This window comes from Vibrio mimicus CAIM 602, assembly GCF_000338875.1.
GTDB classification, from domain to species: domain Bacteria; phylum Pseudomonadota; class Gammaproteobacteria; order Enterobacterales; family Vibrionaceae; genus Vibrio; species Vibrio mimicus.
Window position 1 is genome coordinate 57,672 of sequence record NZ_AOMO01000021.1, and the last position, 57,671, is coordinate 115,342.

Here is a 57,671-nt window from a genome sequence, read left to right on the forward strand (position 1 = left end):
CGATGCCTAATAATTGTGATCCATCGGCTCGTTTTTGTTGAGCAAGGGCCAAGTTGCCTTGCGCTTCGGCGAGATCAAAATACGCAGTAAGGAGTTGATGAGCTAATTGGTTATAAGTTTGATTGCGTTCGAGTTGAGCCAAAACCCAATCGGCATCGGCTCTGTCTAGCGCACTCCATTTTCGGCTATCCCACAGAGTTTGTTCTAACGAGGCTCCATAACTGTTCGAGCTGTTTTGGCTCTCAGACCAACTCACACCAGCACTACCAGATAACGAGGGGAGAAGTTCACTTTTGGCCAAACGCTGATCCTGCACACTCATTTGCACTGAAAGTTCGGCGATCTGTGCATCTGGCGATTGCTGCTTAGCTTGTTGCCAAGCTTGTTCAATCGTCATACCGAAAACAGTGTTAGGCAAGCAAATCGCGTTGAGTACCCAAACAGAAAGCCAGCGTTTATTCATTGTGACCTCCGAGCATGCTGTTATCCACCACGCTATCATCGGCACTGACACCATCAAGAATTTCGACTTGAATACCATCGGATAGACCCAGTTTAACCGGGTGAGCGGTATAGCCTTTTTCAGATTGATCCGCAATCAACACCATGGGTGTGTCGCCGTAAAACTGCAAAGCACGTTCAGGAAGGGTGAGCACATCTTCAGCACGCTGCAATGTAATTTGAGCACTGGCAGAAAAACCGGAGCGCAAAGTAATGTTATCTGGGATCTGTAATTGACCGATTTCTACTTCAAAACCGTTATCGAAGCTTTGGCCTTCTTTATTTTCCGGATTGTTTAAACGTTCAGACTGAATTGCCACTTTGGTCAATTGGCCTTCAATAGCTTGTTCTGGGTAGGGCGCAACAGTGATGATTGCTGGCATACCTGAAATGAGTTGTGCTGCATCGTGTTCACTGACACTACCTTTAAACACGATGTTTTTCATATCAGCCAACTGCATCATTTCGGTTGCCACTTGGCTTGATTCGGTCGAGATAATCGGTTCACCCACTTCCACTTTAATATTCAAAATGGTGCCACTGATGGGAGCGTAAAGGGTAGAAGAGAGTTTCGCTTGACCAATGGAGGCTTCACCGCTGCGGATCAATTCCAGATTTTGGCGTTTCTGCTGCACTTCCGCTTTTTTGGCTTTGACCTCTGCTTTAGCACGGACGTAGTCGTCGTAATTTTCTGGGATGATCTTCTGTTTAACTAAATGTTCAAGGTTGGCTAAACGTTGTAAATCAGATTCTAAATTGGCTTCGCTTTGCATTAACTCCGTTGAAGCATCGGTCAATGCTTGTGGAGTCGGGTTAGGGCGCACCTTGATTAAGGGTTGCCCTTGTTCAACCAATTGACCTTCACGCACATAGATTTCGCCGACAATGCCATTGATTTGCGATTTTATTGCAACCGCGTGTGAAGGCATGATTTGTCCCACCGCAACTGCTTGCTTTTCCACCGTACCGCGATTGACCGTGAGAGTGGGTAATGAAGGTGCGGATTCCTGCTGATATGAAAGAGTGTAATAGCCCCCAGCAAGCCCAATTCCGATCAAGGTTGCCAATATTGTCCAACGTTTTGTCATAAAAATACTCATTTACCACATCAATCAATTACAGACTGGGGTGAGACTTGTGATGATAAGGAAAGTTCAAAAAAACAATGTTTTTTAACATGGTTAATCCATTCATGCCATTGATCCTCGTCTATGGAATGCTTTAAACATTGAATGGGATAAAGATGAAGTGGAAGAAAAAGTATTCGGCTCAATACAAAAAGCTCTGCCATTGGATGACAGAGCTTGTTTGGTAAAGGAAATGGCAGACATCAATCCCACAATTTAAGGGGCAAATTAGTGATCAATCATGTCTGCCAGAATCATTGCGGCGTGGGTTTCAACGGCTCCTGATTCAAAACCGTACATGTGGCCATATTTCCCTGTGAGAGCGGACTTCACATTGGCAGTAATTTCATCTTGCCAGCGTTTGAACCAAATAAAGTGGTTACCATCACTCAGCACTGGTGTGTATGGCACAACCTCTAATTGCTTGCCAACTTCCGCTCTTACATCGGCGATGTATTGCAGTAAATCTTTCACGTCCTGCTTTGAGCCGATATTGCCGTGTCCACCATTAATGAAATCCCATTGCCAGCCTAGATGTTTACCGAGCAAGTTTTGTAAATCTTCCTCGTAACCGTGGAAGTGTTCTGCGCCAGCAAAATTGTAAAACGGTAGCTGATCTGGGTTAATCATGTCAGCGAAGTGCAGTACACGATCACTTGGAATCATAATCATGGTGTTATCTGGCGTATGGCCAGAGCCAGAAGGCGCAATCAAATGAACTTTTACTGAGCCAAACTTCACAACTTGCGGTTTTCTTAGATCGTACACTTCATTCGGTGCTGGAACTTTTGTTGTTTTTACGCCGTTTTCATTCACTTCCGCATGCTGAGCGATTTTGTTGGCAACCGCTTGGCTAGCAATGACACGTACGTTATTCACACTCGGATAGTTTTTCTTAATCAACTCGACCAATTGGTTTCCGCCGCCCACGTGATCTAAGTGATAGTGGGAATACAGAATTGTTGTGATCGGCTTATTAGTAATGGATTGAACACCTTTAAATAGGGCATCAATACGGCCATCGCCAAGCGGGTCAATCAGCATCACGGAATCTTCGTTAACAATCACAGTCGCGTTGTAGTAATTCACGCCAACCCAGTAGGTGTTCTTACCTAATTTCTGTACCGTGGCTTTACTGTCGTCGAATTGGCGATCATAAAGGTTATTAATTTTCTGGCCGAGTTTTAGTGATTTAGTGGCTGATGGTTCAACTTCTGTTTGCACCACTTTACTGGAAGTCTCATCCGGAAAATAAATGCTGCGTTTGTGTTCATGTGCGTTGGCATTAAAAGCAAAGAGTGCGGCAGCAATAGGGGCTAGAGCTAGGTTTGGAATTTTCATGTTCTTTCTCCTCAATCAGGTGAGAAGAAAGATAAAGGAGAAACAAACATATCAAAAATGCATGGTTGTTATAGTATGTATATCATTCACGCAAAGAACTATAAGGTGATGAGATGGTCGCTCCCGACATCAACTTGCGCAGTATCGACCTGAATTTATTAACGATTCTAGAAAAGTTATTGATTCATAAACATATAAGCCAAGCCGCACAAGCCCTGAATATGAGTCAGCCTGCCGTCAGTCGAGCCTTAATGCGCCTACGTGAGCAATTTGATGATCCCTTACTGGTTAAAGTGAAGAATGAATACCGCTTAACATCCAAAGGGGAGCGTTTGCGCGGAGAGCTAGAAAGCTCACTGAATACCATTCGCCATATGCTGGTGGAAGAGACGTTCGACCCTTTGCACTATTCTGGTGTGCTTACCATTGGTGCTCTGGATTTTGAGATGATGATGATTGTGCCGAAATTACTGGCACGCTTTCAGCAAAGATCTCCTAATTTGAAGCTGCAAATCGTGGCTTACAACGCTTACATGCCTTTGCATGATTATTTAGAGCAAGTGGCCGATTTACTGCTTTATTCCACCGATGAGTCTCCAACCAATGTGTTTAAGCAGCGGCTGTTTAGTGATAACTATGCCGTGGTGATGTGCCGTCAACACCCATTCGTGAATTCACCCATGACTCTGGAGCGTTATTGCCAAAGTCGGCATGTGATCATTTCCGGTAATGGATTAGGAAAAACCGACATGGATCATGAGTTGAAACGCCTCAATCAAGAGCGAGATGTCGTCGCCTCGCTTCCCCACTTTTCTATGGTGCCAGAGCTATTAATGAACACAGATTTAATTGCCACCTTGCCAAAACGTTTAGTGACCCATTTGGGTGGACGTTATGAGATTGCGGTTGCAGATTTGCCTTTCAGAACCGCGGATTTCCGGGTTGAACAATTCTGGCACTTAATTCACCACCACAGTCCTATTCACCAGTGGGTTAGGCAGGAAATCAAGGCATTGGTGGATGAGGAAATAAGTCGGGGATAAACAGGAGCTCGACGAACAGAAAAAGGCTGCCTATTGGCAGCCTTTGAGTTTTACAACAGTCGTTTTTACAAGACTGTATTAGACGAGATCGAAACGATCGGCGTTCATCACTTTCGTCCATGCGGCAACAAAGTCTTTCACGAATTTTTCTTTGTTGTCGTCCTGTGCGTACACTTCGGCATAAGCACGTAGGATGGAGTTAGAACCAAACACGAGGTCAACACGAGTCGCAGTCCATTTTGCTTTGCCGCTCTTACGCTCAACGATATCGTAAGAGTTGCGACCCGTTGGTTTCCAGGTGTAATTCATGTCGGTCAGATTAACGAAGAAATCGTTCGTCAATGCACCCACGCGGTCAGTAAACACACCGTGTTGGCTGCCACCGTAGTTGGTGCCGAGCACACGCAGTCCACCAATCAATACCGTCATTTCTGGAGCGGTGAGGCGGAGCAATTGCGCTTTGTCGAGCAACATTTCTTCCGGTGTTACCACATAATGTTTTTTCTGCCAGTTACGGAAACCATCTGCAACAGGTTCAAGCACTTCAAATGAATCTACATCCGTTTGTTCCAGTGTTGCATCACCACGTCCCGGTGCGAAAGGTACTGTCACATTCACGCCAGCCGCTTTGGCCGCTTGTTCAATACCAACGTTACCTGCCAGAACAATCGTATCTGCGATGCTGATGCCTGATTCAGCCGCAATTTTCTCCAGCACTGCCAGCACTTTGGCTAGACGAGCTGGCTCGTTACCTTCCCAATCTTTCTGTGGTGCGAGACGAATACGAGCACCGTTTGCGCCACCACGTTTATCAGAACCACGGTAAGTGCGAGCACTATCCCAAGCGGTGCTGACCATTTCGCTGATGCTTAGGCCGCTTGCCGCAATTTTTGCTTTGACCGCATTCACATCATAATCTTTACGACCCGCTGGTACTGGATCTTGCCAAATCAGCTCTTCTGCCGGTACATCTGGGCCAAAGTAGCGCGCTTTGGGTCCCATATCGCGGTGAGTCAGCTTAAACCAAGCACGAGCAAACACTTCTGAGAAGTAAGCTGGGTCTTTGTAGAAGCGCTCTGAAATCTTGCGATATTCAGGATCCATTTTCAGTGCCATATCGGCATCGGTCATGATTGGGTTGTAGCGAATGCTTGGATCTTCCACATCAACAGGTTTGTCTTCCTCTTTGATGTTGATTGGTTCCCATTGCCATGCGCCTGCTGGACTCTTCGCTAATTGCCACTCGTAAGTGAACAGTAGGTAGAAGAAACCGTTATCCCATTTGGTTGGGTGAGTGGTCCAGGCGCCTTCAATACCACTGGTTACGGTATTACGGCCAACGCCACGGCTAGTGTGGTTGTTCCAGCCAAGACCTTGTTCATGCAGATCCGCTGCTTCTGGATCTGGGCCAAGGTTAGAGGCTTTACCATTACCGTGCGCTTTACCGACGGTATGACCACCCGCAGTCAGAGCAACCGTCTCTTCGTCATTCATTGCCATACGAGCGAAGGTTACACGCATGTCTTGCGCGGTTTTGAGTGGATCTGGATTACCATCAACACCTTCTGGGTTAACGTAGATCAAGCCCATCATTACTGCTGCGAGTGGGTTTTCTAAATCACGTTGACCGGAATAACGGCTATTTTCACCACCGGATTTGGCAAGCCACTCTTTTTCAGAACCCCAGTAGATGTCTTTTTCTGGATGCCAGATGTCTTCGCGGCCAAAGGCAAAACCAAAGGTCTTCAGACCCATAGATTCATAAGCCATGTTACCCGCAAGGATCATCAGATCGGCCCAGCTGATTTTGTTGCCATACTTCTGTTTGATTGGCCACAGCAAACGGCGTGCTTTATCCAAGTTTGCGTTATCTGGCCAAGAGTTGAGAGGGGCAAAGCGTTGGTTACCTGTACCGCCGCCGCCGCGACCATCTGCAATACGATAAGTGCCGGCAGAGTGCCATGCCATACGAATCATCAAACCGCCGTAGTGTCCCCAGTCTGCTGGCCACCATTCTTGGCTGTTGGTCATCAATGCTTTGAGATCACGCTTTAGCGCTTCCACATCAAGCTTTTTCAGCTCTTCACGGTAGTTGAAATCAGCACCGAGTGGATTCGTTTTACTATCATGCTGGTGAAGGATGTCTAAGTTGAGGGCTTTAGGCCACCAGTCCATGTTGGACATGCTCGTAGAAGTCAAGCCACCATGCATTACAGGGCATTGACCGCTTGAACCAGCTTTGTTGTGCTCCATCTGTTACTCCTTGCTTCGCGTTACTTAAGTCGAATTCATCATTCGATTTCCAAAACAGCTTGAAATCAAATGACTTGGATATTGTTTTGACGTTTTGAGTCTAGACGCTGTTCTAGCGTAACTCTAATTAGAATTGCCGATACTTGTGATAGGTAATATTAACCATTTTAATAATATGGGATATTTTGTTTGTAACCGGTTTCAGTAACCGGTTACATTGTAAGAAAGCTTAAGTTATAGTGTCGGAAGTTTGAGATTGCTAAGAATGAGTTTTTGAATTTGTGAGGGAGGTCATCAATGACTAAAACGGGTTTTCCTAATGATTTTTTGTGGGGTGGTGCAGTTGCGGCACACCAAGTGGAAGGTGGATGGAATCAAGGTGGCAAAGGCGTCAGTATTGTTGATGTGTTGACTCGAGGTGCACATGAAGTTCCGCGGCGGATCACTGATGGTGTTATTGAGGGAGAGTTTTATCCAAACCATCAAGCCGTCGATTTTTACCACCACTACAAAGAAGATATTGCGCTGTTTGCTGAAATGGGCTTCAAGTGCTTTCGTACCTCGATAGCATGGACACGCATTTTCCCTAATGGTGATGAAACGCAGCCGAATGAAGCAGGTTTGCAGTTTTATGATGATTTGTTTGATGAGCTACTGAAACATAATATCAAACCTGTCATTACGTTGTCACATTTCGAAATGCCACTGCATCTAGTGAAACAGTATGGTAGTTGGATTAACCGCGAATTGATTGAACACTTCATCAAGTTTGCTCAAGTAGTGATGACGCGTTATCAACACAAGGTGAAATACTGGATCACCTTCAACGAAATTAATAACCAACGTAACTGGAAACTGCCGATCTTTGGCTATTGCAACTCCGGGATGCTTTACGCAGAGCAAGAAAACCCCGAACAAGCCATGTACCAAGTGTTGCATCACCAGTTCATTGCGAGTGCGCAAGTGGTGAAGTTAGGTCACGAAATTAACCCCGATTTTAAAATTGGTAGCATGATCCACATGATGCCGCTTTATCCCGCGACGTCACACCCTGAAGATGTGTTGTTAGCACAAGAGCTGATGCGCGAGAAATATCTGTTCAGTGATGTGCAAGTTCGCGGCTATTACCCAAGTTATTTGCGTAAAGAGTGGCAACGCAAAGGCATTGAGATCTCAATGCAAGAAGGTGATGAGCAGATCCTGCGTCAAGGTTGTGCGGATTATTTAGCGATTAGCTACTACATGACCAATATTGTCTCTGCTGCCCCAGAACAAGCAGGAAAAACTACCTCTTTATTTGAAACCAGCCGCTTGAATCCGTTTCTTCCCGCTTCAGATTGGGGATGGCAAATTGACCCGCAAGGCTTGCGCTATGCGCTCTCCGAGCTTTATGAGCGTTACCAAAAGCCGATTTTTGTGGTAGAAAATGGCCTCGGCGCGCTGGATACCGTCGAAGCGGATGGTTCTATCCATGATGATTACCGAATTCGCTACCTTTCCGAGCATATTTCGGCGGTAAAACAGGCGATTACCTATGATGGTGTTGAAGTGATGGGTTACACCCCTTGGGGCTGTATCGATTGTGTCTCTTTCACCACTGGCGAATACAAAAAACGCTACGGTTTCATCTACGTGGATAAACACGATGATGGCAGTGGCAGCATGGCGCGTTCGAAGAAAAAGAGCTTTTACTGGTATCAACAAGTGATTGCCAGTAACGGTGAACAACTCTAAACAGTGTCGGCGGCCTTAGAGTCGCCGTTTATTTTTAAGAATTCGATGTTAAGAATTCCGTTTTAAGGATTGTGATGGCAACCATAAACGATGTGTGCAAATTAGCTGGCGTTTCCAAAGCCACGGTATCTCGAGTGCTGAATGAAACGGGGCAAGTAAAAGCGCAAACGCGTGAAGCCGTGCTTGCTGCCATGCAGCAGTTGGGTTATCAGCCCAACAGTTTGGCACAAGCACTTGCCACCAATACTACAAACTCGATTGGTTTGGTGTTGCCGCATTTTGAGAGCAGCTATTTTGGCACCATCTTGTTTGAAGCGGAGCAAGGCGCGCAGAAGGCAGGAAAAAAGCTTCTGGTCGTGAATAGCAAAAACAGCGAGCAAGGCGAAAAAGAAGCGGTAGCGATGCTCGCCACGCAGCGTTGTGATGCCATCTTGCTTTACAGTCGCCACTTGAGTGAAGCGCAACTGCTTGAGGTACAGCAGCAGTATCAACCTCCTTTAGTGATCCTCAATCGTCGTTTAAGTGATCCGCAATTACACAGCTTTGCTCTCGATCAAACGCAAATTGCTCAATTGGCGATGCAGCATTTATTGAATCTGGGGCATCGACACATCGCCTGCATTACTTCGCCACTGTGTAGCGAAACGGGAAAAATCCGTCATCAGGTGTATCAGCACGCATTAGATGAACAAGGAATTAAGTTGGATCTCTCATGGACTGTGGAGGGGGATAACACGCTGCTCGGTGGTTATCAGGCAATGCAACAACTGCTTAAACGCGGCATCAGCATCACCGCAGTTTTTGCCTGTAACGATGATATGGCACTCGGTGCGATGCGTGCCATGCACGAGCAAGGTATTAGTGTACCCAAACAAATTTCTTTGATGGGCATTGATAATGAACCCGCGGCGGCTTTTGCTATCCCAAGTTTATCCAGCGTGAGTCTGCCTATTGGTGATTTAACTCAGCAGGCAGTCGCTCTCGCGGTTCAGATCGCTAATAAACAGCCGCAAAGTGCACAACATCGGCTTTATCAGGGCGAGTTGATCGTACGCGAATCGACTTTCTCTTTGAGTCTGTAAAGTGCTTTTCGTTAATAAAACCGATCAGTGAGTAAAACTGCGTGTGCAGAGGGCGATTTTGCTTTTCATCTTCGTTATCCTGCACTTCGATATTGATGGGTGAAGAGGCTATTGCTTCTCACCGAATAAAACATAGAAAAAAGAGAATACCATGACGATACATCGTATTAATCCAGGCACTCGTTGGTCTGACATCACCGTTTTTAACGGTATTGCCCATTTTGTTGAAGTGGCAGATAGCGATACTTCGGCAGACATGCAAGGCCAAGTTGAACAGGTTTTAGCGCAAGCTGAGCGCCAATTGGCGAAGATTGGAAGCGATCGTTCGGGCATCTTATCAGTGACGATTTATGTCACCGATTTTGCGGATCTTCCGGTACTTAACCAAGTTTGGGATGCTTGGTTCCCTGAAGGTTGCGCACCAAGCCGTGCTTGCGTGAAAGCAGAACTGGCTGACCCAGATTACCGAGTAGAAATGGCTTTTGTTGCCGCCGCGGGCGAGCAGTACCAATAAGGAACTCCTGATGTTTATTGGCCATATGGCACAGCGCCAGTTTTGCGCTGCGCTGTCACCTAAGTTGCAACAGCTGATTGATGAAGTATTACAGCGTGTAGCGACGCCGCTACCAACGGGTAAGCACGAGTTGCAGGGCGATTCTGCATTTTTCCTCGTGATGGATGATCATACCCAACCGTTAACTCTGCGCCGTAGCGAGTGCCATGCCCGTTATTTGGATGTGCAGATTTTACTGCAAGGGCGTGAGCGTTTTGGTTACAGTCTAGCGCCGTTCAATGGGCTAGATGATGATCAACTCGCAACGCGAGATCTGGCTTTCAGTGAGCAATTAGCGGAAGAACGTTTTGTCGATTTGGCTGCGGGTGAATTCATTGTGTTTTACCCCGGTCAACCTCATCGTCCATTGATAGCGGTAGAAGGTGAGGGAGAGCCTGTACGTAAAGTCGTTATCAAGGTCGATAAAGCGCTATTTGAATAAATATTGTCGCGACAAAAAGGCATCGATAAAAAACGCCCATTTAAAATGGGCGTTTTGCTTTTTTATGACATCACAGCCAGTGACGTGGTCAACATCACTTGATAAAGCGTTCTGGGAAGTCGGAAAAAATCGCATCGACTTTGTCCAGATAACGGAATTTATCCACTTGATTAAGCGTGTAACACCAAATTTGGTAGCCACCATTCTTCAAATCACGGATGTGTTTTTCCGTGATCCAGCGATAGTTGAGGTTGCAGCTAAACGCGTTCACTTCCTTGAGTACTTGGCGATCACGCTGAGTTAAACGCTCACTCAAAATCCCCAGTTTGTAGCCCGGACAGTGTTTGTACAGTTGCAAAATAATGTCGTGGCTAAAGCTCGACAGTAAGATTTTGTCGGCAACCAGTGGGCTTTGGTCAAGTTGTGCTTTCAGGTTCTGAACGACACTCGCCACATCATGCTTATCGACTTTAACTTCGATATTCAGCCCTAAATCGTGCTCTGCCGCGAGTTCCAGCAACTCTTCCAGCGTCATGATCGGCTCGCCCGTAAAACGGGGATCAAACCAAGCACCGAAATCAAACTGTTTTAGCTCGGCGAGTGTGTACTCATCAATGCGACCTTTGCCATTACTGCAACGGTCAATCGTATGGTCGTGGCACACAACCAATACATTGTCTTTGGTCGGTTGTACATCTACTTCAACCCAAGATAGGCCAAGGTTGATGGCAGCTTGCACACTGACACGGGTATTTTCTGGATACGTTCCGGCCACCCCACGGTGACCGACGATGATTGAAGGCATCATGCTTCCTTAGTGAGAATCACACTCAAATCACGATTCAATAAGTTCGACGTGGTGCAAAAGAGACAACTGCTGAAAAGTAGACGTGTGCTGATCGACAAAGAGCCTATGAATTTCAGACAGTTCACCACTGACCACGGGAGCATAACGCTCTAATTTGCTTTTGTCTGCAACTAACCAACACTGTTCGCTATGTTCTATGATGGCGCGGGTTAAATTGGCCTCTTCGGGTGTGAAATCAAGCAATTGACCTCGTGAATTGAGCCCGCCAACGCCGAAGATACCAATCTTGATATTGAAGCCGCGATAGAAGCGGGTCGTCGCTTCACCCACAGTATCTTCATCAGAGTGACGAACCAGCCCACCTGCGAGGTGCAAATTGATGTTCGGGTTGCGGCTTAACGTCAGCGCCGCATTGAGATTGTTCGTCACCACCGTCAAACCGGGATGATCGAGCAGCGCTTGTGCTACCTGCTTTGGCGTCGTGCCGATGCCGAGAAAAATACTGCATCCTTCCGGCAGAGCTTGCGCCACTTTCTGTGCAATGCGCTGCTTCGCAGTAAGGTTGATCAAATCACGGTTACTGAAAGAAAGATTGTCATTCGGGCTAGGGAGTGAAATGCCGCCATGCACGCGGCGCACCATGCCTTTGTCGCTTAGATCGTTCATGTCTTTGCGAATGGTTTGTACCGAGACATCAAAACGCTCAGAAAGCAGGGCGCTTGAAAGCACCCCGTGAGTTTGTTGCAAGTATTCCAAGATCTGTTTTTGGCGAGTAGAGAGTAGGTTCACAAGCATCCTTACTGTTGACGAGTTTTACTGTTACGAGTACCTGCGACTTTGCTGCTCAGTGTGCAAGAGCGTGGTTGATGGATAAGGCGTTTGCCTTGTTGATCAAACAGATGCAGTTGCTCAAGCGCAACCCAAATCGGCAATGTTTGATGGACATCTAGCGGAACTTCCGCGGTAACTGCGATGAAATCCAGCTCGCTTTCTAAACCGATAATTTTGCCATGCACCAGTTGGTTAGGGCCAAGTGGCTCCACGACCTGAATATCTAACTCCAGCTCAATCCCATTCTCTAACGGTTGCAGCGAAGCGTGTTCAGGGCGAATACCTAAAGTGATGGTTTGATTGTCAGTAGGCGAGAACTGCGGTTGAAGGCACTGCTTATCGGCAATGTGTAAGTGCCCTTGCTTGATGGAAGCGGGCAGGAAATTCATTGCAGGGCTTCCGATAAAACTCGCCACAAAGGTACTAGCAGGTTGATGGTAAACTTCGGCTGGCGTACCGACTTGCTCAATTTCGCCTTGTTTGACCACCACAATGCGATCGGCAAGTGTCATCGCTTCCACCTGGTCATGAGTTACATACACGCTCGTCACACCGAGTTCACGCTGCAGTTTTTTGATTTCTAAACGCATGTGCGCGCGCAAAGCTGCATCCAAGTTCGAGAGCGGTTCATCAAACAAAAACAGCTGCGGATCGCGCACAATCGCACGCCCCATCGCCACACGCTGGCGTTGTCCGCCCGAAAGCTTGGCCGGTTTTCGGTCTAAGTACTCTTCAATCTTGAGGGTTTTCGCGACCTTAGCAATTTTCGCCGCGATAGTTTGTTTATCCACACCACGGTTTTTAAGGCCGTAGGCGAGGTTGTCGTACACACTCATGTGCGGGTACAAAGCATAGTTTTGAAACACCATGGCAATGTCACGATTGGCGGGTTTTTCGTTATCGACGCGGCGTCCAGCAAGATGAATTTCGCCCGAAGTAATGCTCTCTAAGCCTGCGATAGAGCGCAAAATGGACGATTTTCCACAACCCGATGGACCAACCAACACGATAAATTCGCCTTGATGAATCGACAGATCCACACCCTTAACCGCTTGATGGCCGTTATCGTAAGTTTTGACCAATTGTTTGATGTCTAACATAACAGGCTCCGCGTGTTTGGCGCTGCGCAGCAGATGAATATTGGAGTTCTGATTATTTTTCACTTTCGACTAATCCTTTCACAAACCAACGTTGGAAAATCACCACCACCAAAACCGGTGGCAGCATGGCGAGGATCACCATGGCAAACGCGTAGTCATAACGCGGTAGGCTGGTTTCATTGATGTTATTGAGAATCTGTTTTATGCCCATCACGATAGTGTTGTACTGCTCATCGGTAGTCATCATGATTGGCCATAGGTACTGGTTCCAACCCACCACAAACATGATGATGAAAATTGCGGCCATCATGGTTTTCGAGAGGGGAAACAAAATATCGATAAAAAAGCGCACTGGTCCTGCGTTATCCAGTTGGGCCGCTTCCAAGAGTTCATCCGGTATGGTTTTGAAAAACTGGCGGAAGAAGAAGGTCGCGGTAGCGGAGGCAATCAGTGGCAGCACTAAGCCGGTGTAGCTGTTGAGCATGCCTAAATTGGACACCACTTCGTAAGAGGGAATGATCCGCACTTCAAGCGGCAGCAACAGAGTGATAAAAATTAGCCAAAACCACGCGCTGGCATAAGGCAAACGGAAATAGACCAAGCCATAGGCCGCCATCATCGAAATCACGATTTTGCCAATCGCAAAACCCAACCCCATGATCATAGAATTCATAATCATGCTTTGTGCAGTGACATTACCCGCAAAGCCAAGGCTTTTATTCCACGCTTCGCTATAAACTGCGCTGAGGTTATCGCCCAAGGTCCATTGCAAACCTTCAGAAACAATATCGTTAGGTTGATGAGTAGAACTGGCGAAAATCAGCCACAACGGCACTAGCATAAACAGCGCGCCAATAATCAGGATTACATGATCCGAGAGCCGATTACTTTTCATCATGACTCCTTAATAATGAACGCGTTTTTCAACAAAACGGAACTGCAACCATGTGAGTGCTAGCACCAACACCAGCAGCACCACCGATTGCGCCGAACTGCCGCCAAGGTCAGCACCGACAAAACCATCGCGATACACTTTGTACACCAGTGAGGTGGTACTGCCACCGGGGCCGCCGTTGGTCATGGTGTCAATCACCCCGAACGTATCGAAAAAGGCATAGGTGAGGTTGATCACCAGCAGGAAAAATCCAGTCGGTGCGAGCAGCGGGAAGGTGATGCTCCAAAAGCGTTTGCTGTCGCTTTGGCAATCGAGCAGCGCCGCTTCGCGAACGGCGTAGGAAATCGACTGCAAACCGGCCAGAAAATAGAGGAAGTTGACCGAAACTTGCTTCCAGACAGAAACCAGAACGAGAGCAATCGAAGCATCGAACGGGTCGGTTTGAAAACTAAACTGCCACCCAATACGCTGAAACAGATCAGTCAGTACACCAATGTGCGGATTAAACAGAAAGCCGCCGATAATGCCCGCCACGGCAGGGGCCACGGCATACACCCACGTCAAAGTAACGCGATACGCACTTTGCCCATGAATGATGTTGTCGGCTTTCACCGCTAAAAGCAGCGCAAGCGCCAGCGAGAGGAAAGAGACGACCACCGAAAACAGTAGGGTAAACCCCAGTGAATTCAGATATTCCGCCGAGCTAAACAGCTCTTGATAGTTTTCAAACCAGACAAACGTGGAGGAAAGCCCCCAAGGATCTTCCAACATAAAAGAGAGATAAATCGCTTGAGCGGCAGGATAAATAAAGAACACCGCGATGATCACTATCTGCGGCGCAAGCAGCAAATAGGGCAGCGGAGTGTGAGCGAAATGTTGTCGACGTTGCACAGATAAACTCAAAATTGACGTAAGAGAAAATAAGCCGCCATCGTTCAGATGGCGGCCATTGAGGCTATTGCACAGTACGTGCGAAGCGATCCAACAGCTTGGCGCTTTCGTTTTCCACTTTGTTCAAGCTGCTCTCTACCGTTGAGCGGCCAGCAAAAATGTTATCGAATTCGCGGTGCATCACTTCACGCACTTGTGGGTAGTAACCGAGGCGATAGCCTTTGGTCCACTCGCCATCCGGCAAGCTGAGCTGTTTTACGCCCACTTCCGCATCGGGGTTTTCTTGATAGTAGCCTGATTGCTTAGTGAGCTCGTATGCCGCATTCGTCACCGGCACGTAACCAGTGGTTTTGTGCCAGTACATTTGCGTTTCAGGCTTGGTCAAATAAGCGAAGAATGCCGCTACACCTTTGTCTTGCGCTTTACTATGGCCTTGCAGAGCAAACAGGGCTGCACCACCAATAAAGGTGTGAGTCGGGTTTTTGGTGACCGATTCCCAATAAGGCAGGTAGGTAGTGCCAAGATTGAATTTCACACGGTTACGCAGACCTCCGAATGAGCCAGAAGAGCCCATCCACATCGCCACTTCACCACGCTCGAATGAGGTTTGGTTGGCATCCCAATCACTGCCGTAATACTTGTAATAACCTTTATCTGACCACTCTTTGAGTTTTTTCACATGCATCAGCATGTCATCAGAGTTAAACATGATTTTGGTGGAGAGCGCTTGATAGCCATTTTGCTTGTCGGAAAGTGGCAGGTTGTGGCGAGATTTGAAGTTTTCAAACATGATCCACGGCGTTAGAGATTGGGCAAATCCCGCTTGGCCTTTTTCAGCTAACTTAGCGGCCACTTGCTCTAGCTGTTCATACGTTTGCGGTGCTTTCGCCTTGACGGAAGCCAGCATATCTTTGTTGTAATACAGCACAGGCGTTGAGCTGTTGAATGGCATGCCCACCATTTTGCCTTTGTTGTCCGCATAAAAGTTACGCACGCCAGCAATGTAATCTTGTGAAGTAAAGGGGTAGCCAGATTCGATCATCAGATCTTGCACCGGTTTCGCCACGCCTTTACCACTCATAATCGTTGCTGCACCCGCATCAAACACTTGTAGAATGTTTGGGGCTTGGCCTGCTCGAAAGGCGGCGATGCCTGCGGTAAGCGTTTCTGTGTACGAACCCTTGTAAACAGGAGTGAGCTTATAATCGCTTTGCGAAGCATTAAACTCATTAGCGAGGTGATTGACGGTTTCGCCCAATTGACCACCCATGGCATGCCACCAAGTGATTTCAGTCGCTGCTAATGTTGAGGCAGAAAAAACGCCAGAAGCGGTTGCGGTCAGCAAACCGGTTAACCATACCTTATTCATTGTTTCATTCCTTGTAAGTTTCGAACGAGACTGTTTGTGTTTCGTTAGAAGGTATAGTGGAGAGATAAAGTTACAGAGCCGTGGCTAATAAATTGCAGAAATATGAAAGATTTATGGAGGGTTAATGACAAAGAAATCATTCAACGTGGCAGTAATAAAGAGGTCATTTCTGCGAATCGCGAATTAAAGTGGCTTGGAAAAGCAAACAATCACTTAACGTGGTTGATAATGAGAGCGTTTCTCAATAGAATCCTAGCCATTCCGAAAAAGGCTAATCACAACTCATGAAAAGATGTCTCTCAATCCTTTGCGCATCGGCATTGTTGCCCGCGCATGCTGCTTCGCTCGATCAAGCGCAAGCAATTAAAAACAGTACCAACCAAGCTTCTGCACAAAGCCAACAGAAAATTGATCGCAGTGCAGAAAAGACTCTGGTATTACGCGCGGAAATTGAGCAACTGAATGAAGAAGTCAAAAACCTTCAGATCTATCGTAATCATTTACAGTCTCTGGTCGCGAACCAAGAGCAAGAGATGACCAGTCTTGAGCAGCAAACGGAAGAAATCAAACGTACTCGTCAAGGTATTGTGCCACTGATGTACGACATGATTGAGGGATTAGAAGAGTGGGTGGCGCAGGATAAGCCGATCCGTCTCACAGCCCGTCAAGAACGCATTGAAAAGCTCAAAGAGCTGATGCCGCGTGCTGATGTCAGTGATGCTGAAAAATATCGCCGTATTCTTGAGGCGTACCAAATCGAACTGGATTACGGTAACAAGCTGGGTACTTACCAAGCGCAAATTGCCTTGTCTTCCGCACAGCAAGTAGAAGCTGAAGTGCTTTATTTAGGTCGTTTAGTGCTGCTGGCTCGTAGCCTTGATGGTGAACAATTCTGGAATTGGGATGCGAAACAGCAGTCATGGCAAGCACTTTCGGATGCTAACAAAAATGATCTCAATGCTGCTTACCAACTGGCACAACAGCAAATTGCGCCGACACTCTTGAACTTGCCTGTTTCGTTGACCGCTGCGGAGGCCAAATAATGAAGTTTAAACACTCCGCCTTGGCGTTGGCATTAACCCTTCCTTTCGCATTCAGTTTCAGCTCTGCTTACGCGGCAGATGGTTTAGTACAAAAAGCAAATCAAGATAAAGCGCAGCAACAGCAGCATAACCAGCAGCGTGAATCCGGTTTTGTGCAAACCGAACAAGAGCTTCAAGCTGCGAAAGCCGCTTTGCTTGCTGAACGCAATCGCCTGCAAAAAGAGGCGGATCAGCTCTCTACTCAGTTCAGTGACAACGAAAATACGCTCGCGCGCCTTGAAGAAACGTTGCGACTGGAAACGGGCAGCTTAGGCGAGATGTTTGGTGTGGTACGCCAAAACGCGAAAGAGCTGCAAAGTGAACTGGATCAATCAGTGACTGGCGTTGAGCCTCGTGCTTATCAAAGCAGCATTGATGAAGTCGTTGCGGCGAAAACCTTGCCTTCGATGACCCAACTGCGTGGCTTGTGGCAAGCCATGAGTGAAGAAATTCAAGCCAGTGCACAAGTTGAGCCGACGGAAATTGCTTGGTTAAACGGGCAGGGCGAAACGCAAACTGAACCTGCATGGCGTTTAGGCTCATTCGGATTGGTCACTGAAAAAGGCTATGTAAAGTGGGATAACCAACGTCAACAAGCAGTGAGTTATCAACAACTGCCGTCAGATTTCCCAACCTTAAGTCGAATTCAATCACTCACCTCAGGTGACGTTGTCACCATGAAAGTGGACCCCTCACGCGGTTTATTGCTAGAACAGCTGGCTTTAACCCCATCACTCAGCCAGCGTCTACAAGCCGGTGGCGTGATTGGTAACGTGATTCTCGTGTTACTGGGTGTGGGGCTGATTATCGCTCTGTACCGTGGTGTAGTATTAGCAACCCTTCGTCAAAAGATTAAGGCACAACTCAAAAATCCTGATCAGCCGGGTAATAACCCACTGGGACGCATTTTGGCGGTTTACAACAAAGAGCAGCAACGCAGTGTGGAAGCACTTGAACTCCGTTTGTTGGAAGCAGTGGTGGATGAGCAAAACCACCTTGAAACGGGTCTATCCATGCTGAAATTGCTGGCCGCGTTAGCACCAATGCTCGGCCTGCTCGGCACAGTGACCGGGATGATTGAAACCTTCCAAGTGATCACTCAGTTTGGTAACGGCGACCCGAAAGTCATGGCGGGCGGTATTTCGATGGCCTTGGTGACAACCGTGGAAGGTTTGATTGCGGCGATTCCGCTCTTACTGGCGCACAATATTCTCAGCGCACAAGCAGAAGCGATTCGCAATATTCTGGAGAAACAAGGGATTGGACTGGTTGCTCAACAAGCAGAGCTTGACTGCTCCGCTCAATCAGTTCAACCACTTGTTAAACAAACCGCGTAAGGGCGAATGATGAATTCAGCATTCTCTTTCCTACTGGAATACTGGCAGCCGCTTGAGCAGTTTATGGCTCAAGGCGGGGCGGTACTTTGGTGGTTAGCGGCTGTCGTATTGCTGTGCTGGTTACTGGTGATTGAGCGCGTATTATTCCTAACGCTGGCGTTTCCAAAGCAACGTCAGCATTGGATTACCTTGTGGTTACAACGTAGCGATCAACAGAGTTGGTTTGCCCGTTCCATTCGCGAGCAATGGCTCGGTGAAGCGCACATTGCATTACATCAGAATCTTAATCTGATTAAGGTTCTGGTGGCCATTTGCCCTATGCTCGGACTACTTGGTACGGTAACAGGGATGATTTCGGTGTTCGATGTAATGGCGACTCAAGGCAGTAGCGATCCAAAATTGATGGCCTCAGGCATTTCACTCGCCACCTTACCCACTATGGCAGGCATGGTGGCCGCATTAGCCGGACTTTTTGTTCACGCACGTTTAAGCAAAACCTGCCGTGGACTTGAAATGAAATTAGAACAAGCGTTAAGGAGCCAATCATGAGGCTAGGGCGCAGACCTTCCAAACAAGATGAAGCGCAGATCGATCTAACGTCGATGCTAGATATCGTCTTTATCATGTTAATTTTCTTTATTGTGACCAGCTCGTTTGTGCGCGAATCGGGTGTCGAAGTCAATCGACCCACCGCAGCGCATGCGGTGAGTCAAAAGCAAGCCGGGATTTTTGTTGCGATTACTGCGGCCAATGACATCTACATTGATAAACGTCAGGTTGATGTGGAACGAGTGCAAGCGACTTTAGAACATCTATTGCTGGATCAGCCTGATGCCTCACTGGTGATTCAAGCCGATGAACATGCGTTTAACGGCACGGTAGTGAAAGTGATGGATGCAGCAAAAGGTGCGGGTGTGAAAAACATTGCGCTTGCGGCGGAGAAACCCTAATGGGTCGCTTGATCTTAGCAAGCCCAATTGCTCTCGCCGTTACGTTGGCACTGTTTAGCCTGATGGCTTGGATGGTGGATAACGGCGGGAAAAGCATTCCCAAGCCCACAAGCACGCTCAGCTTTACCATGGTAATGGCAGAGCAAGAGCAAGATGTGCAGCGTAGGCAGCGGAGCATCCCTGAGCAACCACAAGTTCCGCAGGTGCCAACCCAAGCGCCCGCGAGATCTGAGCAAACCGCAGCGATGGATGTGTCATCACTCAATCCGCTGGTTGATTTAAACCTCAGCACCGCGATTGAAGGCGTGGCAGTGAATGCACCACAATTTGGTGAATTTTCGGTGAATCAGCAAGTGATGCCTTTGCATCGAGTCGAGCCTAACTACCCTGCGAAAGCCTTGCAACGTGGGGTCGAAGGTTACGTGACTTTGCGTTTTAACATTGATGAACTGGGCAAAACTCGCGACATTGAAGTGGTGGATTCGAACCCTAAACGTTATTTTGAACGTGAAGCTATGCTGGCTTTGCGTAATTGGAAATACCAACCGAAAATTGTTGATGGTAAAGCAGTGGTTCAAACCGGGCTGACGGTTCGACTGGAGTTTAAGTTACAAAAATGAAACGACGAATCTTAAGTTATCTTCTTCTGTCCTGTTTATCTGTTGCAAGTCATGCCGCAGAGCTAAGCCCGTTTACGGCCAGTAAAGTCGTCAAGGCGAACCAGTTGGCACAAGAAAACAAGGTGAAAGAGGCGATTCAAGTTCTTAAGCAAACAGAACTTAGCAGAAGTTATGACCGTGCTTACGTTGCCCGTATGCTTGGAGTTTTCTACTGGCAGAATGAGCAAATCCCCGCAGCGATTTCATCACTTAAAGTGGCGGTGGAAAGTAATGAGCTGCAAGATGAACAAGCTTGGTCAACGCGGAAAATGTTGGCTGATCTACTGACTAGCCAACAAGAGTATCGTCCGGCGCTGAAGCATTACTATGTGCTGTCAGAATCTATTCCAGCAAATCAAAAAGGCGATGAGCTTTGGCTGAGAATTTCTCAACTGCATTTTCAGTTGCAAGAGTGGAAATCTGTCCTGAAAGGGATTAAGCAGTACGCACTGTTCCAATCGCAAGATGCAGTATTGCCACTTTCACTACAATTGGGCGCTGAACTTAATTTGGAGCAGTGGAAACCTGCGATCAGCACTTTGAAACGTTTGTTGGTACTGGAGCCGCAAAAGAGTGCTTGGTGGCGTCAACTGGTGAGCCTAGAGCTGCGTGTTGGGTTGAAGAAAGATGCACTCAGCACTTTAGCCCTCGCCAAAATGCAAAAGGTCGAACTCAACCAGCAAGATTTGCGATTGCTGGCTCAGCTCTACGCGCAAAATGGGGTACCAGAGCGTGCAGCTCGAGTGATGGAAACCTTGGAAGAGGCGGAAAGCAATCTACAACTCATTACCGAACGAGCCATTTATTGGCAACGTGCTAAAGAGTGGGATCATGCCATTAAAACCTGGCGTTTAGCTTCCACGAAAGACGCGAAATATCACTGGTATGTGGCGCAACTCTTATTGCAAGAAGGGTACTATGAGCAGGCTTTAGCTGAACTTGATCAAGTCAAAGAGCGGGATAGACAAGCGCAAGTCGCGTTAGCGAAAACCCGAGCGCTCTATAAGCTGAATCAATTAGAGGCTGCCTTAGTACAGGCGAAGAGAGCGGAAAGCATCCAGCTTCTGAAAGTGCCAAGCAATGGATTAAATACCTCTCTCAGCAGCGACAAGCACAGACAACACAAGACTCTTAAGGTTTTTGTCACTGAATAAACTCGCGATGTAACACTTAGTTTTCTCATTAAAGGGATTTAATGAACTGTTTCGCATCGTGAATGATTCCCTCTTTCTCTTATAATCTTTCCTGATGAAAATGTGCTCGCATATTCATCAGGAAAGTGTTTCATGCTGATTCGATTGACCTTAACCGCTGCAGCAATACTTATGTCTTCGCAACAAGCTGTGGCTAATGATGGGCCGTTAGCCTTTATCCCCATTGCCTTTGCGAACGATTACCAACACGGAATTAATATTTACGATTACTGGAAAAGCGAAAAGCTTGATGGTATTCGAGCAATTTGGACTGGCAAGCAGTTAGTCACACGTAATGGTAATCCTATTTCTGCACCAGAGTGGTTTACCAAACCATTACCCCCGTATCCACTTGAAGGTGAACTCTGGGCTGGTCGAGGAAACTTTTCTCTGGTTCAGCAAACGGTACTGGATAGCCAACCAACAGAATCTGCGTGGCGTCAAATCAGCTTTATGTTGTTTGATATGCCAGATGCCGCTGGTGATTACAGTAAACGCTATTACAACATAGTGTATTTGGTCGGACACCTTACTCAGAAGCACATCAAATATGTTGAACACACTCCAATTCAATCCGAGCAGGAACTGCTCTCATATCTCGACAATATTAGTGGGCGCTCAGGCGAAGGAGTGATGCTGCGTAAAATCAATGCTCGATATCAAGCTGGACGGAGCAATGATCTACTCAAGCTCAAGAAACACCAAGATGCAGAAGCAACTGTAATTGGCTATCGTTTAGGTTCAGGCAAATACAAAGGCAAAATGGGATCGATTTTAGTACGCACATCTGACGGAGTAGAGTTTTATATCGGCAGTGGGTTTAGTGATGCAGAACGTGCCGACCCACCAGAAATTGGCAGTTTGATCACCTACCGCTATAACGGACTCACGACAGATGGAAAGCCGAGATTTGCCCGTTTTGTGCGTGTGAGAAAGATCTACTGAGATTGACCCACTGCAATCGCGCAACGCTTGAAGAGCTGTTGCCAATATTGCGCATGGTGCTGAATGGCTTGCCGAAAACGCTGGTGACTTGCCTGAATAGGGAATGGCGTATGCGCATCGTCAAACAAAACAAGGTTGGGCGAAAACTGGTAGTAGGCTTGGTCAAGACTTGATAAATAAGGCTGCACTTTTTCGACATATTGGGTTTGAAAGACGTTGCGCAGATAATTGAGCTTGGTTGGATTGCGATTAGCACCACATACAATCACATCATCATAACGGCTGAGTTGTTCCGAAACTGTTTCAAGCCAAGCTGTTGCTCGATCGAATGAAAATTTTAGATGACCAAGTAAGCGTTGTTTTTCCAATATTTCTTGATGATTAAACAAGGTTGTAGATGGGATTGGTTGCTGTCCTTGTATATGCAAATGGATTTGATTTAGCTGTTCAAAAGCTAAAAGTAACTCAGAGGTACTCCATTGTGTTTCGTACCATTGTGAGCCACTGAGCTGAGTGCGCATTACGTCACTGGTATAGAGAAGATTTTTCCAACGGACGGGCAGTTCCTCCTGTTTAATCTTTTTTATTGTTGCCAGCTGTTCTTTAAGCGCATTACTGAGTTTGGGTTCTTGCAAGCAGCTTTCTAGTCCATTTAACAAGGCAATCTGGAAATCCCACTCACGAAACTCATCTTGCACCTTACCCAAAATCGAATTGCGTTCGGCAATCAGTTCAAACAACCCACATTGGCGTAATTCGTAACTATCCAATAATCCGATCGTCAAAGGTTCGAGAGGAATGGCAAGTTCACGCTTATCAGGTAGGGTTTGTGCAACCAAAGTAGGCGGTGATAGAGCGTCACGCTCCTGAGCATTAGCAATTCGCGTTAAGTAGCTAGCAAAATCTGACTCAATCTCTGCACGCTGCTCACAGCCTGTGAGTGTTGCCAATAACAAGATCAGTAAGCTTCTTGAATGCATTCTTATTCCCTAGTAAAAAGGCCAGCATATGGCTGGCCTTTCTTTTCATCTCCGATTACTTAGCAGCGAGATGCATTTGCGTTTCATGATTCTGTTTTTGTATCCAGAATAAACGCTGACCAAGCATCAAAGCTGCCGCAGATAGACCGATGATAAAGCCAAGCCAGAAGCCTTTAGCACCTAACGGCTGTTCAGTCAGCCAGTTGGTCATACCTAAAATATAACCAGTCGGCAAACCTAACACCCAGTAAGAGATAAAAGTGCGGTGGAAGATTGCTGTCATGTCCTTGTAGCCACGTAATGCGCCTGCCGCGACTACTTGTACTGCATCCATACATTGATAGATCGCCGCCAGTAACAATAATTGCATCGCGAGAGTAACCACAACTTGGTTCTCTGTGTAGAGTAGCGCAATTTGTTCACGAAACAGCACAGTCAGCAAAGCGGTGATACAAGCAGTCGCTAGACCCGTCATCAAGCCAACATTTGCGGCAATGGCTGCGCCTTTAGTGTCTTGCTCACCTAGTTTGTGCCCAACTCGAATAGAGACCGCTGCGCCAATACTCATTGGAAACATAAACACCAACGAGGAAAAGTTAAGCGCCACTTGGTGAGCCGCCACCACGGTTGAACCCAAAGGTGCAACCATCAGTGCTACTACAGCAAAGAGAGTGACTTCAAAGAACAGTGCCGCAGCTACAGGAAAGCCCAAACGGAACAAACGAATCAATTCTTTAGGCTGTGGTTTATGGAAAGTGGCAAACACTTTCACATGCACCAAACGCTTTGAAGTAGTGATGTAGAACAGCAGCAGAAGCAACATGATCCAATATACGATCGCAGTGGCCACACCACAGCCAACACCGCCCAGTTCAGGTGCACCGAATTTGCCGTATACAAAAATCCAGTTCAGTGGAATGTTTAGAAGCAAACCAATAAAGCCAATCACCATGGCAGGCTTAGTCAGTGACATCCCGTCAGTAAAGCTTCGTAACGCTTGGAACAGTAGATAAGCGGGTACTGCAAACATCACCGCGTGCATATAACCTACGGTTTTGGTCGCCATAGCCTGTTCAACATCCATAAATTGAATGATGAATTGAGTTTGAAATAGCACGGCAATAATCGGAATCGAAACCAGTAGTGCGAGAGTCAATCCTTGATGAACTTCAAACGGGATTTTATGTTGACGACCAGCGCCATTGAGCTGCGCCACAACGGGCACGAGAGCCATCAACAGGCCCACGCCAAATAAAATCGAAGGAAGCCAGATACTGGCAGCGATCGATACCGCAGCCATGTCAATTGCGCTGACACCACCGGCCATGATGGTATCGACAAAACCCATGCCAGTTTGAGCAACCGAAGCAATCAGCACCGGCGTCGCAAGTTTAATTAAATTTGATGCTTCTTTTTTGTAACGATGCACAGAGTTCTCCAAAGGGGGAAAGCAAAGAGGTGCCAGCAGAAGTGAGCAAAGGAATACTCAACTCATAGCACTAAGCGGAATCATAATGAAATGTCGCAATAAGCTCCATGAAAAACTGATTCAAATCACAAAATGCCCGGCTTTCATAGATGTTTATAACGGGTGTAAGTGTAGAGCACTATAGAACTGTGAATATGAAAAGAGCGCCCTAGTAGGCGCTCATATGCAATATCAAGGCGATACAAAACAGATCAGAAGATTTGCTCGTCGTCAGCATCGACATACAATTCAACTGTATCGTGCAATTCATCAACGGTCATGTTGAGATGGATAGCGTGACAGCACGCAGGGCAGTCATCATAAAATTCCTGACTTCCATTTGAGGCATCTAGAGTTAAACGGATACTGTGGCCACAGTGTGGGCAGAGGACCGACTTTTCAGTGAAGTTTCTCATATCTCTTTCCTTACATCCTTGGAGATACAGTAATACTAAACAGGTAAGTTTCTTAGGGTGGAAAATTAAGTCTAAAGTTTGAAGACAAACATAAAATTAACAATTAGATTTGACGCTTCATTTTTCAATAAAATCAAAAGGTAATGTGTTTTAAATCAGTAAGACAATATTTTATCAATCAATTTTTGTGCCTCTTCCAAGTAATGACCACCAAATAGATTGTAATGATTAAGTACATGGTAAAGGTTGTAGATGTCTTTACGCTCTTCGTAACCCCAATCGAGTGGCCAGATACTTTCATAACCTTGGAAGAATTCTGGCTGGAACCCACCGAACCATTCAGCAAGTGCGATATCGCATTCACGATCGCCCCAATAACAAGCCGGGTCAAAACACAAAGGACCTGTGACAGAATTCGCCACATTACCAAACCAAAGATCACCATGCAGAAGAGAAGGGCGTGGAGAATGATTGGCTAAGCGCATTTTGATGAGTTCCACAAACTCATCAATATTAATCAGATGAATGCCTTTTTCTTGCAGAAGTTGTAGTTGCCAGCCGATGCGTTGCTCAGCAAAGAAGAGTGCCCATTTTTTATGCCAATGATTGGGTTGAACAGTTGCGCCGATATAATTATCGATATCGAAACCATATTCTTTTTGATCGCCCCAACGGTGCAAAGTGGCAAGTTGAACACCAAATTCAAAACTTTTTTCAGCGTCATCGAGCGGTTTAATAGCGGAATAATTTAAGACAAGATAAGCATGCGTTTTACTTGTGCCGTGCACAATATATTCAGGAACTTGAACAGTGTTGGAATCTCGCAACACTCGTAAATTCTCTACTTCTGCTTCAAATTTACTCAGAAATTCGCGTTGGTTGGTTTTTACAAAATAACGATCTACGCCATCGCTGACCATAAAGCATTCATTAATGTCACCTCCATGCACTTTTTCTTTTTCCACCATGTGAAAATTTTTGCCCATTTCTTCGGACAATTGCTGAATAATTGCTGGCCACATAATTCAAGCTCTCGGTTTTTTTCTTTAGTTAATAGCTAGTGTATGTCAAGCTCGCTGATATGAAAGTTTATGAGTGCACATAAATCTAACTTGATTAAAAATTGCAGAAACAGAAACACCTAAGTGTGATTTAACTCATAAAATCATTAAGTTCACTTTCGTACTATCGTGCGCAATGCGCGTCATGAGATCGCGCAACAAACATTTTTTTGGAGAATGAGATAAAACTCCTCTCAGTCAGTCAGTTTTAGCTCATAATTAAGCAAAGATTTAGCGAATTAATCGGACTCTTGGTGGAAAGTGCAGCAACTAGCACACGCCATCTGTGAAAATAGCTATTCATGTCTTAGTATTAAACAAGATAGAAACCAACTGGCGAACAGCAGCAGTAAAGCGGAGAACGAATGTGGTTGTAGAAACCGATGGATATCTGGCCCTGATCGAACATCTGTCATTCAATATGAATGTTTTCACTCAGGAAGGGGATACGGGAACGGAAAGTGTTGAAGATGTCATCACTGATATGGTGGCAAGCAACATCATGGCTATTTTTGAACAAAACCCTGAGCTTCACTCCAGCGTCCGCTTCCAATTACTCAAAGAAGCTGACTCAGTGGTTGAGGACCTGGGGGAAGTGCTTGCCGGTGTTTGGTATCGCCCTGCGACCAATGAACAGATCGCCTTCTTAGATGAATATATAGCGTTAGTGAAAAATTTGTTCGATTCTGCGGTCGCCAAATACGACTAGCATCACCTGCATTAGTCTTGCATCAAAGGCGGATTATCGATCCGCCTAAAATGCCAAAATTTCGAAGCCCAATAAGGGTTATCAATTCGTGAAATTATCACGCCTTTTGATGTCGATGCGTGCATAAATTGCTTCTCTCCCAAATAAACCCCTACATGAATATTGGTACGTGAAGTTTTGAAAAAGACTAAATCTCCGTACTGAGCTTCTTCATAACTGATCAACTGACCAGTTTGAGCTTGAGATTGCGTAGTGCGTGGTAAATCCAACTGCCAAGCATCGCGATAGGCAATTTGCACGAAGGCCGAACAATCAATCCCTCTCTTTGTACTGCCACCCAAGCGGTACGGTACCCCATGCCATTCTGTGAATACTCCCGAAAAACTGGGCAGAGATGGCTCGATGATGTCCGTTGTTAGTGATGATGAATCAGGTTCAGATGGCGGTGTCGAGCCACATCCCACAAGGGCTAGAAGAAAAAGGAGAGAAAACGTTTGCTTGACCGCCAACATGAGTCACCTTACTGACAAGAAAATGAAATAAAACTGAAACAGCCACTACCTACCATGACGTCGACTCTCAAAATTAAGACGCATCATTATGGCTTTGACAAAAAATCTATCCTTAACCCAAGCACTCGGTGCAGTGTTTCTATGCATAACCATACTGATGATTTGCTTATCTGTCACCAGTTTACGTGGCATACAGAGGGTTGGCGCGCAATTTACCCAGTTGTCTGAACAAGCTTTGCCCTTTGCGCTTAACAATGCAGCGCTAACACAAAACTTCCTCGAACAGGTGAAATTTCTTGGTTACGGCACGCGTAGTCAATCAGAGCAAGAATTAAGTAAGGTGCTGGGTGAGTGGCAAAAGTTAGATGCTCAAGCACGTGATGAAATATTACGCTTGGAGCAGAATGTTCAACAGCTTTCAGGCTCGGCACTGGACGAGCAAACAACGAAATTCCAACAGAATATTCTTCATTTTCAGCAGTTAGCGCAATCAATACTCAAATTACAACAGCTTCAGCTAAGCAAATTGGCACAAATTAATGAGCAAGCTAAACAGTTTCGCTATGGCTTAAGTTCTATTGGCCCGGAAATGGGGCGCATCGCCTCTTTTTTAGCCGTAGATAACCCTGAAGCCATGGATGCAGCGAACCGCTTTACGGCCAGTGCCAGCGCTATGGAAAGTGCATTTTTATTGTTGTTTATCGAAGAGGATTTGTCTGCGGCACAAAAATATCGCCAAGAGCTAAAAAATCGCGTTGCGGGTTTGGAGTTAGCTTTTGATGATTTCAAAGAGTGGTATCCCGAAATCAAAGATTACGCGAGTTTAACTGCACCTTATCAAATGGTGTTGGATGGCTTCCAAGGTCAAGCCATCATCGAGCAGATCATCAATAAACTCGAAGATGTACGGCAGCAAAATACCGATTACGCGGCGGCTGCCATCGTGGCTCAAGATCTTGTTACTCAGCTCAATCAATGGTCCATCTTGGCTCAGCAACAGATCTTGCAAGGCAAGGAAGAAGTCAATGGCACCATTACCGCTGTCAACTTAACTCAAGAAATCAGTGGGGTTATCTTGGTGCTCGCGATCTTAGCTGTGTGGTTCACTCTGCGCCGTTGGATTGGGCGGGCAATCAGCAACATCACACGTCACCTCAATCAATTGACGCAACATAAGCTTAATCACTCCATCGCTTTAGTAGGGCCGCAAGATTTTCAAAATGTCGCTGCCCAGCTAAACCAAGTGATTGCCTCTACCCATGAATCCATTGCTTTGGTCACGCGTAATTGTGAAACCCTCTATCAAACCGCTGAACTCAGTCATGGTTCGGCAGAACAATCGAACAAAAGCCTAGCAGCACAAAATCAAGCCTTACTGAGCATGGCTGCCACGATTAATCAACTAGAGGCTTCGATACGTGAAATTGCGGGTGTGAGCAACGATTCTTTCAATGACTCTGTTGAAGCCGCCGAACACTCAACTCAAGGTGTGAAAGTGATCGGGCAGAATCAACAGCGCTTACAAGCATTGGAAAACACGTTAAGTGTGAATGAAGCGGCAATGTCTGAACTCAATCAGCGCGTCACTAGCATTCGTGAAATGGTTGATATGATCAGCGGCATTGCCGATAGCACGAATTTACTCGCACTCAATGCCGCGATTGAGGCCGCCCGTGCTGGTGAGCAAGGCCGAGGTTTTGCTGTAGTCGCCGATGAAGTACGTAAGCTTGCCAGTGATACCAGTAAACAGACTACCAATATCCGTGACATGATGAATGAGCTGGTTAATGCCGCGACTAAATCGCGCCAAGCAGTGGAGGAATCACGTAAAGAGATGGTGTCAGCTCTGCAATCCAGTGAAGAAGTGAAATCGACGTTCATGCAGATTGAAAGTGCGGTGTCCCACATTCGTACCCGAGTGGCACTGATAACAGATGCGACCGAAGAACAGAAACGCGCGACAGCCGATGTTAGCCAAGCCGTCGCGCAAATTTCTGAACAAGGGCAGGAACTAAGCGACAACTGGACGCAATGTTAGAGAGTGCAGAGCAAGTTGCCAGCATCGCAGGTCATCAACAAACGATGCTCCATAAATACCAGTTGGATTGATTTACTGTTCACGGAACGGCTGAGTCAGCATTTTATCGAGCCACTGTTCTCGTGATTGACGAAACAGTGGCAGACCAATCTTCATCCGTTCATGTCCCATTTCAGGTTGCGCAATATAAGTTCTAAACAGTCGATCCCATATGGAGAGAAAGAAGCCAAAGTTAGAGTGGGTTTCGTGCACTAACACGGAATGATGAACCCGATGCATGTCTGGCGTAACCACCAATAACCGTAACCATTGATCGATTTTGTAGGGCAGCTTGGCGTTACTGTGGTTGAACATTGCACTGGCATTCAAGACCACCTCAAAAACCACGACCGCAATGGGGGAGACACCCAATAGCGTCACCGCACCAATTTTAATCCAAGCCGAAATCAGAATTTCTAACGGGTGAAAACGGCTACCGGTTGTCACATCGATGTCTTGATCCGCGTGATGCATACGATGCAGCCGCCACAGTAAAGGAATGCGATGGAACAATAAGTGTTGCCAATAAATCACGGCATCCAACAGCACGACTGAGATGACTAAAGCCAATATTGACGGGATCTCTAACCAATAGAGCAAACCAAATTGATGAGTTTGAGCCCATTGCGCCGCGCTAAAGGCGAGAAAAGGCATCAGCACAGAAAGCAAAACGCTATTAAAGCTCACTAATCCAAGGTTGTTTAACCATCGAACCAATTTGCTTTGCGAGAGCGTTTTACGCGGGTGATTAGATTCCCATAGAGCACAAATCAGCAATACAGCGAAAAAAATGCCTAATCGAATAAGCTCAATTCGTTCACTCATTCTGCTCTCCTTTGTTTACCTTTTTATATACATAAACTTTGCTGGCACAAACCCTCAGCGGTCAGTACAATCGCTGCCATTTTTTGAGTCAGTAGTTTGCGCCATGAGAATTCACTCTTTTCATCACTTATATCAATATCGCTTAGAACGTTCAACCAAGCCATTTTTGGCGCGTGGTGGAAAGATCAAACGTTGTACATACTGCTTGGTTGAGTTGACGCATTGTTTGTGTGCTCATCAGCCAGATATTGAAAGCCAAGTGGCGGTGCTGTTGATTGTCTCTGAAAACGAAGTCTTCAAACCCAGCAATACTGGGCGCTTAATTGCTGATACGGTGAAAGAGACTTATGTATATCAATGGAGTCGTACCGAGCCAAATCCTGAGATGCTTGCGCTACTCAATAACCCTGCCTATTACCCTGTGCTGATTTTCCCTGCCGAAACGGAAGAAGATAAAACCCGCGTATTAAGCCCGATCCCAACTGAGTTTGCAGGTAAAAAACCGCTGTTGGTGCTGATTGACGGTAGCTGGCGTGAAGCGAAACGCATCTTCCGTAAGTCACCGTATCTTGCGCAATTACCTTTGGTATCGGTTGAGCCTGAGCGCTTGTCTCAATACATCATGCGTAAATCGGAAAACGAACAACATTTGGCAACCGCTGAAGTGGCTTGTTTAGTTCTGGAAATGTTTGGTGAACAACATGCTGCGGATACGTTATCGCTGTGGTTTGAAGCCTTTAAAGAAACTTACCTGATGTGCAAATCGCGCAATAAACCCAACACCGCTAAACCTGCGCTGCATAAATGGATCGCACACCAGCAAAGCGAGAGCTGCCTCTAAACTTGACAGTGATGCTGACCACTTATTGCGCAATTGGTGGCATTCGCGGGATAAATAAGTGGTTTGTCACGGACTGTTGACAGTGCCTTGTGGATAATACGCGTCACTTTTATGTTTTTTATTTTTTCCCCAAGGCTGGGATAGGAAATTGAGGAGAGAAGGCCATGTATTACGGCTTTGATGTTGGCGGAACCAAAATTGAATTTGGTGCGTTCAACGAGCAGTTAGAGCGTGTAGCGACTGAACGTGTACCGACACCGACAGATGATTATGCAAAATTAATCGACACCATCGCTGGGCTGGTACAGAAATACGATGCTCAGTTTGGTGTGGAAGGCACAGTCGGTCTTGGTATTCCGGGAATGGAAGATGCCGACGATGGTTGCGTGTTAACGGTGAACGTACCTGCTGCAAAAGGCAAACCACTGCGTGCCGATCTGGAGGCGAAACTGGGTCGCACTGTAAAAGTAGAAAACGATGCTAACTGTTTTGCACTCTCCGAAGCTTGGGACGATGAGCTAAAAGAGGCCACCTCTGTTATGGGACTAATTTTAGGTACCGGTTTTGGCGGCGGATTAGTCTACGAAGGCAAAGTGTTTTCAGGCCGTAACCACGTTGCTGGTGAAATTGGTCATATGCGCCTACCGATTGATGCCTGGTTCCATCTTGGTGAAAAAGCGCCATTGCTCAGCTGTGGTTGTGGTAACAAAGGTTGTATGGATAACTATCTCTCTGGCCGTGGTTTTGAGCTGTTGTATGAGCACTACTACGGCGAAAAGAAAAAGGCGATTGAGATCATCAACGCACAGAAAGAGGGTGAAGCCAAAGCGGTTGAGCACGTTGAGCGCTTTATGGAGCTGTTGGCGATCTGTTTCGGTAACATCTTTACCGCGAACGATCCGCATGTCGTTGTGTTAGGTGGTGGTTTGTCAAACTACGATCTGATTTATGAAGAGATGCCAAAGCGTGTGCCTAAGCATCTGCTCTCTGTTGCAAAATGCCCGAAAATCGTTAAAGCCAAACATGGTGACTCAGGCGGTGTGCGCGGAGCGGCTTTCCTCAACATTAAATAAGTTGAAGATAAACAGAATAAATTAAGGGCTTGCAGTGCAAGCCCTTTTTACTATTCAAGTCGCAACTATGTTGGTGCTTAACGAGTTGCTTTTGGTTTTTTGCCTACACCAAAATTCTCTTTGGGTTGTAGAGTGATGATACCAAAACCGAGCTTTTTGAAATGGTTATCACGGAAGTTACGTACCGATTTGGTATCTGAAATCGCTTCCAGCTGCATCTCCATCTTCAGAAATTCGGTCAGGTCAATGCCTTCAGCTTCCGCAACCGCTTCATGAATGTTGTGATGCTTTTCGTATGAGAAAGTCAGCGTTTTCTCTTGGTTTTTGTAGGTGTAGATGATGGTACGAGCCATGTTTCTCTCTCAACGCTAAATAAACGGGCTAGATTCTGCCTTGAAGTGGGATGATTGTCACGCTTTCACCGACTTTTACCGTGTCAATCGCCGGAGCAATTTCAATCAAGCAGTTCGCTTCACTCATCGAGCGCAAAATTCCCGAACCTTGTTTTCCGGTGGTACGCACCGTCAGTTGACCTTGCGCATTGAAAGCGTAAACCCCACGACTAAACTCGGTTCTACCTTGGCGAGAACGCAAATCTTCCAACGCAATCGCATTGACTTTCAGTGGTTGCCAACCTTGTTCACCCTGCATTTTACGCAGGGCAGGTTCCACAAAGTTGATGAAAGAAACCATTACCGCGACAGGGTTGCCCGGTAGCCCGAAGAAAGGTTTTCCAGCAATCTGACCAAACGCCAGTGGGCGTCCCGGACGCATATTGATACGCCAAAAATCAATTTGCCCCAGTTTCTCTAGCGCGGATTTGATGAAATCGGCATCGCCCACAGAGACGCCACCGGAGGTGATCACCACATCAGCCTGTTTAGCCGCTTGCTCAAGCACTTGCATCATTTTAGCTTCATCATCTTCGATGATGCCGAGATCGATCACTTGGCAACCGAGCTGTTTGAGTAATCCTGTCAGAGTAAAGCGGTTGGAATCAAAAATAGAGTTTGGCTCAATGTCACCGCCGGGCGCCTGTACTTCATCGCCAGTCGAGAAAATCGCCACCTTGAGAGAGCGAAATACGTCTGTGTGCGCGAAACCCAGTGACGCAAGCATGCCCATTTCTGGAGAAAGCAAACGCTGGCCAGAGTGAAACACCGCTTGGCCTTGTGCCAAATCTTCACCCGCTTGGCGCACGTTTTGTCCTGCTTTGATTTTTGCACCCGCAAAACTCACCACATCGCCGTTTTGCGTAGCTTGCTCACGCATTACCACGGTATCGGCACCTTGTGGCATGGGGGCGCCAGTCATAATCTTCACCGCTTCCCCGAGTTCAACCGTTTTCGGATATTGACTGCCCGCTAACACTTCCGCCACTACACGGTAGCTATCGCGTTCAAGATCATCACTGCGCAGTGCATAACCATCCATCGCTGAGTTGCGATAGGCGGGTACATTGATCGGAGAGTGTACTTCACGCGCCAGTACGCGTTGATAGCACTCTTGAATCGCTCCCGATTCTGTCTCTGCCAAAGGCGAAATGAGCGAAAGGATCTTCTCGCGGCCTTGCTCTACAGAAAGGAAAGCAGGGGATAAGGTGTCGCAGCATGCCGTCGCACTGTTTTTTGAATCTGAAGCTACAGATTGCTGCGTTTTCTGTTCATGCCACTTCTCAACATAATGCAAAACGAAATCAGTGATCGCATCGAGATCATTAATGTGCATTTGCGGCAGAGCCGTTTCTACCGTTTCATCGGCAGCAATCGCAATGATGTTTTCATCGTGAGGGTAAAGCCAAGGCTTACCCACTTCAGCGCGGTGCAGTTCAATTTTTGGAAAAGCGATATTTTTACAGCCTTCAACCAAAATGACATCCAGCTTCTCAGCATCAAATCGAGTCAGCAGATAATCAAACTCCGCTTCGGCATCGGGTGTTTCGGTCATCAGTGCATGACGGTTACGTGAAGCAATCAGCATTTGAGATGCACCTGCTTTACGTAAGCGATAACTGTCTTTGCCCGGCTTATCGACATCAAAATCGTGATGTGCATGTTTCAGTAGGCCAATGCGCAAGCCAGCAGCCGTCAGCTTAGGAAGTAGGGCTTCTAATAACGTCGTTTTTCCGGTTCCAGAATAGGCAGCGAAACCGAGTAATGGCAGGTTAGGGCGTTGAGGATTCTGGTTTGCAGAAGGAATCATGGGTGTAACGCTCCAAATTGCGCCAACTCTTGTGGCGTATTCAAATTAAAAAAACAGCTCGGCGCATCGCTAAAATCGACGTAAGAGGTATGGCATTCATCGTAAAGCAAAATGATTTTGCGATCGCCGCGGGCTAAAAAGGCGCTGAGTTTGGGTAACACGCGTTTATGAAATAGGGTAAACACAGGTTGCTGATGTTCACCATCATGAGCCACTAAAATATCGCTCTCAGGTTTGACTGTCTGACAGAAACGGGCGACTAAATCATCGCAAATTAACGGGCTATCACAAGGTACAAAACCGACCCAATCGGTCGGAGCATGGCTTAAACCTGCATGAATGCCACCTAACGGACCTGGGTAATCGGGAAATTCATCGCTGATCACGGGCGCAAATTGCGCATAAAGATCTTGGTTGCGGTTAGCATTGATGAGCAAAGTAGGAGTTTGCGGTGCCAGTTTATCGATGACATGTTGAATAAGTGGCTGACCATTCAACTGGATCAGCCTTTATCCTGTCCCCCCATGCGGCTGGCTTGCCCGCCAGCGAGAATAACCCAGCTAGTGTCCGAGGTTTGAAGAGTGGGAAGTGTCTGTGTGGTTGTCATTTTTTTCTTTCACAATCTGCAGCAAAGGCGACTCAATCAGTTGACGATCTTTAATCCACCACTGCTTTTTACACAGCGCCGTAAGGGCGTTGGTTTGGTGGCTGGTGATCACAAGACTGGAGCCGCGCTCTAATAAATCTCGCGCCATTATAACCAATCTCTCAATAGATTCTTGATCCAATGACGCACTCGGTTCATCCATCAGCAAAATAGAGGGCTTGAGGATCCACGCTCGCGCCATCGCCACGCGCTGTTTTTCTCCACCAGAGAGCACAGAAATATGCTCATCGGCCAGAGTTTCTAATCCCACCATACGCAGGGCAGTGATCACTTGTGCCCGTTTTTCATGGCCAGATAAACCACTAAAACGGATGCCGTACACTACGTTCTGATACACGGTATCATCAAACAGATAGGGGCTTTGATGAAGATAGACGACTTCCGAGGTCGCGGAAGTCAAAAACAAGCGTTGCCACCAAGGTTTCCGGCCAAGTACTTTGCCATCACTTGGCTGTACTAGGCCTGCGAGAATTTTCAATAAGGTGGTTTTACCCACACCATTGTCGCCTTTGAGGTAAATGGCATCATTGGGGCCAATGGAGATCTCCGGAATATGAAATAACACGCGATCTTTAAAACGCATGGAAAGCTGCTGTGCGGTAAGTTTGATCGTCATTATTTGCCTTATGTTCTCAAATAGCCTTTACCCCGCAGGGAAGAGAGCAGAAAGTTTAGCCCTAATGCCAACGCGAGCAGTACCATGCCAAGCGCGACGCCTTGAGCAAAAGCGCCTTTATTGCTTTCCAATGAAATAGCCGTTGGGATGTTACGGGTTAATCCCATGATATTCCCACCCACCATCATTGAGCAGCCTACTTCCGTCACGATGCGTGAAAAACCCGCGATGGTTGCGGCCATTAAAGGAAAGCGAGCTTCCCAGACTAAGGTTGCAAATAGTCTAGGTACGGAAGCTCCCAGCGTCATTGAAGTTTCGAGTGAGCGACGATCGGTCGATTGCAACGCACCATGCATCATGGCAACCAGAATCGGAAAACAGATCAGTGCTTGGCCTAAAATCATCGCTTGTTGGGTAAACAGCATCTTCCAATCACCGAGTGGGCCTGCGCGCGAGAGCAACATATATAGCAGTAAACCGATCACGACAGTCGGAACCGCTTGCAAGGTGTTGATCAGCGAAAGCAGAGTCCATTTACCGCGAAAGTTGGTGTACGCCAACACAAAAGAGAGCACCACGGCGGGTATCAGTACCAACGAAATCGCAGTCAGCGAGACGCTAAAGGAGACCGCAACGATCTCCCATAGCTTAGCGTCTAGACTCACCAAAAGATGCAAAGCATCAAGAGTTGTTTGCCAAAGACTCATGAGTGATTACTGTTTATCCGCATTGGCAACAAAAAGTTGTTGGCCATTCACTTTGTAATCGTTAATTAACTGCTGACCTTTAGGGTTAACCAGCCAATCACTAAATACTTTAGCGGCTTGGTATTGAGTTGTAGGGTAACGCTCAGGGTTCACAATGATCACTTGGTAAGGGTTAAACAGCTGCTCATCACCTTCAAACAGCACTTTGAGATCCAGCTTATTGTTGTAAGCCAGCCAAGTACCACGGTCGGTTAGGGTATAAGCCTGCATTTCAGACGCCATGTTCAGCGTTGGACCCATGCCTTGACCAATAGAACGGTAGCCACCGAAATTCGGTTCGATTTTGTTTTGTGCCCAAATACCGAGTTCTTTCTTGTGTGTGCCTGAATCATCACCGCGTGAAATAAACACCGCGCCACTCTTAGCGATATTTTCAAACACTTTCGCGATGCTCTTTTCATCGGCGATTTTTGCAGGATCACTTTCTGGGCCAACCACTACAAAGTCGTTATACATCAGTTTACGTGGTAGAACACCGTAACCCGCCTCAACAAAGTTAGCTTCAGCTTTCGGTGCGTGGGTCATCACCAAATCTACATCGCCGTTTTCGCCCATTTTGAGTGCTTTGCCTGTACCTGTTGCAATCACATCCACTTTATAACCGGTTTCTTGCTCGAATGTTGGCAGCAGATAATCAAGTAAGCCAGAATCGTAAGTACTGGTAGTTGTCGCAAGGCGAATACGTGTTTCATCTGCACTTGAAGCCGAGTAACTGACCAAAATTAACGAAGCTGCCGCTAAGGTAAAAGTCGTTTTTTTCATTGTGAATTCCATGACTATGTTGATTGTGTGTTTGATTCCGCCATATCTGTCGCTTAATGCATTGATATAACCGAATGAAATCAATTGCTGATAAGTGTATGCGAAAGGGGGATATAGCAAATGGGATGCCAACATCATTCTGGGCAATTCAGGATAAAATTCCCTCTAAAAAGTAGGCTGATGAGGAAAATGTTGTCTAAATTGAGTGACAGATAAATAACAGTGGGACAAAATGTCGCAAATTAGTCATAACCAATGTAAGGTTAATTGAGTCGTTCTGTCTCAATGAGTTATGGAATTTCCCTATGTCACAAGCTTTGGATCTCAACCAAACACATTTATATCAGCCGTTCTCCGTTTTAGTCGTCGATGATGAAATTGGCATGCAAATGGTGCTCAAAAAAGCACTGAGCAAGTGGTTTTCGCGTGTGGATTCGGCTGGCAGCATTGAAGAGGCGGAAGAGTTGCGCAGCCAGCAACATTATGACTTGCTGATTTTAGACATCAACTTGCCCGGACGCTCTGGCATTGAATGGGAAGAGGCCTTTACCGACCAAGATCACCGAGCGGATGTGATTTTTATGACTGGTTATGCCGACCTCGATACCGCAATCAGCGCACTCAAATTAGGTGCCAGTGATTTCATTCTCAAACCATTTAACCTTGAGCAGATGCTGCAAGCGGTGCAACGCTGCATGAATAAGCGCCTTAATGAGCGTTTGCAATATGCCTTGCAGCGTGACTTTCAACGCCACTGTACTACGCAAATCATTGGCAGCTCCGTACAAACTGAGTTACTGAAGCAGCGCATTGTTCAGTTTGCTCCGTCACGCGCTTCGGTGCTGATTGAAGGAGAATCGGGTACGGGTAAAGAGTTGGTTGCGCGCGGTATCCATGAAGCGAGTGGTCGCCAAGGGCCTTTTGTACCACTTAACTGTGGTGCCATTGCGCCAGAACTGCTGGAAAGTGAGCTGTTTGGCCATACCTCCGGTGCTTTTACAGGAGCGAAAAAGAGTCGCGAAGGATTGTTTCGCGTTGCCAACGGCGGCACCTTGTTTTTGGATGAAATCGGCGAGATGCCGCTGACCATGCAAGCCTCTTTATTGCGAGTTTTAGAGCAACGTACATTGCGTCCAGTCGGTTCGGAAAAAGAGGTGAGTGTGGATGTGCGAGTGGTGGCCGCCACCAACCGCAATCTGCAACAAGAAGTTGAAAATGGGCGTTTCCGCGGTGATCTTTACTACCGGCTTAATGTGTTGAAAATCGAAGTCAGTCCACTACGTGAGCGCAAGCAAGATCTGCATGAACTGCTGCCTTTTTTCACCAAAATGCTCTGTGCGGAACTGGGGATGCCAATGCCCAAATGGGCGTATGAAGATATCTCTTCAATGCAGGATTATGATTGGCCGGGCAATATTCGTGAGCTGAAAAACTTGATTGAACGCTGCTTGTTATTGGGTAAACCGCCTGCTCATTATTGGCGGGAACTGAATGGACTACCTGAACAGGTAGAACCTGAAGTGACAATGTCACTGAGTGTTGATTCAGAAACCTCATGTGGTGACAATGTCACGAGAAACAGCTTCGGATATCCTAATGACTGGCCGTTACGCGCCGTGGAAAAAGCACATATTCAGCAAATCGTGGCCTTGTATGACGGTAATAAATCTGCCGCTGCACGCGATTTAGGCGTGGCACGTAAAACGTTGGAACGTAAATACAAAGAGTGGGAAAGCGAGGATGCCAGCCATGAAAGCTAAATTTGCTTTGTGGCAAAAATGGCGACACCGTTTTAAAACTACAGTGCGCTATCGGTTGTGGATTTTAACGTCAGCGCCGATTTTTCTTACTCTGTTGGCGTTGATTGCGATCACCATTTACTGGTCACTGCATTACACATGGAACAGTGCCTTAATTGATGTTTCTGAACGGTTAGGTGTCGCACAAAACAGTGTGGCGCTGCTGCAACAGAAACAAGCCAATCACGTTCGCGCGTTTGCTGAATCGTACGATTTTCGAAAGCGACTACAAGACACCGAAACCAGCAGTACCTTGCCGCGTTGGGTGCAGAATCAAAAAAGTCGCTACGGCTTAGATTTTCTGAATTTTGAGCGGGTTGATACGACAGAACAGAAGTTCCGCTATCTTGACCTCACCAAACGTGAATCTTTCTTTGATGTTTTGAATGCCAATGAGCTGGAAAGGCTAGATCCTGATTTAGCTAAGCAAGCGCAAATCCCGATTCTTAACTCTCGGCAGATCGAAACCCGTGGGTTAATTAGTCGCACTGTCATTCCAGTACGCAATGAACACGGCGACATCATTGGCTTTCTGGATGGCGGTTTGCAGCTCAATAACAGCACCATGCTGGTCGATCAAATTCGGGATCTTATTTACCCAAGTCACCAAGACCAACTTCGTCCGACAGGCACTTTAACCTTGTTTTTGGATGACTTACGCGTCAGCACCAATGTGCCGTTGGACAGTAATATTCACGCAGGACGTGCCATTGGTACACGAGTCTCGTCAGAAGTATTTAATAAAGTACTCAAAGAAGGAGAACAGTGGGTCAATCTCGCGTATGTGTATGATGCTTGGTACATCACCGCGTATGAACCAATTCGCGATCAATACAATAACGAAATTGGTATGCTCTACACCGGTTACTTAATGTGGCCGTTTTTAAAAGCCTACGTAACCAATATTTTAGAAGTAGGGATCACCACGCTATTCCTGCTGGTGATTTCAGGTCTGTTTGTTTATCGCGGCTCGCGCGATCTGTTTCGTCCTATCGAGCGCATTCACCGGGTAGTGAAAATGGTGCAACTTGGTAAAAACCAACGTATCGGGCAACTTGGACTTGACGATAAACACGAACTTGCACAGCTTGCTAAGCAGTTCGACAACATGCTGGATCAATTGCAACAGCGTAATGAAGAAATCGTGCAAGCGGCGCACGAGTTAGAAGAAAAAGTGCAGTCACGCACGGCCAGTTTGCAAGAGAAAACCGCGCAGCTTGAACACCACATTACGTTGCTTAACCAAACTCGCAATAAGTTGGTGGTGCATGAAAAGCTCGCGGCACTTGGTGAGCTAACTGCTGGGATTGCCCATGAAATCAATAACCCAACCGCGGTCATTCTTGGTAATACCGAGCTAATTCGCTTCCAGCTTGGTGATGACGCCAGCAAAGTTGAAGAAGAGATTGATGCTATCTTGCTGCAAATCGAGCGGATCCGAAACATCACGCGCAGCTTGTTGCAATACAGTCGCCAAGGTGGTGTGCAGGACGAAATCACTTGGCAGCACGTCAACCCGATCATTGATGAAAGTATTACCTTAGTCAAAACTGGCTCTAAAAAGCGTGACATTGAATTTGTGCTTGAGCTGAAAGCGCATAATTCGGTGGAGGTGAACCGTCATCAACTGCTGCAGATTTTGGTTAACTTACAGATGAATGCGATTCACGCCATGAACGGCAAAGGCCGCATCACGATACGTAGTGAAGATTGGATTGAAGAGGGGCAAAACCGTGGGGCGGTGATCCACATTGAAGATCAAGGTTGTGGCATTAAGCCGGAAAACCTCAAACGCATTTTCGATCCGTTTTACACCACCAAGCGTGAGGGAACCGGGTTAGGGCTTTCGGTTTCACAAAGTTTGCTCAGCCAATCCGGCGGAGAGATGAAAGTGAGTTCAGAATTGGGGGTCGGCAGCACATTCAGCATCTATTTACCTTCCAAAAATGAAGCCAAGCTTCGCGAGACGTTACTGATTCAGTAAGTCCATCTCAAAAAATCCCCACTAAATTGTCGGTTATTGTGTATGCCATAACCGACTTTCTGGCGAGTTATGCAAATCAGGGCTTGTAGTCTGGGCGCTGAACAAGTAACGTTGCGCAGATTTTTCTATTTGTGATCCCCGTCAGCTTAATTTGGCCACCGAAAGTGCGCCGTTTTACGTGGCGGGAATGTTAACGCACTAAGGTACAGGCTTTGATTTCTACAGCGAATATCACTCAACAATTTGGCGCTAAGCCACTGTTTGAAAACATTTCAGTTAAGTTTGGCGAAGGTAATCGCTACGGTTTAATCGGGGCAAATGGTTGTGGTAAATCCACCTTCATGAAAATCCTCAGTGGTGAGTTGGACCCAACTGGCGGTAACGTGAGTTACGATCCGAACGAGCGCGTCGCTAAACTGAATCAGGATCAGTTTGCGTACGAAGAGTTCACCGTAATTGACACCGTTATCATGGGTCACAAAGAGTTGTGGAAGGTAAAACAAGAGCGTGACCGCATTTACGCTCTGCCAGAAATGACTGAAGAAGATGGTATGCGTGTTGCCGATCTCGAAGTTGAATTCGCCGAGATGGATGGCTACATGGCGGAATCCAAAGCGGGCGAACTCCTGCTGGCGGTAGGTATTCCACTAGAGCAACATTACGGCCTGATGAGCAGTGTGGCTCCGGGTTGGAAACTGCGTGTGCTGCTGGCGCAAATCCTGTTTGCGGATCCAGACATCATGCTGCTCGACGAACCAACCAACAACTTGGACATCGATACCATTCGCTGGTTGGAAGATACGCTGAATGCGCGTAACTGCACCATGATCATCATCTCGCACGACCGTCACTTCTTAAATTCAGTATGTACCCACATGGCAGACTTGGATTACGGTGAACTGCGTATTTACCCAGGCAACTACGACGAGTACATGACGGCAGCAACACAAGCGCGTGAGCGTCTGTTGGCAGATAACGCGAAGAAGAAAGCACAAATTGCTGAGCTGCAAACCTTCGTAGCACGCTTCTCAGCGAACGCATCGAAAGCAAAACAAGCGACTTCTCGTGCAAGACAGATTGATAAGATCAAACTGGATGAAGTGAAAGCATCTAGCCGTCAGAACCCATTCATTCGTTTCGAGCAATCTAAAGAGCTGTTCCGTAACGCCCTCATTGTTGAAAACCTCAGCCAAGGTTTTGACCATGACCTATTCAGCAACTTCAATGCAATTTTTGAAGTGGGTGAGCGTGTTGCCATCATCGGTGAGAACGGTGTGGGTAAAACCACATTGCTGAACACGCTAGCTGGCGTACTTGAGCCACGTAGCGGTATGTACAAGTGGTCTGAAAACTCGAATATTGGTTACTATGCGCAAGACCACGCTCACGAGTTCGCAGACGATCTGAACCTGATGGAGTGGATGGGTCAGTGGCGTCAAGAAGGCGATGACGAGCAAGTGGTTCGCAGCTTCTTGGGTCGTATGCTGTTTGGCCAAGATGACATCAAGAAATCCGTGAAGGTACTTTCTGGTGGTGAGCAAGGTCGTATGTTGCTTGGCAAACTGATGATGCACAAACCAAACATGCTACTGCTCGATGAGCCAACCAACCACATGGATATGGAATCGATCGAGTCTCTGAACAATGCACTAGAGCAGTACAAAGGTACCTTGTTCTTCGTATCGCATGACCGCGTATTCGTAGACTCATTGGCGACTCGTATCATCGAAATCCGTGATGGCAAGATCACCGACTTCAAAGGTACTTACGCTGAGTTCCTACGCTCACGTGGTGTTGAGGGTTAATCCCAAGCCATTAACTCCAGTCAATTGCACCGCAGATTGTAAAAAGAGCCTCTGAATAGAGGCTCTTTTTTTCCACAAATGTTCAATACACATTGTTAATACTTAAACTGAGCGACGATCGCTTCCAATCTATGACTCATCTCCGAAACTTGCTCACAACATCTGACGGAGCCTGAAACAATCTCATAAGTATCTCCTGCCAGTTGAGCAATTTGGGTGATGTTACGATCGATTTCAGCCGAGACCATGGATTGCTCCTCAGAAGCGGTGGCAATCTGGGTATTCATATCAAACATTTCCGTGATCTGCGCACTGATATCCTCAATCGCAGCCACCACATCTCTTGTATTTACATTGGTCATTTTGGCTTGCTCAACACTTTTCTCCATCATGGTTGCGGTTTGCGAAATACTGATGTTGAGCGCTTGTACCGTAGTTTCTATCTGCAAGGTCGATTGATTGGTTAAACTTGATAGTTGACGTACTTCATCAGCCACCACCGCAAAACCTCGTCCACTTTCACCAGCGCGAGCCGCCTCAATCGCCGCATTCAATGCGAGTAAATTGGTTTGTTCGGCAATGCCTGAATCGCAGAAAGCACCTTGTTGATCTCTTGGATTTGCATTTCTAACGCTTGAATTTGAGTTTGTGACTGTTCAATGCTCGTGGTTAATGTATCAATTCGCACCCCCGCATTTTGGGTGAGTTGCAGCGCTTTATCAGCCTCGCTGTTTACGCGCTGGGCATTTTGCGCGGCAGACTCAATGTTGGCCGTGATTTCATTGGTGGTCATGACAAGCTCATTAACCGCCGTTGCCACGGATTCGGATTCCAGTTTCTGTTGCTGGGCATTTTGCATGCTGCGTTGCGCGATTTGTTCTGAGCTAAATGAGTTTTCACCCAAAATATTCATCACACCTGCAAGCTCTTTGATATTTTGATGCAAATGACTAATGAAAGTATCAAAAGAGCGGGAGAGCTGGGCGAGTTCATCATCACCTCTTGCATTCATGCGTATAGTGAGGTCGCCATTGCCACTCGCGATATTGGTCATTAGCTGATTGATCGCTTTGATCCGCGCCAGAATGCTGCGTCCAATAAAAAACAGTAACGCAGAAAGCAAAATGACGATGAACACTCCCAACATGTGTAGCTGATATTTCACTGCCAAGGCCGCACTTTGTATGCTTTGCTTAATGTCATCTTCCAATCCTTCAATTAGCTGTTCGGTTTGGTGCACATTGGTTCTTAGCTGGCTTCTTAAGCCATCGTTTTCTGTTAACCCCAATAAGTCCATAGCCTCTAAGTACTTCTTAGTGAGGGTGCGGTAATTTTCGAAGGAAGAAAGTGGGGAAGTCAGGTATTTTTCAAATGCCGCTACGTTCTCAAGCAGTAAATCTCGATTCTCCGCCATTGGGTCGTTAATAAAATTGAAATCGTAGCTGAGTAACTGCAAAAACTGGGGAGATAAATAGCTGTTGGCAGATTCAAGAATTTCGCTTTTTAACGCGTTACGTGCATCGGAGAGTTCATTCTCAAGCTGTTCGAGTAACACGAATTGTTTCGCTAAGGCATGAAATTGTGTTTGATACTGTTGAAGTGTTGAAGCGATTTGCTGATGTTCAGCATCAATAGAAAGGGATTCAGCCGCGAGAGTTTTGGCTAAATCGCTTAGCCTAGATTGCAGTTGCTGATAGGTTTTATCGAATCTTTCAATGTACTGTTCATTTCGCCGAGCAAAATAATCTTTTTCATGTCGACGAAGCATGAGGAGATCAATCGCACTCAATAAATTCTCAGTAGCGGCATTTTCGAGAGTGGTGAGTCGATTAGCACTTACATTTTCATAGAATGCGTAAAAACCGACCCCAAGTAGCAATGTGAAGTTAATTAAGAAAAGTTTTGCTCTGATCGACAGAGAAAAAGTACGACCTTGTTTTACAGGTGATCCGGACATGGACACCTCCCATATAGCCTATGACGTTGATGATGGGCTACTACGCACGTTTCATTATTGTTTCAGTATTGTTGCGAGTAACATTCAACTAATAGCTTATGGGAGGGGATTTGCAAGTCAGTCCACTTGCTCAGTGTGTCCTTTCACATCGAACACCACTTTGTCAGCGCCACTGTACACATGGAAGCGACGACCGGAAGCGCGAGCAATGGTCGTGATACCAAAACGTTGTGCCAGCTCAAGCCCCATTTGAGTGACGCCGGAGCGAGAGAGCAACACAGGAATGCCCATTTGCGCGACTTTAATCACCATCTCTGAGGTTAAACGACCTGTGGTGTAAAAAATTTTGTCATCACCACGCATATCATTCAGCCACATTTCACCTGCCAAGGTATCCACGGCGTTGTGGCGACCGACATCTTCAACAAAAGAGATCACTTGATCTTCTTGGCAAATCGCACAGCATGAACTGCGCCGGCTTTTTTGTAAGTGTCGTTGTAGTGGGTTAAGGCCTCCAATGCAGCGTAGATTTGTGACTGTTTAATTGGCTGCTGTGGCACTTGGTAATTCTCAAGCTGCTTCATCACGTTGCCATACATGGTGCCTTGGCCACAGCCGGAGGTAACGGTTTTTTTCTTCAGCGCAGGCTCTAAATGGTCAATGTTTTCACGTGTAACCACGGCTGCCGAATGGGTTTCCCAATCTATGATGACTGAATCGAGCGCTTCAGGATCGGAAATGAAGCTTTGGTTCTTCAAATAACCCAGCACCAAAGCTTCTGGCCGCGAACCTAGCGTCATCAAGGTCACAATCTCTTTCCAATTGAGCAATACTGTGAGAGGGCGTTCACAGGCGATCGATTTCACCAGTTTTTCGCCGTATTCGTCATACACTTCAACTTCAATGGTTTGTAGAGGATTTTCGCTGGTTTTGATGATGGAAGGTTTAGCCACGCTGGATTCCTGTGTGCTGCTCGCTTTATCCTCGGTAGACCTGTCAGTACAAATCTTGGGGTAGAGCGAATAAGAAAAAGTGTCGTCAATGTAGCAAAAAGGGTGCCGAATCAGAAATAACCTTGAACAAAAGTGATGATGTCTTTCTACTTAAATCTATGTATTGACACCAAATGGCTCAATTATTGCTTTAATTTAAACTCTGATTGTTAATTTAGTATGTGTTATGACTGAACAAACTTCTCCTGAATCCTTAACGGATACCGCTCATAGCAAAACCGATAGCGCTTGGCCGCTTGCTTGTAACGTGGAACCTCGTCCTGTCTCGCGTGGCCGTTGGCAAACCACTCAGTGGGTGTTGCACGGTTTCAGTTTAACGCCAGAGGTGCAGAGTCAATATGTCGCAACACTGCAACTGTATCGCGATGAGCGAACCGACTATCGCTTTAACCTCAGTTCACAAGCGCCCAAACTGTTCTTTGTTGCTGAAGACCCCATTGAAGATCAGCCGCTTAAAATTGTGCAATTGACCGCATCGCAAGCCGTCGCCAGCCGTTATATGGATAGCGATTATCTGGTGCTTTCTGCCGATATGCCGCTGCCCGTGCAGGCGTGGATGGAAGCTATATTGGCCGTCACGGTGAGTTGCTTGAAATCCGCCGCAAGAAACGTGAAGGCGCGGGGAGGTCTTGTGGCAACTGAGAAGACGTTCTTTTCCCGTTGGTCACAACGTAAATTAGCCGCCGAGCCAGACCAAGAGCCCCAGCTTGATACTCCAGAGGCTTAGCCTCAGAGCCTTTGGAAGAACAGCCGGTTGCAAATAAATCCTCGGTAGAAACTGAAAGTGGATTGGAGAGTAACGCGGTCGAACAACCTCATTCAGCAGAGAATGAAGAACCCAGTGTGGCGAGCTTGTTGGTATCAGGTGCTTCGCAAGAACTGAAGAAAGCCGCATTGCGTAAGCTGTTTTTGAGCGGTGAGTTTAGTGAAGTGTGCATGCTGGATGATTACAACGCGGATTTCAGCAATACCGCCACGCTCACAACGGAAGTCGCGCAAACCTTACGTCAATGGTGGAAAGAAACGGATTCCCCGCAGGATGAGGGTGAAGAACAAATCGCGGTGGTTGAAGAAACCGTTAAAGAAAATCAAATCGACATTGAACTTGCGGATCCTGACCTCGCATCCACCACCGAATTGGCCGATCCGATCAATAAAAAACAACCTTCAGAAGCGTTGCCAACGAGTGAGACAAAATATACCTCATAGATGCTAGGGACATTTTGACTTACCCCTCAATAGGTAGGGTGGGACATATTGTCCCACTCCTTGTGTGGACTTCAAATTACTGAGTCATTTCTCGATTAATTCTCTGTGTTTTCATCCGAATTTTTTGGAACGTTATTTGCTATAGCTTGTGTAAAACGAGTCGACGATGCACGTTGACTCCAATAATGGAAGCAAGCAATGTTAAACAACCTACTACAACAAGCGACGTCTCCAAACGGTCGGGCGCGGCTGTATGCGATTGAGCATACTGTTGAGCTGACCAATCTTATTCCGCCTACCATAAGCTACGAAAGTGGCGGTCACACCTTAATTGCTGGCCCAACCACACTGATTGAGCGCATTGCTGAGCAGTTGAGTAGCATGGCTTCAATCACTCTACTTTCTGTCGATGGCGAGCCCAGCACGCAAAGCAATTTGTACTATGCCGACACGGTAGAAATCAGCGGTTTTCTCGGTGCATTCACGGTGAACGTAGAAAACCATGGTAAGCGAGTCAATTTGGCGCAAGCCGCTATAGGTGGAAACACCTTTGATATCGTATTGGATATGTCACTCAACGGTTTAATGAGTGAAGAAGTCCCTGTGCCTGGTTATTTCCCAGTAGGACGTGGTTATCCAAAACTGGCTGATGCGCTGGAAGAAATCCCAACTCTGATGGGAACCTTCGATAAACCTAAGTATTTCCGTCTGGATACAGACTTGTGCGCGCACAGCTCACGTGGAGTGAAAGGGTGTGAACGCTGTGTGGATGCTTGTCCTGCTGGCGCGCTTTCCAGTGAAGGCTCTGATCAAACAGGGCATCGCATTCAAATTAACCCTTATTTGTGTCAAGGCGTCGGAACCTGTGCGACCGCTTGCCCGACGGAAGCGATTCACTACGCACTGCCTAATCCTACCGATACGCAAAAATTTATTGAGCGATTACTGGCGAATTACCACCAAGCCGGCGGTGAAAAGCCGATCGTGCTGATCTGCAGTTCTCGCCATGAAAGTTACAACGTCATGGCATTGAATGTGTTGCCAGACAATGTCATTCCTGTGGTGGTGGAAGAGCTGCCTTCCGTCGGTATAGACAGTTGGTTTGCTGCTTTAGTTAACGGTGCAACTCAAGTGTTGTTTGCGGCGAGTCGTCACATGCCACAAACCATTCAACGCATTCTGAACCAAGAAGTGAGTATGGCGCAGAGCTTACTGACTCACTTAGGTTTGGCCAAAGAGACGATTGATATTCTTTATCTCGAATCGTTACGTGAGGGAATGCCGGTACTGTGTGAACAGCCGCTTGAGCTTAAGTTGGGTGACTTAATCGGTAATAAGCGCGAACGTCTGTTTACCGCGCTGGATGCGTTAGCAGAAACACTCAATGCTGAACCTAGCGTTCAACCACTTAGTATCAGCGCGCCTTACGGCACAATTGAATGTCAAACAAGCGATTGTACTTTGTGCATGAGCTGTGTTGCGGTTTGCCCAACGCGAGCACTGCATCCGGCGGGTGATAGCCCAGCACTACGCTTTATTGAACAAGACTGCGTGCAGTGTGGCTTGTGTGTCAAAGCTTGCCCTGAACAAGTGCTTAGCGCTACACCACAACTCAACTGGAACAAAGCGGCACGCAAAGGTGTGGTGACGTTGCATCAAGAAGAACCCGCTAAGTGCCTGCGCTGCCATAAACCTTTCGCACCACAGTCCATGATTACCATGTTGCAAACCAAGTTACGCGGTCACTCACATTTCGCCACGCCGGAAGCGCTCAATCGTATTGCGATGTGCGAAGACTGCCGGGTAGTCGACATGTTTGAAGCCATGGCTCATGACCCTGAGCAGCAGCTCAAGTATTAAGGAGAAAGCAATGCAAGAGCAATCCATAGGTTCACAGTCAATGCGTTCAGACATTTACCTGCTGCTCGCCACACTGCTGCGTGATGTGCCCTCAGCAGAACTGTGTGCCTTTCTGGCTGAATTGGACTTTGAGGCCAATGGCACCGAAATGGCGAAAGCGTGGCAGGCGATATCCGCCGCCGCACAAAACGCTCAAGCTGATTCTTTGGCTGACGAGTATCAAGAGCTGTTTATTGGTATCGGTCGTGGTGAAGTCGTGCCTTTTGCCTCATGGCATTTGACCGGCTCATTGATGGAAAAGCCGCTGGCCGATATTCGTGATGATTTGAGCCGCTTGGGGCTGGAGCGTGATGAGCAAGTGCGCGAGCCAGAAGATCATATCTCGGCATTGTGCGAAACCATGGCTTATTTATGTGAGCAAAGTGGTGACGAGAACGCTGACGAAGAAACGCAACAAGCGTTCTTCAACCATCACATCGCACCGTGGTTTGGCAAACTGGTGAGCCAAATTCGTCAGGCTCCACATGCACAATTTTATTTAGCCGTCGCGCAGCTTCTGGACGCTTTTTTGAGTTTAGAACAAGTAGCGATGACACAAGCCCCAAGCAGTCGCAAGAATCGTTATCGGATCGAGGTGAAGAACCTGACCGATAAAGCCGAGCAGTGAACAAACCGGAATTAGAAAACAGACGTCTTAAGACGCACAGCTAAGTTGCTAAAACTTAAGCAATAAGGAAGCAATCGATGAAAAAAGAGAACCAAGTAAACCAAAGCAGACGCGATCTGCTTAAAGGGTTAGGCACAGCGGCTGTCGCTAGCGCTGTCGTAGCGGGGGTAAGCACTCAAACGGTCGCAAGTGAATCAAGCACCGAGAGCAAAGAGCCGCTGAAAAAAGGCTATCACGAAACTCAACACATTCGTGATTACTACAACACGCTATAGGAGCCAACCCGATGAGACTCATCAAACGTTCAGACAGCGTGACCAAAGAGCAAAATCAGCTCGGTATTAGCCGTCGTGCATTTATGAAAAACACTTCACTGGCAGCGGGCGGAGCGGCGGTAGGCGCCTCTCTGTTTACGCCGGGCATGATCCGTAAAGCTCAGGCCAGCGAAGTGGATCGCAGCGCAAAAACGGAAGTGAAGCGTACCATCTGTTCACACTGCTCAGTCGGTTGCGGTATCTACGCTGAAGTACAAAACGGGGTATGGACTGGCCAAGAGCCCGCTTTTGATCACCCATTCAACGCAGGCGGTCACTGTGCGAAAGGCGCAGCATTGCGTGAACACGGCCACGGTGAACGTCGCCTGAAATACCCAATGAAGTTAGAAGGCGGCAAGTGGAAGAAGATCTCTTGGGAACAAGCCATCAATGAAATTGGTGACAAAGCGCTGAAGATCCGTGAAGAGTCAGGCCCAGATTCGGTTTACTTCCTCGGCAGTGCTAAGCACAGTAACGAGCAGGCCTATCTGTTCCGTAAAATGGCTTCCCTGTGGGGCACCAACAACGTTGACCACCAAGCACGTATTTGCCACTCCACCACGGTAGCGGGTGTAGCAAACACTTGGGGCTATGGTGCAATGACCAACTCATTCAATGACATGCACAACTGTAAGTCGATGCTGTTCATTGGCTCTAATCCAGCAGAAGCTCACCCAGTCGCGATGCAGCATATTTTGATCGCGAAAGAGAAAAACAGCTGCAAAATAGTCGTTGCCGATCCTCGTCGTACCCGTACTGCGGCAAAAGCGGATTACTTTGTCTCATTGCGTCCGGGTAGTGATGTTGCCTTTATTTGGGGCGTGCTGTGGCACGTGTTCAAAAATAACTGGGAAGACAAAGAGTACATCCGTCAACGTGTCTTCGGTATGGATGAAATTCGCGCTGAAGTGGCCAAATGGACACCAGCCGAAGTTGAGCGTGTCACAGGCGTAAGCGAAGAAGAAGTCTACAACACCGCGAAAATCCTTGCGGAAAACCGTCCGGGTTGTGTGGTTTGGTGTATGGGTGGTACTCAACACACCACAGGTAACAACAATACTCGTGCGTACTGCATCCTTGAGCTGGCACTGGGCAATATCGGTAAATCGGGCGGCGGTGCCAACATTTTCCGTGGTCACGATAACGTGCAAGGCGCAACCGACTTAGGTGTGCTTTCCGATACGCTGCCGGGTTACTACGGTTTGACCGAAGGTTCATGGAAACACTGGGCAAGCGTTTGGGGTGTGGATTTTGAATGGATCAAAAACCGCTTTGACCAAGGCACCTACAATGGCGCATTGCCAATGGAAACCCCAGGGATCCCTGTATCTCGTTGGATCGATGGTGTACTGGAAAACAAAGACAACCTGCAGCAACGTGAAAACATTCGTGCCATGTTCTATTGGGGTCATGCGGTGAACTCGCAAACCCGCGGCGTAGAAATGAAAAAGGCGATGCAAAAGCTAGATATGATGGTGATTGTTGACCCATATCCAACGGTTGCGGCGGTGATGAACGATCGCACGGATGGAGTGTATCTACTTCCTGCGACCACTCAGTTTGAAACGTACGGCAGTGTGACGGCGTCTAACCGTTCTATTCAGTGGCGTGATCAAGTGATTGAGCCGCTGTTTGAATCCAAACCTGACCACGAAATCATGTATCTGCTCAGCCAAAAACTGGGGATCGTCGATCAACTGTGTAAAAACATTCGCGTTGAGAACAATCAGCCACTGATTGAAGACATTACGCGCGAATTTAACCGCGGTATGTGGACGATTGGTTACACCGGACAAAGCCCAGAGCGCTTGAAAACGCACCAACAAAACTGGCACACCTTCCACAAAACCACGCTTGCTGCCGAAGGTGGCCCTGCGAATGGCGATACTTACGGTATGCCTTGGCCATGTTGGGGAACGCCAGAGATGAAACACCCCGGCACGCACATTCTTTACGATACCTCGAAAACCGTAGCCGAAGGTGGCGGTAACTTCCGTACCCGTTTTGGTGTGGAGTTTGAAGGTAAGAGCCTGCTGGCTGAAGACAGCTACTCGAAAGGATGTGAGCTGCAAGACGGCTATCCAGAATTTAGCGATAAGCTACTGAAACAACTCGGATGGTGGGATGATTTAACCGCAGAAGAGAAAGCGGCTGCAGAAGGCAAAAACTGGAAAACTGACCTTTCTGGCGGTATTCAGCGTGTCGCGATCAAACACGGCTGTATTCCATTTGGTAACGCGAAAGCGCGTGCGATTGTGTGGACATTCCCAGACCGCGTGCCGCTGCACCGTGAACCACTGTATACACCGCGTCGTGATCTGCTGGCCGATTACCCCACGTGGGATGACAAAGCATTCATCTTCCGTGTTCCTACGCTTTATAAATCGATTCAGGACCAAGATAAGTCGGCGGAATACCCGATCATCCTAACCTCTGGTCGCTTGGTCGAGTATGAAGGTGGTGGTGAAGAAACCCGTTCTAACCCTTGGCTGGCTGAACTGCAACAAGAGATGTTTGTTGAAGTGAACCCGAAAGATGCCAACGATTTAGGCTTTATTGATGGCGATATGGTTTGGGTTGAAGGTGCAGAGAAAGGCCGCATCAAAGTGAAAGCTATGGTGACACGTCGCGTGAAACCGGGCATGGCTTTCTTGCCATTCCACTTTGGTGGCAAGTTCCAAGGTGAAGATCTGCGTCCGAAATATCCAGAAGGTACACAGCCTTATGTGGTTGGGGAAGCGGCAAACACCGCCACTACCTATGGTTACGATCCTGTCACCTTGATGCAGGAAACCAAAGTCACCCTCTGTAACATTCGTAAAGCGTAAGGAGCTTACCCATGGCAAGAATGAAATTCCTGTGTGACACCAAACGCTGTATTGAATGTAACGGCTGTGTCACTGCCTGTAAAAATGAAAACGATGATGCTCTGGAATGGGGCATCCAACGTCGCCGCGTTGTCACGCTAAACGATGGTGAACCGGGTGAAAACTCGATTTCCGTTGCTTGCATGCACTGTACCGATGCACCTTGTATGGCGGTGTGTCCGGCAGACTGTTTTGTCCATACCGAAGATGGCATTGTGCTGCACAACAAAGATCTCTGTATCGGCTGTGGTTACTGCCTGTTTGCTTGTCCGTTTGGTGCTCCGCAGTTTCCAAAACAAGCCTCATTTGGTGAGCGCGGCAAGATGGACAAATGCACCTTCTGTGCTGGCGGTCCTGAGACAGAACCAGGTTCGGAAGAGGAGCGTCGTAAATACGGTGCAAACCGTATTGCGGAAGGCAAGCTGCCAATGTGTGCTTCTCTCTGTTCTACCAAAGCGCTGCTGGCGGGTGATGCGGAGAAAATCTCTGATGTCTTCCGTCAACGAGTGGTTGAACGTGGCGCGAAAGGTGCCGGTTGGACTAACGGTGAAGATCTCGCGTATGACGCAACTCGGAGTTAAGTGGCTATGAGACAACAAATTTCTCGCGCCACTCGTTTTGTGCTGCCTTTATTGGCAGCACTGCTGTGCTGGTTGGCTCAACCAGTGATGGCAGAAGAGAACGCAAAACCGGATGTGGTGCAAAAAGAGATGACCCAACTGGCAGGAGCAGACTTTTGGCGTCAGGTACGACAAGGCGAAGCGGGTTACACCACTTCTCAGTCTCCTGAACATGGCGTGTTGATCAGTAAACCGGGTGAAACTTGGTTTATTCTCAAAGAGAAATGGATGTCTCCGGCTGGTGCGGTGGCGATTTTTGGCAGCATTGCGATGGTGGTGCTGGCGTATATCGCGGTTGGCCCACTGATGCTGAGTAAGCCGCGCACCGGACGTAAGCTGAATCGCTGGTCACGTTGGGATAGGGCGCTGCACTGGAGTATGGCGTTTACTTTCTTGACCTTGGCGTTCAGTGGTTTGATGCTGGTGTATGGTAAACACTTCTTAAAACCGTATATCCCGAGTGAACTGTGGGGCTGGATCATCTATGCCGCGAAGCAGTATCACAACTATATGGGGCCACTGTTTTTCATTCTGTTGATGTTTGTGCTGCTCAAGTGGTGGCGTAAATCTATTTTCAATAAAGTGGATGCGCAGTGGTTTATGAAGCTCGGTGGCATGGTGGGTAAACACAAAGGCTCACACCCTTCTGCGGGATTCTCCAACGGTGGTGAAAAGGCCATTTACTGGTTACTGATTGTGTTTGGAACCTTTGCAGCCATTAGTGGTTTGGTGCTTGATTTCCCAATTTTCGGGCAGACGCGTCGTGATATGGAACTGTCGAACCTCATTCATATGTTCTCGGCACTGATCTTAATCTGTGGCTTTATCTTCCATATCTATATTGGTTTGTTTGGTATGGAAGGCGCATTAGAAGGCATGGTGACAGGCAAAGTAGATGAGACTTGGGCGAAAGAGCATCACGATCTTTGGTATGAAGAAGTGAAGCGCCGCGGTGAAATTGAAGAAGTAAGTGCGGAATCTCAACCAGCCTCATTCAATCAAACGAAAGGAGAGGTGAGCCATGAATCAAGATAGAACCCACAAGTCAGTGTGGTTTGTCTACATTGCGAGCTTGCTGACTCCATTCACCTGCTTGCTCTCAGGGGTGATTGGTATCATCTATGCTGGTTATCGATTGGATAAAAACCAAGATGGCGAGATTGCAAACTCACACTACTATGGGTTAATTCGCAGTTTCTTCCTCTATCTCACTTTCTTCGTGGTGTTGATTGTGACAGTGGCGACCACTAACGGCATTATCATGGGTGTGAATCGCTACTGGATGCCGGAGTCATGGCTTGCCAAGCTCGGGCATGGCATCCCTTATGTAGGTGCTATCATTGCTGTGGGGGCAATCTCCATTTGGATCTGGCGCATGATTCAAGGCATGCAACAGTACCAGCGCAATTTGCCGCATGCCCCATCAAAAGGGCCTAATCTGTAATCTCGTACCCGGCCATTGAGCCGGGTATTTTTTTGTTTCTACCGGCTTCCTTGCTTGATTTTTGTGCGCGTTGTTTTGGTGCTGTTACACCAATTTGGTGCAGATTTATTGCAAACTGTAACTACCCACGGTTTTACCTCTCTCGCTTTACAAATAAATCCCTCCATTTATCAATACATTATTCATCTATTTCAAAACATATTTTCTAATCGAAAAGCTGGAACAGCTTTTGCTCTGTCGAGCTTGAATCTTCTTTTCTCACCAACTTGGTGAAAATAACAACAAAGCACAGGATAAGTGCATAACAGACGATGGAGTATCACAACAATGAGCGATAGCGTAAGTCAGGTGCAAGGAGCCGTTCAAACCCTGACCCAAAGTTCGGACACCTTATTTTTGCTGCTCGGAGCCATCATGGTGTTCTTGATGCATGCAGGTTTTGCGTTCCTTGAAGTAGGTACGGTTCGGAAGAAAAATCAGGTTAACGCGCTGGTGAAAATCTTGGCTGATTTTGGGGTTTCCACGATTGCCTATTTCTTTATTGGTTATTGGATTGCTTATGGACATCATTTCTTTGCCGATGCTGCAACCTTGTCGCAAGGCAATGGTTATGATTTGGTGAAATTCTTTTTCCTCCTTACTTTTGCTGCCGCCATTCCTGCCATTGTTTCCGGTGGTATTGCTGAACGCGCGCGATTTTATCCGATCCTTTTCGCCACTTTTTTCACAGTTGGGCTGGTTTACCCTTTCTTTGAAGGGATCATTTGGAATAGCAACTTTGGCGTACAAGACTGGTTTGCAGCCAATTTAGGCGCGCCATTTCACGACTTTGCTGGTTCAGTCGTTGTTCACGCTGTCGGTGGTTGGATTGCGCTGGTTGCCGTTGCTTTCTTAGGAATGCGTCGTGGGCGCGTGCGCGCAGGCAAACACACTAACTTTGCTCCCTCCAACATTCCCTTTTTAGCGCTTGGTGCATGGATTCTAAGTGTCGGTTGGTTTGGCTTTAACGTGATGTCAGCGCAAACCTTGAATGGCATCAGCGGATTGGTGGCCATGAACTCTTTAATGGCGATGACTGGCGGCATTCTCGCTGCGTTAGTCGCAGGAAAAAATGACCCAGGTTTTATCCATAACGGCCCCTTAGCGGGCTTGGTCGCGGTGTGTGCGGGTTCTGACTTAATGCATCCACTGGGGGCCTTAGTCACTGGTGTGGTAGCGGGTGTGGTGTTTGTCTGGCTATTTACTGCCTTACAGAATAAAACCAAAATTGATGATGTACTCGGTGTATGGCCATTACATGGTGTGTGTGGCGCATGGGGTGGTATTGCAGCCGGAATTTTTGGCCAAACAGCCTTGGGAGGTTTAGGTGGTGTGAGCCTTGGTACTCAAATGATCGGCACTCTAATGGGAATTGCGATTGCATTGTGCGGCGCTTTGATTGTGTATGGTGTACTGCACAAAGTGATGGGCCTACGTTTATCACAAGAAGATGAATTTAATGGTGCCGACTTAGCGATTCATAAAATCTCCGCAACCAGCGAAGAGTAATACAGATTTTCATGGGCTTCTCAGTGGGGAAGCCCTCAATTCCTCTCTGACTCATTCTTCAACTACTCTCTCGTTCTTCTAATCAATAGCCTTGTTACTACCATGGTCTAATCTTCGTTTTCTAGGGTTGATAACGCTTCGGTGTTAAGCTTAAACAAAAGCCGAGAAAAGGAATGGGTTATGAGCTTACCGTATCGAAATATTGTGATACTGACTGGAGCAGGGATCTCTGCTGAGTCTGGTATTCAAACTTTCCGCGCTCAGGATGGGCTGTGGGAAAATCATCGTATTGAAGATGTGGCAACACCAGAAGGGTTTCAGCGCGATCCAGATATGGTGTTGGAGTTTTATAACCAACGCCGCCGTAAATTGCTCTCTGATGCGATTGAGCCGAACCCGGCACATCTTGCCCTCGGTAAACTGGAAAAAGAATTGCAGGGTAGTGTGACTGTGATTACCCAGAACATTGATAACCTGCACGAACGTGGCGGCAGCCAGAACATTATTCACATGCATGGTGAGTTGCTGAAAGCACGCTGTCCTGAATCCAATCAAACGGTTGAGCAAAAAGAGGATATCCGTAACGGCGATTTATGCCACTGCTGCCAAATGCCTGCACAAATGCGCCCACACATTGTTTGGTTTGGTGAAATGCCGCTGCGCATGGGGGATATTTATGCCGCGCTTGAAGAAGCAGATCTGTTTGTCTCTATCGGTACATCAGGGGTTGTTTATCCTGCGGCCGGTTTTGTGCATGACGCACGTATGCATGGAGCACACACGATAGAAATTAACTTGGAACCAAGCGCAGTCGAAAGTGAGTTTGCAGAGAAACGCTACGGTAAAGCCAGTATTGAAGTTCCAAGGTTAGTTGAAGAAATTCTGGCTGCACAAAAACGTGCGATGCATAGTTCAGCAGCGAATAGCTCAGCAGGTAAACAATACAAACACGCTTAGTTAATGCTGATAAGAATAAGCGGATAAAAAAACGCCCCGATAAATGGGGCGTTTTTGTGATACAGCATCCTCTAGTGCGGGGCATACCCACTCAAGGAGTCTATCCAACGAAATGATTAATCGCGGAAGTTGTTGTATTGCAGTGGCTGTTCAAGATTCGCTTCACGCAACATCGCCATCACTTCTTGCAAATCATCACGCTTTTTACCCGTCACGCGAACTTTGTCGCCTTGGATAGAAGCTTGAACTTTGATTTTGGCATCTTTGATCAATTTAACGATCTTCTTCGCGAGCAGAGCTTCCAGACCTTGCTTGAATTCTGCATCTTTGTGCCAGTGCTTACCGATATGGACAGAATCTTTTGCTTTCATTGCACGGGCATCTACACCACGTTTTGCGAGATTACCGCGCAAAATGTCCATCATCTGACCAAGCTGAAAATCATCTTCTGCAGACAACTTTACTGTCTCTTCTTTCAGCTCAAAACTGGCATCGACGTTACGAAAATCAAATCG

The 57,671-nt window shown here is 47.0% G+C and carries 48 protein-coding genes and 7 pseudogenes (2 of these 55 cut by a window edge); 30 read left to right on the forward strand and 25 right to left on the reverse strand.

Translation table 11 applies throughout. From position 1 onward, the window contains the following. The 3 genes from D908_RS15405 to D908_RS15395 all read right to left on the reverse strand — a co-directional run. Positions 1 to 463, reverse strand: the 5' portion of a protein-coding gene (locus D908_RS15405) for a TolC family protein (RefSeq protein ID WP_005522899.1). Its footprint begins 800 nt before the window's first position; the window shows 463 of its 1,263 coding nt (coding positions 1–463); its start codon is at positions 461 to 463; the stop codon falls past the left edge of the window. After that, positions 456 to 1,589, reverse strand: a complete 1,134-nt coding sequence (locus D908_RS15400) for an efflux RND transporter periplasmic adaptor subunit (RefSeq protein ID WP_005522900.1) — start codon at positions 1,587 to 1,589, stop codon at positions 456 to 458. Before D908_RS15400 ends, D908_RS15405 begins: the two co-directional genes overlap by 8 nt. Before the next feature lie 267 nt (positions 1,590 to 1,856). Next, on the reverse strand, positions 1,857 to 2,969 hold the full coding sequence (locus tag D908_RS15395) for a VarG family subclass B1-like metallo-beta-lactamase (protein WP_005522901.1): 1,113 nt from the start codon (positions 2,967 to 2,969) through the stop codon (positions 1,857 to 1,859). Positions 2,970 to 3,082: 113 nt separating this feature from the next. On the opposite strand from D908_RS15395, the gene D908_RS15390 reads away from it, so the two are divergent. Further along, positions 3,083 to 4,012 (forward strand): LysR family transcriptional regulator, encoded by a 930-nt coding sequence (locus D908_RS15390; RefSeq protein ID WP_005522902.1) that lies wholly within the window; start codon positions 3,083 to 3,085, stop codon positions 4,010 to 4,012. A gap of 78 nt (positions 4,013 to 4,090) precedes the next feature. Here D908_RS15390 and katG read toward each other — a convergent pair whose 3' ends face one another. Beyond that, a complete protein-coding gene (gene katG / locus D908_RS15385; protein WP_000400808.1) occupies positions 4,091 to 6,265 on the reverse strand; it encodes a catalase/peroxidase HPI in 2,175 nt (724 codons plus the stop codon). Between the two features lie 297 nt (positions 6,266 to 6,562). Between katG and D908_RS15380 the strand changes: the two genes are divergently transcribed. From D908_RS15380 to D908_RS15365, 4 genes are all read left to right on the forward strand, one after another. Beyond that, positions 6,563 to 7,999 carry a 6-phospho-beta-glucosidase gene (locus D908_RS15380; protein WP_005522903.1) on the forward strand — a complete coding sequence of 479 codons (1,437 nt, stop codon included), beginning with the start codon at positions 6,563 to 6,565 and terminating at the stop codon, positions 7,997 to 7,999. A gap of 74 nt (positions 8,000 to 8,073) precedes the next feature. Next, positions 8,074 to 9,081 carry a LacI family DNA-binding transcriptional regulator gene (locus tag D908_RS15375; protein WP_005522904.1) on the forward strand — a complete coding sequence of 336 codons (1,008 nt, stop codon included), beginning with the start codon at positions 8,074 to 8,076 and terminating at the stop codon, positions 9,079 to 9,081. A 151-nt stretch (positions 9,082 to 9,232) separates the two neighbouring features. After that, positions 9,233 to 9,595, forward strand: coding sequence for a RidA family protein (locus D908_RS15370; RefSeq protein ID WP_005522905.1), 363 nt, complete (start codon positions 9,233 to 9,235; stop codon positions 9,593 to 9,595). A 10-nt stretch (positions 9,596 to 9,605) separates the two neighbouring features. Further along, complete coding sequence (locus D908_RS15365; RefSeq protein WP_005522906.1) at positions 9,606 to 10,076, forward strand: NanQ anomerase/TabA/YiaL family protein; 471 nt, start codon at positions 9,606 to 9,608, stop codon at positions 10,074 to 10,076. Positions 10,077 to 10,170: 94 nt separating this feature from the next. Here the strand turns inward: D908_RS15365 and D908_RS15360 are convergent, their stop codons facing one another. The 6 genes from D908_RS15360 to D908_RS15335 all read right to left on the reverse strand — a co-directional run bounded on the left by D908_RS15360 (position 10,171) and on the right by D908_RS15335 (position 15,970). Next, on the reverse strand, positions 10,171 to 10,881 hold the full coding sequence (locus D908_RS15360) for a glycerophosphoryl diester phosphodiesterase (RefSeq protein ID WP_001139214.1): 711 nt from the start codon (positions 10,879 to 10,881) through the stop codon (positions 10,171 to 10,173). Between the two features lie 30 nt (positions 10,882 to 10,911). Next, positions 10,912 to 11,673 (reverse strand): DeoR/GlpR family DNA-binding transcription regulator, encoded by a 762-nt coding sequence (locus D908_RS15355; RefSeq protein ID WP_005522907.1) that lies wholly within the window; start codon positions 11,671 to 11,673, stop codon positions 10,912 to 10,914. An 8-nt stretch (positions 11,674 to 11,681) separates the two neighbouring features. Next, positions 11,682 to 12,878, reverse strand: coding sequence for a sn-glycerol-3-phosphate import ATP-binding protein UgpC (locus D908_RS15350; RefSeq protein WP_005522908.1), 1,197 nt, complete (start codon positions 12,876 to 12,878; stop codon positions 11,682 to 11,684). After that, positions 12,868 to 13,710, reverse strand: a complete 843-nt coding sequence (ugpE, locus tag D908_RS15345; protein ID WP_005522909.1) for a sn-glycerol-3-phosphate ABC transporter permease UgpE — start codon at positions 13,708 to 13,710, stop codon at positions 12,868 to 12,870. Before ugpE ends, D908_RS15350 begins: the two co-directional genes overlap by 11 nt. Before the next feature lie 9 nt (positions 13,711 to 13,719). Further along, the gene (locus D908_RS15340; RefSeq protein WP_005522910.1) at positions 13,720 to 14,601 is read right to left on the reverse strand and encodes an ABC transporter permease subunit; all 882 of its coding nucleotides are present in this window, start codon (positions 14,599 to 14,601) and stop codon (positions 13,720 to 13,722) included. A 64-nt stretch (positions 14,602 to 14,665) separates the two neighbouring features. Further along, positions 14,666 to 15,970: an extracellular solute-binding protein gene (locus D908_RS15335; protein WP_005522911.1), complete on the reverse strand. Its 1,305-nt coding sequence runs from the start codon at positions 15,968 to 15,970 to the stop codon at positions 14,666 to 14,668. A gap of 284 nt (positions 15,971 to 16,254) precedes the next feature. On the opposite strand from D908_RS15335, the gene D908_RS15325 reads away from it, so the two are divergent. From D908_RS15325 to D908_RS15295, 7 genes and pseudogenes are all read left to right on the forward strand, one after another. After that, positions 16,255 to 17,013: a DUF3450 domain-containing protein gene (locus D908_RS15325; RefSeq protein ID WP_005522913.1), complete on the forward strand. Its 759-nt coding sequence runs from the start codon at positions 16,255 to 16,257 to the stop codon at positions 17,011 to 17,013. After that, the gene (locus tag D908_RS15320) at positions 17,013 to 18,389 is read left to right on the forward strand and encodes a MotA/TolQ/ExbB proton channel family protein (RefSeq protein ID WP_005522914.1); all 1,377 of its coding nucleotides are present in this window, start codon (positions 17,013 to 17,015) and stop codon (positions 18,387 to 18,389) included. Before D908_RS15325 ends, D908_RS15320 begins: the two co-directional genes overlap by 1 nt. A 9-nt stretch (positions 18,390 to 18,398) precedes the next feature. Continuing rightward, positions 18,399 to 18,938 (forward strand): MotA/TolQ/ExbB proton channel family protein, encoded by a 540-nt coding sequence (locus D908_RS15315; protein ID WP_001083294.1) that lies wholly within the window; start codon positions 18,399 to 18,401, stop codon positions 18,936 to 18,938. After that, a complete protein-coding gene (locus D908_RS15310) occupies positions 18,935 to 19,339 on the forward strand; it encodes an ExbD/TolR family protein (RefSeq protein WP_001236421.1) in 405 nt (134 codons plus the stop codon). The genes D908_RS15315 and D908_RS15310 overlap by 4 nt, the downstream gene beginning before the upstream one ends. Further along, entirely contained in the window at positions 19,339 to 19,959 is a 621-nt protein-coding gene (locus D908_RS15305; RefSeq protein ID WP_000533084.1) for an energy transducer TonB, read from the forward strand. The genes D908_RS15310 and D908_RS15305 overlap by 1 nt, the downstream gene beginning before the upstream one ends. Beyond that, a pseudogene (locus D908_RS15300) lies at positions 19,956 to 21,133 on the forward strand (tetratricopeptide repeat protein). The gene D908_RS15305 and the pseudogene D908_RS15300 overlap by 4 nt, the downstream one beginning before the upstream one ends. Before the next feature lie 151 nt (positions 21,134 to 21,284). Further along, positions 21,285 to 22,136 (forward strand): DNA ligase, encoded by an 852-nt coding sequence (locus D908_RS15295; protein ID WP_000908472.1) that lies wholly within the window; start codon positions 21,285 to 21,287, stop codon positions 22,134 to 22,136. Here the strand turns inward: D908_RS15295 and D908_RS15290 are convergent. The 4 genes from D908_RS15290 to D908_RS15275 form a co-directional block, all read right to left on the reverse strand. Next, on the reverse strand, positions 22,130 to 23,116 hold the full coding sequence (locus D908_RS15290; protein ID WP_005522917.1) for a DUF3080 domain-containing protein: 987 nt from the start codon (positions 23,114 to 23,116) through the stop codon (positions 22,130 to 22,132). The genes D908_RS15295 and D908_RS15290 overlap by 7 nt on opposite strands. Positions 23,117 to 23,171: 55 nt before the next feature. Beyond that, a complete protein-coding gene (gene vcmA, locus D908_RS15285) occupies positions 23,172 to 24,545 on the reverse strand; it encodes a sodium-coupled multidrug efflux MATE transporter VcmA (protein ID WP_005522918.1) in 1,374 nt (457 codons plus the stop codon). A 251-nt stretch (positions 24,546 to 24,796) separates the two neighbouring features. Beyond that, positions 24,797 to 25,000, reverse strand: coding sequence for a CPXCG motif-containing cysteine-rich protein (locus tag D908_RS15280; protein WP_001243589.1), 204 nt, complete (start codon positions 24,998 to 25,000; stop codon positions 24,797 to 24,799). A gap of 155 nt (positions 25,001 to 25,155) precedes the next feature. Further along, positions 25,156 to 26,022 (reverse strand): fructosamine kinase family protein, encoded by an 867-nt coding sequence (locus tag D908_RS15275; RefSeq protein WP_005522919.1) that lies wholly within the window; start codon positions 26,020 to 26,022, stop codon positions 25,156 to 25,158. Between the two features lie 406 nt (positions 26,023 to 26,428). On the opposite strand from D908_RS15275, the gene D908_RS15270 reads away from it, so the two are divergent. Next, a complete protein-coding gene (locus tag D908_RS15270) occupies positions 26,429 to 26,770 on the forward strand; it encodes a DUF3802 family protein (RefSeq protein WP_000259897.1) in 342 nt (113 codons plus the stop codon). A gap of 11 nt (positions 26,771 to 26,781) precedes the next feature. Here D908_RS15270 and D908_RS15265 read toward each other — a convergent pair whose 3' ends face one another. Beyond that, a complete protein-coding gene (locus tag D908_RS15265; protein ID WP_000881656.1) occupies positions 26,782 to 27,282 on the reverse strand; it encodes a C40 family peptidase in 501 nt (166 codons plus the stop codon). 88 nt (positions 27,283 to 27,370) lie between these two features. On the opposite strand from D908_RS15265, the pseudogene D908_RS15260 reads away from it, so the two are divergent. After that, positions 27,371 to 29,391 (forward strand): annotated as a pseudogene (locus D908_RS15260) (methyl-accepting chemotaxis protein). Position 29,392: 1 nt separating this feature from the next. Here the strand turns inward: D908_RS15260 and D908_RS15255 are convergent. Next, positions 29,393 to 30,184, reverse strand: a complete 792-nt coding sequence (locus D908_RS15255) for a sterol desaturase family protein (RefSeq protein ID WP_005522922.1) — start codon at positions 30,182 to 30,184, stop codon at positions 29,393 to 29,395. Positions 30,185 to 30,287: 103 nt separating this feature from the next. On the opposite strand from D908_RS15255, the gene D908_RS15250 reads away from it, so the two are divergent. Continuing rightward, positions 30,288 to 31,025, forward strand: a complete 738-nt coding sequence (locus D908_RS15250; RefSeq protein ID WP_001219881.1) for a tRNA-uridine aminocarboxypropyltransferase — start codon at positions 30,288 to 30,290, stop codon at positions 31,023 to 31,025. 164 nt (positions 31,026 to 31,189) lie between these two features. After that, a complete protein-coding gene (nagK, locus tag D908_RS15245) occupies positions 31,190 to 32,098 on the forward strand; it encodes an N-acetylglucosamine kinase (RefSeq protein WP_000291359.1) in 909 nt (302 codons plus the stop codon). A 77-nt stretch (positions 32,099 to 32,175) separates the two neighbouring features. On the opposite strand, the gene D908_RS15240 is transcribed toward nagK, so the two are convergent. The 6 genes and pseudogenes from D908_RS15240 to D908_RS15215 all read right to left on the reverse strand — a co-directional run bounded on the left by D908_RS15240 (position 32,176) and on the right by D908_RS15215 (position 37,112). Next, the gene (locus D908_RS15240) at positions 32,176 to 32,451 is read right to left on the reverse strand and encodes a DUF2960 domain-containing protein (RefSeq protein ID WP_000124575.1); all 276 of its coding nucleotides are present in this window, start codon (positions 32,449 to 32,451) and stop codon (positions 32,176 to 32,178) included. Positions 32,452 to 32,479: 28 nt separating this feature from the next. Next, positions 32,480 to 34,300 carry a bifunctional molybdopterin-guanine dinucleotide biosynthesis adaptor protein MobB/molybdopterin molybdotransferase MoeA gene (locus D908_RS15235; RefSeq protein ID WP_005522924.1) on the reverse strand — a complete coding sequence of 607 codons (1,821 nt, stop codon included), beginning with the start codon at positions 34,298 to 34,300 and terminating at the stop codon, positions 32,480 to 32,482. After that, positions 34,297 to 34,907: pseudogene (gene mobA, locus D908_RS15230) on the reverse strand (molybdenum cofactor guanylyltransferase MobA). Before mobA ends, D908_RS15235 begins: the two are co-directional and overlap by 4 nt. Then, positions 34,861 to 35,583, reverse strand: a complete 723-nt coding sequence (locus D908_RS15225; protein WP_005522927.1) for an energy-coupling factor ABC transporter ATP-binding protein — start codon at positions 35,581 to 35,583, stop codon at positions 34,861 to 34,863. Before D908_RS15225 ends, mobA begins: the two are co-directional and overlap by 47 nt. Positions 35,584 to 35,591: 8 nt before the next feature. Then, positions 35,592 to 36,290: an ABC transporter permease gene (locus tag D908_RS15220; RefSeq protein WP_000061032.1), complete on the reverse strand. Its 699-nt coding sequence runs from the start codon at positions 36,288 to 36,290 to the stop codon at positions 35,592 to 35,594. Positions 36,291 to 36,296: 6 nt separating this feature from the next. Next, positions 36,297 to 37,112, reverse strand: coding sequence for an ABC transporter substrate-binding protein (locus D908_RS15215; protein WP_005522928.1), 816 nt, complete (start codon positions 37,110 to 37,112; stop codon positions 36,297 to 36,299). 305 nt (positions 37,113 to 37,417) lie between these two features. Here D908_RS15215 and D908_RS15210 point away from each other — a divergent pair, with 305 nt between their 5' ends. The 3 genes from D908_RS15210 (at position 37,418) to D908_RS15200 (ending at position 42,700) form a co-directional block, all read left to right on the forward strand. Then, positions 37,418 to 38,872, forward strand: a complete 1,455-nt coding sequence (locus tag D908_RS15210) for a sigma-54-dependent transcriptional regulator (protein WP_005522934.1) — start codon at positions 37,418 to 37,420, stop codon at positions 38,870 to 38,872. Then, positions 38,862 to 40,895, forward strand: coding sequence for a sensor histidine kinase (locus tag D908_RS15205; RefSeq protein WP_005522936.1), 2,034 nt, complete (start codon positions 38,862 to 38,864; stop codon positions 40,893 to 40,895). Before D908_RS15210 ends, D908_RS15205 begins: the two co-directional genes overlap by 11 nt. Positions 40,896 to 41,107: 212 nt before the next feature. Continuing rightward, positions 41,108 to 42,700, forward strand: coding sequence for an ABC-F family ATPase (locus tag D908_RS15200; protein ID WP_005522937.1), 1,593 nt, complete (start codon positions 41,108 to 41,110; stop codon positions 42,698 to 42,700). A gap of 95 nt (positions 42,701 to 42,795) precedes the next feature. On the opposite strand, the pseudogene D908_RS0118960 reads toward D908_RS15200, so the two are convergent. Beyond that, positions 42,796 to 44,657 (reverse strand): annotated as a pseudogene (locus D908_RS0118960) (methyl-accepting chemotaxis protein). Positions 44,658 to 44,774: 117 nt separating this feature from the next. Continuing rightward, positions 44,775 to 45,457 (reverse strand): annotated as a pseudogene (locus D908_RS0118965) (formate dehydrogenase accessory sulfurtransferase FdhD). A gap of 379 nt (positions 45,458 to 45,836) precedes the next feature. Here D908_RS0118965 and D908_RS15195 point away from each other — a divergent pair. The 11 genes and pseudogenes from D908_RS15195 (at position 45,837) to cobB (ending at position 57,156) form a co-directional block, all read left to right on the forward strand. Continuing rightward, positions 45,837 to 46,312 (forward strand): annotated as a pseudogene (locus tag D908_RS15195) (DUF3305 domain-containing protein). Beyond that, a pseudogene (locus tag D908_RS15190) lies at positions 46,302 to 46,879 on the forward strand (DUF3306 domain-containing protein). Before D908_RS15195 ends, D908_RS15190 begins: the two co-directional pseudogenes overlap by 11 nt. Positions 46,880 to 47,077: 198 nt before the next feature. Further along, positions 47,078 to 48,739, forward strand: a complete 1,662-nt coding sequence (locus tag D908_RS15185; RefSeq protein ID WP_005522942.1) for a 4Fe-4S binding protein — start codon at positions 47,078 to 47,080, stop codon at positions 48,737 to 48,739. 10 nt (positions 48,740 to 48,749) lie between these two features. After that, entirely contained in the window at positions 48,750 to 49,406 is a 657-nt protein-coding gene (locus D908_RS15180) for a TorD/DmsD family molecular chaperone (protein ID WP_005522952.1), read from the forward strand. A 77-nt stretch (positions 49,407 to 49,483) separates the two neighbouring features. After that, on the forward strand, positions 49,484 to 49,681 hold the full coding sequence (locus tag D908_RS15175; RefSeq protein ID WP_005522954.1) for a twin-arginine translocation signal domain-containing protein: 198 nt from the start codon (positions 49,484 to 49,486) through the stop codon (positions 49,679 to 49,681). Positions 49,682 to 49,692: 11 nt separating this feature from the next. Next, positions 49,693 to 52,548, forward strand: coding sequence for a formate dehydrogenase subunit alpha (locus tag D908_RS15170; protein WP_001236891.1), 2,856 nt, complete (start codon positions 49,693 to 49,695; stop codon positions 52,546 to 52,548). 11 nt (positions 52,549 to 52,559) lie between these two features. Then, complete coding sequence (gene fdh3B, locus D908_RS15165) at positions 52,560 to 53,168, forward strand: formate dehydrogenase FDH3 subunit beta (protein ID WP_000113433.1); 609 nt, start codon at positions 52,560 to 52,562, stop codon at positions 53,166 to 53,168. A gap of 6 nt (positions 53,169 to 53,174) precedes the next feature. Then, positions 53,175 to 54,242 carry a formate dehydrogenase subunit gamma gene (locus D908_RS15160; RefSeq protein WP_005522956.1) on the forward strand — a complete coding sequence of 356 codons (1,068 nt, stop codon included), beginning with the start codon at positions 53,175 to 53,177 and terminating at the stop codon, positions 54,240 to 54,242. Beyond that, positions 54,229 to 54,651: a hypothetical protein gene (locus D908_RS15155; RefSeq protein WP_001070859.1), complete on the forward strand. Its 423-nt coding sequence runs from the start codon at positions 54,229 to 54,231 to the stop codon at positions 54,649 to 54,651. Before D908_RS15160 ends, D908_RS15155 begins: the two co-directional genes overlap by 14 nt. Before the next feature lie 327 nt (positions 54,652 to 54,978). Then, complete coding sequence (locus D908_RS15150) at positions 54,979 to 56,199, forward strand: ammonium transporter (RefSeq protein ID WP_005522966.1); 1,221 nt, start codon at positions 54,979 to 54,981, stop codon at positions 56,197 to 56,199. A gap of 180 nt (positions 56,200 to 56,379) precedes the next feature. Beyond that, a complete protein-coding gene (cobB, locus tag D908_RS15145; RefSeq protein ID WP_005522968.1) occupies positions 56,380 to 57,156 on the forward strand; it encodes a Sir2 family NAD+-dependent deacetylase in 777 nt (258 codons plus the stop codon). 116 nt (positions 57,157 to 57,272) lie between these two features. On the opposite strand, the gene D908_RS15140 is transcribed toward cobB, so the two are convergent. Then, positions 57,273 to 57,671: the 3' portion of a YajQ family cyclic di-GMP-binding protein gene (locus D908_RS15140; protein WP_001138888.1), read on the reverse strand. Its footprint extends 84 nt past the window's final position; the window shows 399 of its 483 coding nt (coding positions 85–483); its start codon lies beyond the right edge, outside the window — the gene reads right to left on this strand; the stop codon is at positions 57,273 to 57,275.

Coding starts and splice junctions, on each gene's coding strand:
- D908_RS15175 (WP_005522954.1), top strand. CDS start 49,484: ATGAAAAAAGAGAACCAAGTAAACCAAAGCAGACGCGATCTGCTTAAA.
- D908_RS15205 (WP_005522936.1), top strand. CDS start 38,862: ATGAAAGCTAAATTTGCTTTGTGGCAAAAATGGCGACACCGTTTTAAA.
- D908_RS15380 (WP_005522903.1), top strand. CDS start 6,563: ATGACTAAAACGGGTTTTCCTAATGATTTTTTGTGGGGTGGTGCAGTT.
- D908_RS15295 (WP_000908472.1), top strand. CDS start 21,285: ATGCTGATTCGATTGACCTTAACCGCTGCAGCAATACTTATGTCTTCG.
- D908_RS15160 (WP_005522956.1), top strand. CDS start 53,175: ATGAGACAACAAATTTCTCGCGCCACTCGTTTTGTGCTGCCTTTATTG.
- D908_RS15265 (WP_000881656.1), bottom strand. CDS start 27,282: ATGTTGGCGGTCAAGCAAACGTTTTCTCTCCTTTTTCTTCTAGCCCTT.
- D908_RS15255 (WP_005522922.1), bottom strand. CDS start 30,184: ATGAGTGAACGAATTGAGCTTATTCGATTAGGCATTTTTTTCGCTGTA.
- D908_RS15290 (WP_005522917.1), bottom strand. CDS start 23,116: ATGCATTCAAGAAGCTTACTGATCTTGTTATTGGCAACACTCACAGGC.
- D908_RS15390 (WP_005522902.1), top strand. CDS start 3,083: ATGGTCGCTCCCGACATCAACTTGCGCAGTATCGACCTGAATTTATTA.
- D908_RS15155 (WP_001070859.1), top strand. CDS start 54,229: ATGAATCAAGATAGAACCCACAAGTCAGTGTGGTTTGTCTACATTGCG.
- D908_RS15185 (WP_005522942.1), top strand. CDS start 47,078: ATGTTAAACAACCTACTACAACAAGCGACGTCTCCAAACGGTCGGGCG.
- ugpE (WP_005522909.1), bottom strand. CDS start 13,710: ATGAAAAGTAATCGGCTCTCGGATCATGTAATCCTGATTATTGGCGCG.
- D908_RS15335 (WP_005522911.1), bottom strand. CDS start 15,970: ATGAATAAGGTATGGTTAACCGGTTTGCTGACCGCAACCGCTTCTGGC.
- D908_RS15170 (WP_001236891.1), top strand. CDS start 49,693: ATGAGACTCATCAAACGTTCAGACAGCGTGACCAAAGAGCAAAATCAG.
- D908_RS15240 (WP_000124575.1), bottom strand. CDS start 32,451: ATGGCTCGTACCATCATCTACACCTACAAAAACCAAGAGAAAACGCTG.
- D908_RS15400 (WP_005522900.1), bottom strand. CDS start 1,589: ATGACAAAACGTTGGACAATATTGGCAACCTTGATCGGAATTGGGCTT.
- nagK (WP_000291359.1), top strand. CDS start 31,190: ATGTATTACGGCTTTGATGTTGGCGGAACCAAAATTGAATTTGGTGCG.
- D908_RS15305 (WP_000533084.1), top strand. CDS start 19,339: ATGGGTCGCTTGATCTTAGCAAGCCCAATTGCTCTCGCCGTTACGTTG.
- D908_RS15375 (WP_005522904.1), top strand. CDS start 8,074: ATGGCAACCATAAACGATGTGTGCAAATTAGCTGGCGTTTCCAAAGCC.
- D908_RS15180 (WP_005522952.1), top strand. CDS start 48,750: ATGCAAGAGCAATCCATAGGTTCACAGTCAATGCGTTCAGACATTTAC.
- D908_RS15225 (WP_005522927.1), bottom strand. CDS start 35,583: ATGACGATCAAACTTACCGCACAGCAGCTTTCCATGCGTTTTAAAGAT.
- D908_RS15395 (WP_005522901.1), bottom strand. CDS start 2,969: ATGAAAATTCCAAACCTAGCTCTAGCCCCTATTGCTGCCGCACTCTTT.
- D908_RS15370 (WP_005522905.1), top strand. CDS start 9,233: ATGACGATACATCGTATTAATCCAGGCACTCGTTGGTCTGACATCACC.
- D908_RS15150 (WP_005522966.1), top strand. CDS start 54,979: ATGAGCGATAGCGTAAGTCAGGTGCAAGGAGCCGTTCAAACCCTGACC.
- D908_RS15235 (WP_005522924.1), bottom strand. CDS start 34,300: ATGATTCCTTCTGCAAACCAGAATCCTCAACGCCCTAACCTGCCATTA.
- D908_RS15310 (WP_001236421.1), top strand. CDS start 18,935: ATGAGGCTAGGGCGCAGACCTTCCAAACAAGATGAAGCGCAGATCGAT.
- D908_RS15275 (WP_005522919.1), bottom strand. CDS start 26,022: ATGTGGCCAGCAATTATTCAGCAATTGTCCGAAGAAATGGGCAAAAAT.
- D908_RS15250 (WP_001219881.1), top strand. CDS start 30,288: ATGAGAATTCACTCTTTTCATCACTTATATCAATATCGCTTAGAACGT.
- D908_RS15325 (WP_005522913.1), top strand. CDS start 16,255: ATGAAAAGATGTCTCTCAATCCTTTGCGCATCGGCATTGTTGCCCGCG.
- cobB (WP_005522968.1), top strand. CDS start 56,380: ATGAGCTTACCGTATCGAAATATTGTGATACTGACTGGAGCAGGGATC.
- D908_RS15215 (WP_005522928.1), bottom strand. CDS start 37,112: ATGAAAAAAACGACTTTTACCTTAGCGGCAGCTTCGTTAATTTTGGTC.
- fdh3B (WP_000113433.1), top strand. CDS start 52,560: ATGGCAAGAATGAAATTCCTGTGTGACACCAAACGCTGTATTGAATGT.
- katG (WP_000400808.1), bottom strand. CDS start 6,265: ATGGAGCACAACAAAGCTGGTTCAAGCGGTCAATGCCCTGTAATGCAT.
- D908_RS15210 (WP_005522934.1), top strand. CDS start 37,418: ATGTCACAAGCTTTGGATCTCAACCAAACACATTTATATCAGCCGTTC.
- D908_RS15315 (WP_001083294.1), top strand. CDS start 18,399: ATGAATTCAGCATTCTCTTTCCTACTGGAATACTGGCAGCCGCTTGAG.
- D908_RS15365 (WP_005522906.1), top strand. CDS start 9,606: ATGTTTATTGGCCATATGGCACAGCGCCAGTTTTGCGCTGCGCTGTCA.
- D908_RS15360 (WP_001139214.1), bottom strand. CDS start 10,881: ATGCCTTCAATCATCGTCGGTCACCGTGGGGTGGCCGGAACGTATCCA.
- D908_RS15220 (WP_000061032.1), bottom strand. CDS start 36,290: ATGAGTCTTTGGCAAACAACTCTTGATGCTTTGCATCTTTTGGTGAGT.
- D908_RS15280 (WP_001243589.1), bottom strand. CDS start 25,000: ATGAGAAACTTCACTGAAAAGTCGGTCCTCTGCCCACACTGTGGCCAC.
- D908_RS15320 (WP_005522914.1), top strand. CDS start 17,013: ATGAAGTTTAAACACTCCGCCTTGGCGTTGGCATTAACCCTTCCTTTC.